Annotated in this window: 41 protein-coding genes, 1 tRNA gene and 1 pseudogene (1 of these 43 running past the window's edge); 22 read left to right on the top strand and 21 right to left on the bottom strand. The window is 50.0% G+C overall.

What is annotated here, in order from left to right:
* From DXT99_RS00220 to DXT99_RS00210, 3 genes are all read left to right on the top strand, one after another.
* Positions 1 to 984, top strand: the 3' portion of a protein-coding gene (locus DXT99_RS00220) for a M16 family metallopeptidase (RefSeq protein ID WP_115563500.1). It extends 249 nt beyond the left edge of the window; 984 of the gene's 1,233 nt are visible here — the last part of the coding sequence; its start codon lies off the left edge, out of view; its stop codon occupies positions 982 to 984.
* A gap of 112 nt (positions 985 to 1,096) precedes the next feature.
* Positions 1,097 to 1,741: an O-methyltransferase gene (locus DXT99_RS00215; RefSeq protein WP_115563499.1), complete on the top strand. Its 645-nt coding sequence runs from the start codon at positions 1,097 to 1,099 to the stop codon at positions 1,739 to 1,741.
* A gap of 323 nt (positions 1,742 to 2,064) precedes the next feature.
* The gene (locus DXT99_RS00210; protein WP_115563498.1) at positions 2,065 to 4,659 is read left to right on the top strand and encodes a LysM peptidoglycan-binding domain-containing protein; all 2,595 of its coding nucleotides are present in this window, start codon (positions 2,065 to 2,067) and stop codon (positions 4,657 to 4,659) included.
* A 192-nt stretch (positions 4,660 to 4,851) separates the two neighbouring features.
* Here the strand turns inward: DXT99_RS00210 and DXT99_RS00205 are convergent, their stop codons facing one another.
* Positions 4,852 to 6,180 (bottom strand): MFS transporter, encoded by a 1,329-nt coding sequence (locus DXT99_RS00205; RefSeq protein ID WP_220273325.1) that lies wholly within the window; start codon positions 6,178 to 6,180, stop codon positions 4,852 to 4,854.
* Between the two features lie 281 nt (positions 6,181 to 6,461).
* Between DXT99_RS00205 and dnaE the strand changes: the two genes are divergently transcribed.
* The 3 genes from dnaE (at position 6,462) to trxA (ending at position 11,486) form a co-directional block, all read left to right on the top strand.
* On the top strand, positions 6,462 to 10,082 hold the full coding sequence (dnaE, locus tag DXT99_RS00200) for a DNA polymerase III subunit alpha (RefSeq protein ID WP_115563497.1): 3,621 nt from the start codon (positions 6,462 to 6,464) through the stop codon (positions 10,080 to 10,082).
* Between the two features lie 324 nt (positions 10,083 to 10,406).
* Complete coding sequence (locus tag DXT99_RS00195; protein WP_262511345.1) at positions 10,407 to 10,886, top strand: REP-associated tyrosine transposase; 480 nt, start codon at positions 10,407 to 10,409, stop codon at positions 10,884 to 10,886.
* A gap of 273 nt (positions 10,887 to 11,159) precedes the next feature.
* Positions 11,160 to 11,486, top strand: coding sequence for a thioredoxin (gene trxA, locus DXT99_RS00190; protein ID WP_115563496.1), 327 nt, complete (start codon positions 11,160 to 11,162; stop codon positions 11,484 to 11,486).
* An 86-nt stretch (positions 11,487 to 11,572) separates the two neighbouring features.
* Here trxA and DXT99_RS00185 read toward each other — a convergent pair whose 3' ends face one another.
* Positions 11,573 to 12,079, bottom strand: coding sequence for a DUF421 domain-containing protein (locus DXT99_RS00185; protein ID WP_246000369.1), 507 nt, complete (start codon positions 12,077 to 12,079; stop codon positions 11,573 to 11,575).
* Positions 12,080 to 12,125: 46 nt separating this feature from the next.
* Positions 12,126 to 14,051, bottom strand: a complete 1,926-nt coding sequence (locus DXT99_RS00180) for a hypothetical protein (protein ID WP_115563495.1) — start codon at positions 14,049 to 14,051, stop codon at positions 12,126 to 12,128.
* A gap of 283 nt (positions 14,052 to 14,334) precedes the next feature.
* Between DXT99_RS00180 and DXT99_RS00175 the strand changes: the two genes are divergently transcribed.
* Entirely contained in the window at positions 14,335 to 14,739 is a 405-nt protein-coding gene (locus DXT99_RS00175) for a SpoIIAA family protein (RefSeq protein ID WP_115563494.1), read from the top strand.
* 221 nt (positions 14,740 to 14,960) lie between these two features.
* Here the strand turns inward: DXT99_RS00175 and DXT99_RS00170 are convergent, their stop codons facing one another.
* Entirely contained in the window at positions 14,961 to 15,827 is an 867-nt protein-coding gene (locus tag DXT99_RS00170) for a sugar phosphate isomerase/epimerase family protein (protein ID WP_115563493.1), read from the bottom strand.
* A 404-nt stretch (positions 15,828 to 16,231) separates the two neighbouring features.
* Here DXT99_RS00170 and DXT99_RS00165 point away from each other — a divergent pair, with 404 nt between their 5' ends.
* Together DXT99_RS00165 and DXT99_RS27910 are read left to right on the top strand one after the other, a co-directional pair.
* Positions 16,232 to 19,735 (top strand): ThuA domain-containing protein, encoded by a 3,504-nt coding sequence (locus tag DXT99_RS00165; protein ID WP_115563492.1) that lies wholly within the window; start codon positions 16,232 to 16,234, stop codon positions 19,733 to 19,735.
* 252 nt (positions 19,736 to 19,987) lie between these two features.
* A pseudogene (locus DXT99_RS27910) lies at positions 19,988 to 21,114 on the top strand (ISAs1 family transposase).
* A 159-nt stretch (positions 21,115 to 21,273) separates the two neighbouring features.
* Here DXT99_RS27910 and DXT99_RS00150 read toward each other — a convergent pair.
* Positions 21,274 to 22,305, bottom strand: a complete 1,032-nt coding sequence (locus DXT99_RS00150; RefSeq protein ID WP_115563489.1) for an isoaspartyl peptidase/L-asparaginase family protein — start codon at positions 22,303 to 22,305, stop codon at positions 21,274 to 21,276.
* Between the two features lie 165 nt (positions 22,306 to 22,470).
* Here DXT99_RS00150 and DXT99_RS00145 point away from each other — a divergent pair, with 165 nt between their 5' ends.
* Together DXT99_RS00145 and DXT99_RS00140 are read left to right on the top strand one after the other, a co-directional pair.
* On the top strand, positions 22,471 to 22,869 hold the full coding sequence (locus DXT99_RS00145) for an NUDIX hydrolase (protein WP_115563488.1): 399 nt from the start codon (positions 22,471 to 22,473) through the stop codon (positions 22,867 to 22,869).
* 292 nt (positions 22,870 to 23,161) lie between these two features.
* On the top strand, positions 23,162 to 23,872 hold the full coding sequence (locus DXT99_RS00140; RefSeq protein WP_115563487.1) for an OmpA family protein: 711 nt from the start codon (positions 23,162 to 23,164) through the stop codon (positions 23,870 to 23,872).
* A 513-nt stretch (positions 23,873 to 24,385) separates the two neighbouring features.
* On the opposite strand, the gene DXT99_RS00135 is transcribed toward DXT99_RS00140, so the two are convergent.
* On the bottom strand, positions 24,386 to 24,898 hold the full coding sequence (locus tag DXT99_RS00135) for a DUF6141 family protein (RefSeq protein ID WP_115563486.1): 513 nt from the start codon (positions 24,896 to 24,898) through the stop codon (positions 24,386 to 24,388).
* A gap of 200 nt (positions 24,899 to 25,098) precedes the next feature.
* Complete coding sequence (locus DXT99_RS00130; RefSeq protein WP_115563775.1) at positions 25,099 to 26,238, bottom strand: cystathionine gamma-synthase; 1,140 nt, start codon at positions 26,236 to 26,238, stop codon at positions 25,099 to 25,101.
* Positions 26,239 to 26,580: 342 nt separating this feature from the next.
* On the opposite strand from DXT99_RS00130, the gene DXT99_RS00125 reads away from it, so the two are divergent.
* The 3 genes from DXT99_RS00125 (at position 26,581) to DXT99_RS00115 (ending at position 28,267) form a co-directional block, all read left to right on the top strand.
* Positions 26,581 to 27,300: a TVP38/TMEM64 family protein gene (locus DXT99_RS00125; protein WP_115563485.1), complete on the top strand. Its 720-nt coding sequence runs from the start codon at positions 26,581 to 26,583 to the stop codon at positions 27,298 to 27,300.
* A gap of 72 nt (positions 27,301 to 27,372) precedes the next feature.
* Positions 27,373 to 27,446 (top strand) — tRNA-Arg (locus DXT99_RS00120).
* Positions 27,447 to 27,919: 473 nt separating this feature from the next.
* Positions 27,920 to 28,267 (top strand): hypothetical protein, encoded by a 348-nt coding sequence (locus DXT99_RS00115; RefSeq protein ID WP_115563484.1) that lies wholly within the window; start codon positions 27,920 to 27,922, stop codon positions 28,265 to 28,267.
* 372 nt (positions 28,268 to 28,639) lie between these two features.
* On the opposite strand, the gene DXT99_RS00110 is transcribed toward DXT99_RS00115, so the two are convergent.
* The 3 genes from DXT99_RS00110 to thrA form a co-directional block, all read right to left on the bottom strand.
* Positions 28,640 to 30,934 (bottom strand): Ig-like domain-containing protein, encoded by a 2,295-nt coding sequence (locus DXT99_RS00110; RefSeq protein WP_115563483.1) that lies wholly within the window; start codon positions 30,932 to 30,934, stop codon positions 28,640 to 28,642.
* A 403-nt stretch (positions 30,935 to 31,337) separates the two neighbouring features.
* Positions 31,338 to 32,162: a hypothetical protein gene (locus tag DXT99_RS00105; RefSeq protein WP_115563482.1), complete on the bottom strand. Its 825-nt coding sequence runs from the start codon at positions 32,160 to 32,162 to the stop codon at positions 31,338 to 31,340.
* A 311-nt stretch (positions 32,163 to 32,473) separates the two neighbouring features.
* Positions 32,474 to 34,870, bottom strand: coding sequence for a bifunctional aspartate kinase/homoserine dehydrogenase I (gene thrA / locus DXT99_RS00100; RefSeq protein ID WP_115563481.1), 2,397 nt, complete (start codon positions 34,868 to 34,870; stop codon positions 32,474 to 32,476).
* A 272-nt stretch (positions 34,871 to 35,142) separates the two neighbouring features.
* Here thrA and DXT99_RS00095 point away from each other — a divergent pair, with 272 nt between their 5' ends.
* The 5 genes from DXT99_RS00095 (at position 35,143) to DXT99_RS00075 (ending at position 40,675) form a co-directional block, all read left to right on the top strand.
* Positions 35,143 to 35,901, top strand: coding sequence for a DUF2490 domain-containing protein (locus DXT99_RS00095; RefSeq protein WP_115563480.1), 759 nt, complete (start codon positions 35,143 to 35,145; stop codon positions 35,899 to 35,901).
* 305 nt (positions 35,902 to 36,206) lie between these two features.
* Positions 36,207 to 37,121, top strand: a complete 915-nt coding sequence (locus DXT99_RS00090) for a nucleotidyltransferase family protein (protein WP_115563774.1) — start codon at positions 36,207 to 36,209, stop codon at positions 37,119 to 37,121.
* A gap of 18 nt (positions 37,122 to 37,139) precedes the next feature.
* Positions 37,140 to 38,279: a phosphotransferase enzyme family protein gene (locus tag DXT99_RS00085; RefSeq protein ID WP_115563479.1), complete on the top strand. Its 1,140-nt coding sequence runs from the start codon at positions 37,140 to 37,142 to the stop codon at positions 38,277 to 38,279.
* Between the two features lie 11 nt (positions 38,280 to 38,290).
* Positions 38,291 to 38,941, top strand: a complete 651-nt coding sequence (locus tag DXT99_RS00080; RefSeq protein ID WP_115563478.1) for a carbohydrate-binding family 9-like protein — start codon at positions 38,291 to 38,293, stop codon at positions 38,939 to 38,941.
* Between the two features lie 306 nt (positions 38,942 to 39,247).
* Entirely contained in the window at positions 39,248 to 40,675 is a 1,428-nt protein-coding gene (locus DXT99_RS00075) for a Gfo/Idh/MocA family protein (protein WP_115563477.1), read from the top strand.
* Positions 40,676 to 41,051: 376 nt separating this feature from the next.
* Here the strand turns inward: DXT99_RS00075 and DXT99_RS00070 are convergent, their stop codons facing one another.
* From DXT99_RS00070 to DXT99_RS00050, 5 genes are all read right to left on the bottom strand, one after another.
* Positions 41,052 to 42,176, bottom strand: coding sequence for a sugar phosphate isomerase/epimerase family protein (locus DXT99_RS00070; protein WP_115563476.1), 1,125 nt, complete (start codon positions 42,174 to 42,176; stop codon positions 41,052 to 41,054).
* A gap of 735 nt (positions 42,177 to 42,911) precedes the next feature.
* Positions 42,912 to 45,323, bottom strand: a complete 2,412-nt coding sequence (locus tag DXT99_RS00065; RefSeq protein WP_115563773.1) for a TonB-dependent receptor — start codon at positions 45,321 to 45,323, stop codon at positions 42,912 to 42,914.
* A 6-nt stretch (positions 45,324 to 45,329) separates the two neighbouring features.
* On the bottom strand, positions 45,330 to 46,703 hold the full coding sequence (locus tag DXT99_RS00060) for an HTTM domain-containing protein (RefSeq protein ID WP_115563475.1): 1,374 nt from the start codon (positions 46,701 to 46,703) through the stop codon (positions 45,330 to 45,332).
* Positions 46,704 to 46,852: 149 nt separating this feature from the next.
* Positions 46,853 to 47,965 (bottom strand): imelysin family protein, encoded by a 1,113-nt coding sequence (locus DXT99_RS00055; protein ID WP_181884979.1) that lies wholly within the window; start codon positions 47,963 to 47,965, stop codon positions 46,853 to 46,855.
* A gap of 93 nt (positions 47,966 to 48,058) precedes the next feature.
* Positions 48,059 to 49,159, bottom strand: a complete 1,101-nt coding sequence (locus DXT99_RS00050) for a DUF4856 domain-containing protein (RefSeq protein ID WP_115563473.1) — start codon at positions 49,157 to 49,159, stop codon at positions 48,059 to 48,061.
* Between the two features lie 354 nt (positions 49,160 to 49,513).
* Here DXT99_RS00050 and DXT99_RS00045 point away from each other — a divergent pair, with 354 nt between their 5' ends.
* Together DXT99_RS00045 and DXT99_RS00040 are read left to right on the top strand one after the other, a co-directional pair.
* Positions 49,514 to 49,831 carry a hypothetical protein gene (locus DXT99_RS00045; protein WP_115563472.1) on the top strand — a complete coding sequence of 106 codons (318 nt, stop codon included), beginning with the start codon at positions 49,514 to 49,516 and terminating at the stop codon, positions 49,829 to 49,831.
* 1 nt (position 49,832) lies between these two features.
* On the top strand, positions 49,833 to 50,324 hold the full coding sequence (locus DXT99_RS00040) for a DUF2231 domain-containing protein (protein ID WP_115563471.1): 492 nt from the start codon (positions 49,833 to 49,835) through the stop codon (positions 50,322 to 50,324).
* Between the two features lie 180 nt (positions 50,325 to 50,504).
* On the opposite strand, the gene DXT99_RS00035 is transcribed toward DXT99_RS00040, so the two are convergent.
* Positions 50,505 to 51,221, bottom strand: coding sequence for an FkbM family methyltransferase (locus DXT99_RS00035; protein ID WP_115563470.1), 717 nt, complete (start codon positions 51,219 to 51,221; stop codon positions 50,505 to 50,507).
* Between the two features lie 327 nt (positions 51,222 to 51,548).
* On the opposite strand from DXT99_RS00035, the gene DXT99_RS00030 reads away from it, so the two are divergent.
* Positions 51,549 to 53,318: an SLC13 family permease gene (locus DXT99_RS00030; protein ID WP_115563469.1), complete on the top strand. Its 1,770-nt coding sequence runs from the start codon at positions 51,549 to 51,551 to the stop codon at positions 53,316 to 53,318.
* A gap of 179 nt (positions 53,319 to 53,497) precedes the next feature.
* Here the strand turns inward: DXT99_RS00030 and DXT99_RS00025 are convergent, their stop codons facing one another.
* The 5 genes from DXT99_RS00025 to DXT99_RS00005 all read right to left on the bottom strand — a co-directional run bounded on the left by DXT99_RS00025 (position 53,498) and on the right by DXT99_RS00005 (position 57,318).
* Positions 53,498 to 54,286, bottom strand: coding sequence for an L-fucose dehydrogenase (locus DXT99_RS00025; protein WP_115563468.1), 789 nt, complete (start codon positions 54,284 to 54,286; stop codon positions 53,498 to 53,500).
* 14 nt (positions 54,287 to 54,300) lie between these two features.
* A complete protein-coding gene (locus DXT99_RS00020; protein WP_115563467.1) occupies positions 54,301 to 55,134 on the bottom strand; it encodes an amidohydrolase family protein in 834 nt (277 codons plus the stop codon).
* Positions 55,121 to 55,978, bottom strand: a complete 858-nt coding sequence (locus DXT99_RS00015) for a fumarylacetoacetate hydrolase family protein (protein ID WP_115563466.1) — start codon at positions 55,976 to 55,978, stop codon at positions 55,121 to 55,123. Before DXT99_RS00015 ends, DXT99_RS00020 begins: the two co-directional genes overlap by 14 nt.
* A 215-nt stretch (positions 55,979 to 56,193) precedes the next feature.
* Positions 56,194 to 56,958 (bottom strand): SDR family NAD(P)-dependent oxidoreductase, encoded by a 765-nt coding sequence (locus DXT99_RS00010; RefSeq protein ID WP_115563465.1) that lies wholly within the window; start codon positions 56,956 to 56,958, stop codon positions 56,194 to 56,196.
* Positions 56,959 to 56,988: 30 nt separating this feature from the next.
* Positions 56,989 to 57,318, bottom strand: a complete 330-nt coding sequence (locus DXT99_RS00005; RefSeq protein ID WP_115563464.1) for an L-rhamnose mutarotase — start codon at positions 57,316 to 57,318, stop codon at positions 56,989 to 56,991.
* Between the last annotated feature and the right edge of the window lie 353 nt (positions 57,319 to 57,671).

The following is a 57,671-nucleotide window of genomic DNA, read 5'->3' as shown; positions in this document are numbered from 1 at the left end:
GAGAAAATCTGCTTTTACTCCTCCGTGCTGGACAAGCATTTTGATAAGTCATTTGAGCTGCTGACGGATATTACCTTCCGTTCCATATTCCCGGAGCGGGAGATTGAGAAAGAGCGGGGCGTGATTCTGGAAGAGATGGCCATGTACCTAGACACACCGGAAGAAGCCATTGTAGACGAGTTTGACGCCGTTGTGTATGACCACCATCCTTTGGGAAACAACATCCTCGGCACGAAAGAAAGTGTTTCCAGCTTTGAGAAGCAGGATTTCCTGAATTTCCTGGACCGCAACCTGAGTACTGATTCGCTCATATTCTGCTCTGTCAGTAACCTGCCTTTCGAGAAGGTGCTGAAACTGGCGGAGAAGTACCTGGGCGATATTCCGGAGATGAAAAAGCACCGGGAGCGCATTCCGTTCAGCCACTACACGCCGAAGTCCATTACCCTTGAAAAGCCGATTTCGCAGGCGCATTGTGTGGTGGGCACTCCTGCCTACGCCCTCTCCGATGAGCGCCGCATCCCGTTTTTCATGCTTGTGAACATACTGGGTGGCCCTGGCATGAACTCGCGCCTGAACCTGGCAGTGCGCGAAAAGCATGGCTTGGTGTATACCATAGACGCCAACTACGCAACCTACCTCGACACAGGTCTGCTCACCATCTACTTCGGCACAGAGAAAAAGCAACTGAAACGCACTACCTCGCTGGTGCTGAAGGAACTGAAAAAGCTGCGGGAGAAGCCGCTTGGCTCCCTGCAACTGCATACTGCCAAAGAGCAGCTGATGGGGCAGTTGGCTATGGCCGAGGAAAGCAACATGGGCCTGATGATGATGATCGGCAAGAGCCTTCTGGACCAAGGCCGGGTAGACTCGCTAAACGAAATCTTCAGCCAAATCAAAAACATCACCGCCACCGACCTCCTGGACATCGCCAACGACGCCCTCCGCGAAGACCAGCTTAGCATCCTGAATTATGTGCCGAATTAGTCATTGATTGTTGATTGTTGTTCGTTTTAACAGTATGAGATTCTATAAAGTCTTACCGTTCAGCAATTAAACCACCCAACAATCAGCAATAAATGATAAACAATCAAACAAAATGGAATTCATAGACGAAGAACTGCTGCAGTACTCAGAGGAGCATACCTCACCGGAAAATGAATTGCTGCATAAGATAAACCGCCAGACGCACCTGAGTGTGCTGCGACCGCGCATGCTCTCGGGGCATCAGCAGGGTCGCTTGCTGTCGATGTTCTCGAAAATGATACAGCCAAAGCAGATTCTGGAGATTGGCACCTATACCGGCTACTCCGCACTATGTATGGCCGAGGGGCTGCAACTAGGTGGCACCCTGCACACCATTGATATAAACGAAGAGCTGGAAGAGCGGGTGCGGGGCTATTTTGAGGAAGCAGGACTATCAGAAAGTATCAGGTTCTACATAGGCAATGCTTTGGAGATTATTCCGGCCATTGATGCGCAGTATGACCTGGTGTTTATTGATGCTGACAAAATTAATTACGCCACCTACTATGACTTGGTCATTGACAAGGTGCGAGCGGGTGGCTACATTATTGCTGACAACGTGCTGTGGAGCGGCAAAGTGCTGGAGAAATACCGCCGGAAGCTGGATGAGGACACCAAAGCAGTGATTGACTTCAATAAGAAAGTGCAGGATGACGAGCGGGTAGAAAACATACTGCTCCCCATACGCGACGGCCTGATGGTGGCACGCAAAAAATAAGATATAAGAGCGGGAGGACGAGCAAAACGTTCTCCCGCTTTTCTTTTTAGCCCACCCGCTGCCCTTCCATTAGCTAATACCCTAACCTACTGCACTTTACTTTTCTCAACTCCATTATTCCCTTTCCGGGGCTGTTCTTAGCCCAAAAATATAATGTAAGAACTTGGCGAAGCGTTTTAAAAAGCGAGGCAAATTGCGTTATTTTTGCGATGCTAGATATTACCTTTCGAACATATTAGCCCTTAGCTATTTAACAAGCTTTAACTCAACAGAAAGTAGAGCAACAAATTCAACGTTTAGCCAACATTGTAAAGTACCAAGCCATGAAAAAGTCCTTCAGCAGCCTTATAGCCTTGTTGTTCCTGCCCTTGCTGGCCCTGGCACAACTCGTTACTGTGCCTAAAAACGTGTACTTCGCCGACATCCAACTCCAGATATCTGACGGGGCACAGGAGGAAATCCAGAAAAAGGTAGACGCGCTGCACCGCAATCAGACTTACTTTAAAATGAAGGTAGATCTGGCAGATACTTATTTCCCTGTTATTGAGCGCGTTTTCAAGGAGGAAGGTGTGCCGGATGACTATAAGTACCTTGCTCTGCAGGAAAGCGGCCTACTCGGCGACGCCGTTTCTACCTCTAACGCAGTTGGCTACTGGCAATTTAAGCGGGAGGCTGCCCTGGATTTTAACCTGCGCATGGACAATAAAATAGATGAACGCCGCCATATTATTGAGGCTAGTCGTGGCGCCGCTAAATATTTCCTGCGCAGCAATAAGTACTACAACAACTGGTTTAACTCGCTGCTTTCGTACTACCTGGGCTATACAGGGGCGAAGCCTTATACCAGCCCTTCGGATAATGGTGCCCGCAAAATGGATGTTACCGAAAAGTCGCACCCGTACGTAATTACCTTCCTGGCGCACAAAATCGCTTACGACGCTTTTGTTGGCAAAGCCAATCCACCTGCACTGTCGTTGCGCGAGATGCGCGGCACTCCGGGTCAGAGTTTAGCCGATATCGCCATGTCTACTCAAACAGACTATGCTGAATTAGAGAAGTATAACAAATGGCTGTTAGGCAGCTCTATTCCGTCTGATAAGGATTATTATGTGATGGTACCAGTGCGCAACGGCAACAGCGATGGAGGCCTCTTAGCGTCAAAAGACATGGCTACTCCTGCAACTACAAGAAAAGGCTTAAGCGCAAGAATTTCGAAACGGAACGGATTGAGCACTGTTACCGCGCAACCTGGCGACACGAAAGACAAGCTCGCCATGAAAGCGGGCCTTTCTACCCGTAAATTCCTGAAGTATAACGACCTGCACAATTTCGATGACATTGTACCTGGTGCAGCATATTACACTGAGAAGAAAAACATGACCGCCGATGCGGAATACCATGTGGTGCAGCCAGGGGAAACGATGCAGCTGATTTCGCAACATTATGGTATCAGGCTGAACTACCTGCTTTTCAAAAACCGCATGAACCGCAGAGAGGTACCCGTGCCCGGCCGCGTACTGTGGCTTCAGAAACGCAGACCAGCCCACACGCCCGTGGAGGTACGCGACCTGAACAAGGCACAGGCAAAAACGGCTACCGCGCCTAGTTCTAATCAACCAGCAGCGGCCGCAACTCCATCAAGGCAGGATGACAGACAGCAGGATAAAGAGAAAGCTTCTCAGTCAAAGCCAGCTTCTGAGGGCAATATTTTCAAGCGATTCATCAACAGCTTTAAGCGCTTCAAAAATCCACAGCCTGAACAGCAGGAACAAGTAGAGGAGGAAGAGGAAATTGTAGTAGCCGAAAAACCAGTAGTTGTTGAAACGAAGACAAAGGCACCAGATCCTGCCCCGGCTGTAGCTACTGAAGCAGCTGTAGCCGTAAAAGCTGAACCAACGGAGGAAGAATGGTTAGAGGCCGTAAAGGAGGAAAGAATACAAGCAGAGAAGACAGAAGCGATGAAGACTGCGGAAGCACCTGTCACTAAGGTGCCGGCAACGGAATCTCAGAAAAAGCAGCCGGCGCTGTATCCACAAACAGGTTCCATAGAGCCTGTACAAGAGCCTGCGCAGCAAGCACCCGTTGATACGCTGCCTGCCACAGGTGAAATGTCGCCAACTGAAGTTGACACACTCAACACCAGCCCTTTACCTGTGGAAGAAGAGGAACAGGTGCAGCAGGAAGAAGAGCTGGTAGAGAAGCAGACAGAAGAATGGAACATTGGGGCAAAAGACGGAACGGCGAGAGAACCAGAGGATATTTTCAGAGAGCCAGCCGCCACGCCTGCTACGGAGCCAGCCACTACTGTTAAGAAAGAGGAAGCAGCTCCTGTGGCGGCACCACAGCCAGCCCCTAAACCGACAAAACATGTGGTAAAGCAGGGAGAAACGCTTTACAGCATCTCCAGAATGTATGCCGTAACAGTGAATGACCTGACTGCCTGGAATAAACTGGGTGATGCCCCGATACAAATGGGCCAGGAGTTATTGATAGCAGAACCCCTGGTACAACCGGAGCTGGAGGAAACAGCAGAAGATGATGTACCTGCCACTATGCTTTCCACCACCAGCGACTATCATACGGTAGTAGCCGGTGAAACACTCTACCAGATATCGAAAAAGTATAATGTCTCGCTGGAAGATATGCGTAACTGGAATAATCTGACAGACAACAATATTCGTTTAGGTCAGGAATTGCGCGTGAAGGCACCTGCAGGCGCTACGGCAACAGCCACTGAGTCCGGCTCAGCAGAAACCAGTGCTGTACCAAGCACCGGGTACCATACCGTGGCCGGTGGCGAAAGTATGTACCAGATTTCCCGCCAGTATGGTGTCACCATTAAAGACATTATGGAGTGGAACAACAAGTCAGACTTTGCTGTGAGTGTTGGTGAGAAGCTGCTGATTAAGAAGAAGTAGTTGTTGGTTGTTACTTTCTGGTTGTTAGTTGATAGTAAATAGTTATTGGATATATACTTAAAGCAGAAAGCCGGCTATAGAATATCGGCTTTCTGCTTTTATGTAGTGTAGTATCAGCAAACCTGTCTTTGTAAGAATTCACCACTAACACCCATAACCTAATAACTAACAACCAACAACCAACAACCAAACCTACCTTTCCTCCGGCGGTGCCGTCAGGTTGGAGGCTGACTGGAGGCCTGTGGCAATCTCCGGCACAATGCCGAGGCGTTCATAGATGGGCCACACCATCTGCCGGAGGCGTGGCAGACTTACAGCAAAAGGCACAATACTCACCGCGCACAGCAGGCCGCATCCGGCCAGCGTATACCCAACGCCTATATGCTCTGCCACGGCACCTGCCAACATACTTCCGATGGGAGCCATGCCCATAAACGCTGTCGCATAGAGGCTCATCACGCGTCCACGCTTGTCATCGTCTACAATAGTCTGCAGCAGGGTGTTGCAGGAGGCCATCGACACAATCATGCCGAAGCCGGAAAACAGCATCAGCAAAAGAGACAGCACCAGCATGGTTGAAAAGGAAAAGGCAATCAATGAGGAGCCAAACAGGATCATCATCCCCACAATTATCTTCCCCAGCCCCACCACTGATTTCCGCTGCGCCAGAAACATGGCTCCGGCTAAAGCCCCGAAGCCAGAGGCCCCCATCAAGTAGCCCAACGTGTTGGCCCCGCCGTGCAGAATATCGCGGGCAAAAACAGGCAGCAGCACACTAAACGGCATCCCGAAAAGGCTCAGCAGCGCCACAATCGTAATCAGTGCCCGGATAGGTGGAAATCCGAATGCGTACTGAAAACCGTCTTTCAACGACTGCCAGGCCTTGCGTTGCTGCGTTGCCCGCTCAAAAGGCTTCAGTTGCATCATCAGCAGCGAGGCCAGCACGGCAATATAACTGACTGCATTAATGAGAATACAGATACCCTCTCCCACCACCGCTATGATCAGTCCCGCTATAGTTGGCCCGACAAGGCGCGCCATGTTAAACATGGAGGAGTTCAGGGCAATAGCGTTACTGATGTCTTCCCGCTTCTCCACCAGCTCAAAAACAAAGGCCTGCCGGGTAGAAATATCAAAGGCGTTGATAACGCCCAGTACGGCACTTAACGCCAGTATATGCCATATCTCAATAGTATCGGTCAGAACCAGAACAGCCAGCGTGGAAGCCTGCAGCATAGAAAGCGATTGCGTAACGACTAGTACCTTGTGGCGGTCAAATTTATCGGCGGCCACACCCGCGAAGGGTCCGAGCAGGAAAGAGGGAATCTGGCTGGAGAAGGTAACAGCTCCTAGCAGGAACACCGAATCGGTGAGGCGGTAAACGAGCCAGCTCAGCGCAATCTGCTGCATCCAGGTACCAATAAGCGAAATCCCCTGCCCCACAAAAAACAACCTGTAGTTGCGCGATTGCAGCGCCCTGAACATCCCGCTTAGCTTTCCTTCTGATTTCGCTTCTCCCATATAGTAGTTTTCTCCTTCCCTGGCACAGCTTTTTACTTACGTAGTGATACCGCTCCGGAGTTATAGATTAAACAGCAGTATGTTACGACCAAGGTGAAAGCAAGTGCTGTAACTGGGACTATTTATACCTCCTATTTGTTATCGTTCCAGCTACTGTTTGGTTTGGGCAGCCGCTCTATTTTTCGTACTTTTAACATCCCGGAAATGACAAATATGTTTAGACTTCCTCTAATATAAAGGTCATTCGTAATTCATAATTTGTAATTCATAATTCCCCCTAAATGCCAGTTTTTTCGCATTTACATACCCATACGCAGTACTCGCTGCTTGATGGCCAGGCCAGCATCAGCGCGCTCATGAAAAAGGCGCAGGCCGATGGCATGCCCGCCGTAGCCATGACGGACCACGGTAATATGTTTGCCGCCTTTAATTTTGTGGCCGAGGCGAATAAGTATAACGTGAAGCCAATCGTGGGCTGCGAGTTTTACCTCGTGAAGGACCGCCATCAGAAAACCTTCACCAAAGAGCTGAAGGATGTGCGCCACCACCAGTTGCTGCTAGCCAAAGATCAGGAGGGCTATCAGAACCTGGCGAAGCTGTGCTCGCTCTCTTATATAGAAGGTGTGTATAGCAAGTGGCCGCGTATGGACAAAGAGCTCCTTTTAAAATATAGCAAAGGCCTGATTGCCACGAGCTGCTGCATCGGTGCCGAAGTGCCGCAGGCCATCCTCTGGAAAACAGAGGAAGAGGCGGAAGAGATCTTTAAGTGGTGGCTGGATGTGTTTGGTGAGGACTACTATATAGAGATACAGCGCCACGGCCTGCAGAATATTGATGGCACAGGCAAGAGCCAGGAAGACATCAACCAGGTGCTGCTGAAGTGGGCTAAGAAGTATGACGTAAAGGTTATCTGCACCAACGACACCCATTATGTAGACCAGGACGACTGGAACGCGCATGATATCCTGCTCTGCGTGAATACCGGCGAGGATCAGTCTACACCAGTGGGTGACTTTGCCACGCGCTATTACCGCTTTCTGACAGATGACCAGAAGGTGATTTACGATACAGTAGACAACGTCCGGAACAAGTATAGCAACAACGCCAGCGTAAGGCAGATGCTGCAGCGTATTGATGAGGCTGGTCCGAAAACACGCTTCGGCTTCCCCAACGACCAGTTCTACTTCAAGACGCAGGCGGAGATGAACGAGCTGTTCAAGGACGTGCCGCAGGCGGTGGATAACACCAACGAGATTGTAGACAAGATTACGCCTCCGAAGCTGAAGCGCGACATCCTGCTGCCTAACTTCCCGATACCGCCGGAACATGCGGGTGCCGATGCTTACCTGCGCCACCTTACCTATGAAGGAGCTAAAAAACGCTATACCGATATCACGCCTGAAATAGAAGAACGCCTGGATTACGAGCTGCGCATTGTGGAGACCATGGGCTTTGCCGGTTATTTCCTCATTGTGCAGGACTTTATTAACCGTGGCCGCGATATGGGTGTGTTTGTGGGGCCGGGCCGTGGTTCGGCGGCTGGCTCTGCCGTAGCCTACTGCATCGGTATCACCAACATCGACCCTATTAAATATAACCTGCTGTTTGAGCGATTCCTGAACCCGGAACGTGTGTCGATGCCCGATATTGATATTGACTTTGACGACGTGAACCGCCAGCGCGTGATCGACTACGTGGTGGACAAGTATGGCAAAACGCAGGTAGCCCAGATTATTACCTTTGGTACCATGGCCGCGAAATCATCTATCAAAGACGTGGCGCGTTCTACTTCTCTGCCGCTTGCCGAAGCCAACGAGATGGCGAAGATGGTGCCGGATACGCCGGGTACTACGCTGGCAAAGGCCTTTATGGAGAACCTCGACCTGGCCGCCATCCGTGAAGGAACCGACGCGCGTGCCGCTGTACTGAAGCTGGCCGAGAAGCTGGAGGGCTCTATTCGTAACACCGGTATACACGCGGCGGGTGTTATCATCGCCCCGGATGACATCACGAATTACATCCCGGTTTCTACCTCAAAGGATTCTGACCTGCTCGTGACGCAGTTCGACGGTAAAGTGATTGAGAGTGCGGGCATGCTGAAGATGGACTTCCTGGGCTTAAAGACGCTGACCATCATCAAAGATGCTATGGAGCTGATAAAAAAGAACCACGGCGTTGAAATTGACATCGATAATATTCCGATAGACGACGAGAAGACGTACCAGCTGTACCAGCGCGGTGACACCATCGGTACGTTCCAGTTCGAGTCGGAGGGTATGCGCATGTACCTCAAGGACCTGCAGCCGACCAACATTGAAGACCTGATTGCCATGAACGCCCTTTACCGCCCGGGCCCGATGCAGTTCATCCCGAACTTCATTAACCGGAAGCACGGCAAAGAGGAAGTAGAGTATCCGCATGAGCTGCTGGAGCCTATTCTGAACTACTCATACGGTATCATGGTGTACCAGGAGCAGATTATGCAGACAGCCCAGATTTTGGCCGGCTACTCCCTGGGAGGTGCCGACTTGCTGCGCCGCGCCATGGGTAAGAAGGACATGAAGAAGATGGCCGAGGAGCGTGAGAAGTTTATTGCCGGTGCCGCTGAAATTCACAAGATTCCGGCAAAGAAAGCCTCCGAGGTGTTCGACGTGATGGAGAAGTTTGCCCAGTACGGCTTCAACCGCTCCCACTCCGCTGCCTACTCCGTGGTGGCCTACCAGACAGGTTACCTGAAGGCCCATTACCCTGCCGAATACATGGCTGCCGTGCTCACCAACAACATGAACGACATCAAAAAGGTGACGTTCTTTATTGAGGAGGCACGCAAGCAGGGCGTACAGGTGCTGGGTCCGGACGTAAACGAATCCTTACTTAAGTTCAACGTGAACGAGCAGGGCAACATCCGTTTTGGTTTGGCTGCGATAAAAGGAACCGGCGAATCTGCGGTGGATGCTATTATAGCGGAGCGTGAGAACGGACTGTATCGCGATATCTTCGATTTCGCGAAGCGGGTGAACCTGCGTGCCGTGAACAAGAAAACCTTTGAAAGCCTGGCGCTGGCTGGCGGTTTTGATTCGTGGGACCTATACCACCGTGCCCAACTTGTAGAGGTGCCGGAAAGCGAAAGCATGAGCTTGCTGGAGAAAGCGGTGCGGTATGGCAACAACTACCAGGCTGAACTGCAGGCTGCCCAGCAGTCGTTGTTTGGCGGTGGTGCTGCTGTGGCTGCACCCATGCCTAAAATACCGGAAGTAGCCCCCTGGACACAGGCCGAGATGCTCCGCCGCGAGAAAGAGGTAGTTGGTTTCTATATGTCCGGGCACCCGCTCGACCAGTTTAAGCTGGAAATAGACTCCTACTGTACCTGTCCGCTGAATAAAATAGAAGAATACAAAAACCGCGACGTGAACGTGGCCGGTATGGTAACGGATATAGTTATCCGCACAGCCCGAAACGGCAATCCATTTGCACTCTTTACGGTGGAGGACTACGACACTTCCATGCAGATGGCGCTGTTCGGAGAGGATTACGTCAAGTTCTCGCCTTACCTGAAGATGGGTTTATACCTGTTTATCCGGGGTAAAGTGCAGCTGCGTTATAAATCCGAAGACCAGTGGGAGCTGAAACCGCAGAACATCCAGCTCTTAGGTGATATCATGGAAAAAATGGCGCAGGGCGTACAGATAAACATCAACCTGCAGCACTTTACACCCAACCTGGCCGAGGCACTGGAAAATGCTATTGTGGAGAGCTCTGGTCAAAAGCGCCTGGAGATAACCCTGCACGTGCCGGAGGAAAAACTGGCCCTGCCGATGTACTCCCGCAAGTATAGAATTGACCCAAAGCTGTTCCTGGCAACTATTAAGGATATGGGCGTGGGGGAATGTAAGCTGATTTGATTAGAAGATTCGAAGCTGGGAGATTTAAAAATCTCCGCAGCTTCGAAAAGTATAGAAAGAGGTATGCTGCGGCGGTATACCTCTTTTTTTATTGCTCTTATTGCTCTTTCGGACTTCTTAGTCCGAAAGTTTTCTGCCGGGGATTTCCTAATCCCCGTACTGGTGTTCCTGCTAACGCGGATTAGGAAATCCGCTTCAGGCTTAGTTCTGGATTAAGAAATCCAGAACAGCAATTGCTCATAGTGGGTATAGAGTAACATGGGACTCAAAAACAAAATAGTACCCGGTGGATTGTACTTTCTAACTATGACGGTGGTAGACTGAGTGGATATCTTCACGCGTCCCATCTACAAACATATTATCGTGGATGCATTGAGGTTTTGTCAGGAGAAGAAAGGTTTACGCCTTCATGCCTGGTGCCTGATGAGCAACCACCTGCACCTGATCACTTCGGCAGCAGACGACAAAAACCTTTCAGACATCCTCCGGGACTTTAAGCAGTTTACCAGCCGTAAAATTATCACCGCCATACAGGAGGAGCCGGAAAGCCGAAAGCAATGGCTGTTGCACCGCTTTGAATTTGCAGCCAGACAAAACCCAAAGGTGCGGCACTACAAATTGTGGCAGGACGGAAACGAGGCGAAGGAACTGCATAGCAACGCCTTTCTGGAGCAGAAGCTGGACTACATTCACCAGAACCCGGTGCGGGCAGAATGGGTAAATGAGCCGGAACATTACCGCTACAGCTCAGCCAGTTGCTATGCAGGCGAAAGCAAGCTACTGGAGATAGAGCTGCTTCAATAAAAAATATCCATGATAAAAGGATAAAATGCACCTCCTCTCTCCTTCTTCCCCGGCTGCTTAAACATTTTTCAATTATACTTGTTGGTACAAATTAAATAATACCCTGATAGGCTCCGATACCGTAAGTATATACAGTAACGATTGCGAATGGCAGCCCCAAAGGCAAATAGCAGGACAGCTTGTCAGGTAATTTGATTTTGGGCGGATATTTGCCAAACTTATAATTGTTACTATATTTAAACATAGAACTTAACACAACAAACCGTTAAAATTATGGCTAACAAAGCAATAGAAATCACAGACGCGAATTTTGATGAGATCATCAATTCAGATAAACCCGTATTAGTAGACTTTTGGGCAGAGTGGTGCGGACCGTGCCGCATGGTAGGCCCGATTGTAGAAGAACTGGCCGGCGAATACGAAGGCAAAGCCGTTATCGGCAAAGTAGACGTGGATGCCAACCCGCAGACTTCTGCTAAATTCGGTATCCGCAGCATCCCAACCCTTCTTGTTTTCAAGAATGGTGAAGTAGTAGACAAGCAGGTAGGCGCTGTGCCTAAGAACGTATTGTCTCAGAAACTAGAGTCACAAATGGCGTAAGCTGAAGAATACATACCTATTCTAACAAACAAAGAGAGGCTCTCCCGCTATGCAGGAGAGCCTCTTTTATTTATACATGACTGCTCTTAATCGTTGTCATCTTTCATGATAACGCTGATTTTACCGCTTCGCTCTAAATAGGCCGATTTGATTTTACTTAAATCGGCTTCGGTACCTGATTTGCGAAGCGCCTCTTCTAAGTCATTTTCCGTTACACTGTTTTTCTTCAGAGCATCCCGCATCAAATCACCATCTTCTATTAGCTTCACCCGCTCCCCCTTTATAAAGTCGCCGAAGCCGAAACTAGAATGATAGGCTACGATAGCTAGGCCTTTATGCAGTAGCACCAATACTAAAGCAGCAACTAAGGTGGGGATAAAAGGAGAGTTTCCGGTTATGGCTCTGCTGAGAATGGAACCGTAAATAATACCCAGCACAATATCAAAAGCAGAGTTTTTTCCAAAAATGCGGTGGTTGCCGATGCGCAGAATTATCAAGGCGACAAAAAATACGACGACCGCCCGCACTGACATCTGCCACCAGGTTAATTCCTCCCCATGTATGCCAAAAGCTATGTTAAAAAAATCTCCCATACATCCCCATCAAACGGAAACTCTGCGGGGAACGTTTTTCTCTGCCTTAGCCCGCATCAGCGCAGTCGCAGAGGTTCTTGTCCAGGTTGTAGAGCATCTCGCACGATCTCTCCACCTCCTGCGTCAGGTGCCTCAGCCTTGTGTTGTATTCCTGCACTTTCTGCAGCTTCCCCTCGTCAGGCTCCTGCTTGTTTAATTGTTCTAATGTTTGGATGCCGACGCCAAAGGACTCATTCTTTTCATGCATGCGGCTGATGTACTGATCGGGGCTTTCGTTAGCAGAGGCAAAGGTCTGCAGGTTATTCTGGATGCACAGTTGGCGCTTCAGGCATTTAAACACTATTTGCTCTGCTACCTGGTTCAGCTCGTTCTTTTGCATCAGGGCCTGCTTCAGCTTAAAGCTTTCGTAGCGCCTGTTGTAATCTGTCACTGCTTCACGCACTTTGTCACGGCACGTCTGGCATTTGCTATTCGTCGCTTTGTCTGACAGGATATTGCGCTTTGGCAGAGTTTCGTCTGTCGCCTCTACTGCACCTAGCTGCGCCACATCCCTGGCGAATACCTCGTTGTACTGCTGGTCCTCCAGCTTTGTGATCAGCCGCACAATGGCCTCACCCTCTACCGAGGCAGACAGGAACTCCGGTTTTGGCAGCTCTACTGCATAAAGCCGGGTGAGGGCCGCTTCCCGCTTCTCCGGGGAGTTCCAGGTATTTGGTTCGTTCTCCAGGTCTCGGAGCGTGTTCACCAGCAGTTTACCGTTCTTCAGGTTATGGTCTGCCTCCAGGTACAAATCTGCATTGTTCAGTATAGACTGATACTCTGTTCTAAAGATGTTCTGATAGGTGCTGCTTTCTTCAAACTCCTTTTCGCGCACATCAAATGTACCTTTCAGGCGCTTGTACTCCTGAATAATGGCAAACAGATTCTTTGCGTTTACGTCCGGGCTGTTATTGCGGTAGTTCAGGCGGTAAGCGTTCAGATTCTGCCGCATCTCAGCAAAAATCTTCAGAAACTCCACATAGAGCTTTTCGTGGCGGTATGTTTCATCGTTCACCAGCTTTTGCTCATAGGCATTCTGTATTTTCTGCTTCCGCTTTTCAATCAGGTCCAGCGTTACCTCGTCGCCGGTGAGCACGTCCATTTTGTAGAGCGATTTATAATTGGCCACCACCATAAAAGGATAGTCTTTGTAGCCAATCACGTCCTCCAGCTGCTTCCGGTCCAGCTTGTTGGGGTTTTTCTGCAGGTAATCTGCCAGCTTCACCGATTTGATCGTAACCGTTTTTACTTCGCCGGGCACAAACACATAGATACGCACCGAGTGCAGGCGCGTATCGAAGTTCTGGCCCTCATACAGCCGGATGGTGGAACTGAACTTATACTCTTTGCGATTGGCGCGGGCATTCAGCAAATTGCCAAACTCACCTATCAGCGACAAAACCGCTGTAGAGGGATTGGTGAGCCTGGAGATATTCACCAACTGGTTGGCTACAAGATTGAACACCTGATCACCGTCGTTGTTCGTAACTGCCTTGGCATTTATGACCGCGTCGATACTGGAATTGGTGGAGGTTAAAGGCATTTTATCGATGATGCGCACCACCTCCTGGTGGTCGCTTACCTGCGTTTTATATTCTTTACCGTCTTCGCTGATGGAGAAGTTATAGAGCGGGTATACAATTTCATCGTTCCCAAAGAGCTTCATGTTCTTGAGCTGCGCCGTGATGAAAAGGTTCTCCAGCCCCGTGTCATACTTCTTCTTCGGTTTGCGCACCCCACGCTCCAACTCGTTCAGCACCCGGCTAAAACGGCTGCCATTGTAGAGGTAGATGTCGGTGGAGAGGTACTGCCACTCATCTGAAAACTGGTAATCCTCGCTGTAGGTATACCCAAGGCGGGTCTCGATGTTGCGCTGAGCGAAGGCCTGCTGGCAAAGCAGCAGCATCAGGAGAATATAAGATATGCTTCTCATAATTGAGTTGTTTGACTTGTACTGTAGCTGCGATGATGGAGATTTAGCGTTCGAGATGCCAAACGCTAAAATAGGAATATAAGTGCGCGAAAGAAGCGAAACATCAGGTAATATTTTCGGCGGGAAATTTACCTGGTGTACCAGGACATGCGGTGTTAAGAGCGGTGTGCTACCTGCCGCCAAAAACAAAGCAGCAGGCCAATTCACTCTTAAAATCTGCTTCTAAACGCATCAGCTTGCTGCCACGTATTAAAAGTAAAGTTCGTATAAAGCTTTTATTGCTATGCTACAAATTCTAGAAGAATCTCAAGGTGATCTGGTTGCATTCCGTATTTCCGGTAATGTAGACAAAAACGACTATGACGTTATGCTTCCGGTACTGGAAGACAAAATTCAGAAACACGGCAAAATCAAAGTCTATGCTGAGGTGCAGGATGTGGAGGCCTATTCATTGCGTGCCCTGTATGAAGATATAAAGTTCGACCTGAAGCATGCCTCCGACTTCAGTAAAGCGGCCATTGTAGGCGACCAGGACTGGATGGATTGGCTAGCAAAAGCAGCACGACCTTTTACAACCGCCGAAGTAAAGTACTTTAACTTTAGCCAGCGCAAGGAAGCCTGGCTATGGATACATGAAGGAAATCCACCCGCAGGCGACAGAGCACCAAGTCCAAAATCCCCTGCCTGAGCATAAACTTCTTTAAAAAAATCAATCACAACTACAGGTTAGCGATAATTCGCTTGCTGGTGAAAACTCGCAGCAAGGGCGACGGTTGAACGCCAACTCTTACCAGCCTTGTCCAGTAGCAAAGCTGGTATACTGCATTGCCTCCATCTCAATGTTGCAGGCACTCGTTTGGCCAGATAACCTGTATCAGCACCAAAAACCTGCGCCTGCACCAGCCTGGCTTACTCCTTCAGGCTTTTCAGATAAGCCATCGTTCTGGGTACCTGCGTATTCACCCGCGGGCTTTCGTCCTCGATAAAGTAATGCTTGATTCCCACTTTCTTCGCAGCCTTTAGTATAGCCGGAATATCCAGCTGCCCCTCTCCCAGTGCCACGTCGTTCTCAACCGGTGTAAGCCCGGTAAAGTCTCCTTTCACGCCCTTTTTCAGGTCTTTCAGGTGCATGGTCGTCCAGCGGTCAGGGTACTTTAGCAGTAAATTGGCAGGGTTCTGCCCGCCATGGTAGGTCCACAGCATGTCCATGGTAAAAGATACGTATTTCGGATTTGTGTTCTCAGCGATATAATCGAAGAGGGTGCCGTTTTGGTAGGGCTTCATTTCATAGCCGTGGGTGTGGTAGTTGAACGTGAGGCCGTTTTCCTGCAGCACCTTGCCCACCCGGTTAAAATCAGCCACTGCCTTCTGAGCGTCTTCCAGCTTAAAGTTATCCTTCTCATGCGGTATCCAGGCTACCTGCACATACTTCGCTCCCAGCACCTTCGCTTTACGGGCGATTTCCTGCGGGTCTTCCATTAGCTGCTCATACCCTACACCAACCGAGGGAGCTGTCATGCCACGCGTATCCAGCATCCGGCGGAAAGCCTCCGGTTCCAGATCATACGTGTTCACCCCCACCTCAATTTCTGTTATACCTAACTCCCGTATTGTATCTAGCGTAGCCTCCACTCCTTTTGGGAAACTGAAGCGATAGGTATAGGCAGCCATACCGGGTGTTTGAGGAAATAGAGGCTTAGGTTCCTGGGCAAACGCGCTGTCATAGCCAACAAGCAGGAGGCACAACAAGCCTATTATAAAGTGCAGTTTTTTCATATGGATACTTTGGATAGATGCTCTATTAGGTCTATGCTTTGTTCTGTCTATTGATTGATGCTAGGCAAACTTATGCTTAATGTTTCTAGTCCCAGCGGGACGATCTGTTGATAGAAATTTGCACGAATACTTATTTAGCTCCAGCGGAGCGGCCTGTTTGGGTACGATTACAGATTGCTCCGCTGGATCTCAGGTAACTCAATGCTTATCAGGCCATTAACAGGTCGTTCCACTGGGACTGTTGCGCAACTTATGCTAGCAAACTGAAATTCAAACAGCTATATCAAGTATACAGAATCTACTTTTAACCAGCAACTAATCAGAAGCTTTCTATGCCTTTTACTTCATTCTTTTCTATCTTGTAATTGCGTACTCACACAAAACTGAATTTTACTTTTATATTCATGATACAACTGCCACAGGTCTCTAAGCACTTGCTTCGTTTACTTTGCTTTTCAGGTATAACCCTTGGGGCATACGCCTGCCTCAGCCCGAAACAACAAGCTTCACAGGAGGCGGCTACGCCACGCGTGCTGGTCTTTTCAAAAACAAAAGGATGGAAGCATACCTCTATTCCCCATGGCATTGCCGCCTTTCAGAAGATGGCGCAGGAAAATGGCTTCCGGGTCGACACAACCATAAACGCCTCTTACTTTGTGGATGACAGCTTACGGAATTATCAGGCTGTTGTCTTCCTGAGTACAACCGGCAACGTGCTGAACCCGGAGCAGGAAGCCGCTTTTGAGCGCTACATACAGGCAGGCGGTGGCTACATGGGCATCCATGCGGCGGCAGACACGGAGTACGACTGGCCCTGGTACGACAAGCTGATGGGCGCACACTTCTCCAGTCACCCGCTGAACCCGGGCGAACGCAAAGCGACTGTAGAAATCCTGGACAAGAACCATCCGGCCACGGCAGGCTTGCCAGACCGTTGGGAGCGCACCGATGAATGGTACAGTTACAAGTCCTTCTACCCTGGCCTTAAGGTGCTGGCTAACCTCGACGAAAACACCTATGAGGGTGGCACAAACGGGGCAAACCACCCGATTGCCTGGTACCACGAGTTTGATGGCGGTCGTGCTTTCTATACCGGCGGCGGCCATATGGATGAGAGCTATAGCGACTCTTTGTTTGTAAATCACTTACTGGGTGGCCTTCAGTATGCAATCGGTGATGGCAAGCTATTGGATTACAGCAAGTCTTATGCGAAGGTGGTGCCGGAGCAAAACCGCTTTATGAAAACGGTGCTGGTAAACGACCTGAATGTGCCCATGGAACTGGCCGTTTCCGACGATGGAAGGATTTTCTACTCAGAGTTGAGTGGCAGTCTCTTCATGTACAACACTAAAACAGGTCAGAACAAGCTCCTGCACCAGTTTCCGGTGGTAAGAAAGGGTGGTACCGGTTTGATAGGAGTGACACTCGACCCGAACTTTGCTGAGAACAATTTCATTTACCTGTATTACTCCCCGCCAAAAGCAGAAGAACCTTATTTATTCAACCTCTCCCGCTTCAAGGTAAGTGCGGATAATACCTTAGACCTGGCTTCGGAAAAGGTACTACTGCAGGTTCCGGTTCAGGAGAACAGCGGCTCCCACCACGGCGGCTCGCTGGCCTGGGACAAAGACGGCAACCTATACCTATCCACCGGCGACAGTACGACGCCTTTCCCGTCGGAGGGCTATGCGCCGATAGATGAAAGGCCAGGCAAGGAATACTATAGCATGGATGCGCAACGGGCTGCCGCCAACACTAACGATCTCAAAGGAAAAATCCTGCGCATTCACCCGGAGCCGGACGGCACCTATACCATTCCGGAAGGCAACCTTTTCCCCAAAGGAACGGAGAAAACCCTGCCTGAAATTTATGTGATGGGCACGCGTAACCCTTACCGTATTGCTGTGAACCCGAAAACATCTGTGCTGTACTGGGGAGAGATAGGTCCAGATGCCGGCAAAGACAGTATCCAGGGCCCGAGAGGGTATGATGAGTTTAACCAGGCGAAGCAACCGGGTAATTACGGCTGGCCTTATTTTGTAGGCAATAACTACGCCTATGCCGAATGGGATTTCGCTACCAAAACAGCTGGTCCTCTTTACGACCCCGAAGCGCCGGTGAATAACTCCCCTAATAACACAGGACTCACTAACTTACCACCCGCCACGCCAGCCATGATCTGGTACCCGTACGCTGCTTCGAAGGAGTTTCCGGAACTGGGTGTGGGCGGAAGAAGCGCCATGGCTGGCGCCTTCTACACTTTTGATCCTAATTCCACCTCACCCAGCAAATTCCCGGAATACTACGACGGCAGTTTGTTCCTGATGGAGTGGATGCGCAACTGGGTAATGGCCGCACGCTTTGATGAGAATGAAAATTACCTGCGCAGCGAACCCTTTATGACGGCTAATGGTGACTTCAGGCGCCCCATAGACATGGCGTTTGGCAAAGATGGCGTGATGTATATGCTGGAGTATGGTTCTGTTTACGGAGCGGACAACGATGACGCGCGTTTGGTTAAAATCGAATACAACAGAGGCAACCGCGCACCCATCGCCAAAGCTACTTTGACGGATTCGGCTGCCGTGGCCGATGTCAACAAGCGCGTGTTCCTGACCTCCGAAAGAGACCTGCCGGAAATACGCGAAGCAATAGGACAGGCGCCGCTACGGGTACTGTTCAGCAGCCGTGGCACCCGCGACCTTGACGAAGATGACAAGCTAACGTATGAGTGGCTGTTTGATGGCAAAACGGTTGGCTCCACCAAGCCAAACCCGGTACATACCTATACCCAAAACGGCATCTACAATGCTATCCTGAGGGTTACTGACACAAAGGGGCTGGTGAATACTGATACTATCAGGGTAAGCGTAGGCAATGCTATGCCCGTTGTCAACATCAGCACCCCTGGTAACAAATCCTTCTTTTGGGAGAACAAGCCTTTGCCATACACTGTGGCAGTATCAGATAAAGAAGATACCAAGATCGACCCGAAGCAACTCAAGGTATACTTTAACTACAATCCACAGCAGGGTAACAAATCTGCAGCACCTGTTATGGGGCACCAGGACGTGGCCACTGTCGAGTCACTTTCACTTGGTGAAAGCCTGATTGCCAGCAGCGATTGCAAGGCCTGTCATACAATTGACAAGGTTTCGGTGGGCCCGTCTTACACAGCGGTAGCGCAACGTTATAAAGGCCAGGAGGACGCAGTAGCGACTTTGGCAAAAAAGGTAATTGATGGCGGCGGCGGTAACTGGGGCAAGACCTATGTGATGAGTGCACACCCACAATTAGCGCAGCAGGATGCGCAGGAAATGGTGAAATACATTTTATCTCTGAGCGATAAAAAGAAAGAACAGACTATATTACCGGCACAAGGCACTCTCACCCTGAAAGACCATAAAGCAGACGAGCCAGCAGGCAGGTATACACTCATGGCTGTTTATACTGATAAGGGCGGCAAGGAAGTTGGTCCGCTAACGAATTCAGATGTTATCACCCTCCGTAATGCTAAGGTAAAAACAGCGTTTGCCGATGCACACGTTGGTTTCCCGAGGTGGGGCAACAGCCTGAGTCAGGGCGACCACAAATCCTATATCCTGCTCCGCAATGTCGACCTTACGGGTATTCAGCAGTTCACGTATGAGTATGCCTCTCAGGACAAGGATGGTGAAATCGAGGTACGAATCGACTCGCAGGGTGGGCCCGTTATCAGCAGAACGCCCTATAAAGCCACCGGCTCCTGGGATGAGGCACAAAAAGTGACAGGCGATGTTACCACCCCCACCACCGGAAAACACGATGTGTATTTTATCGTCGTGAAGCCTGACAAGCCAAACAATGACATCATTTCCCTGAGCACGATTGAGTTTAAAGAGGGGACTTCTGCCGTGCAGAATCCATAGAGTTCTACAAGCTGCTATTGTCGGTGAAAAAGCCAACAATGGCAGCTTGTGTTATTTGATAGGCAAGTTTGATGTTGTTCCCCTTTGAAGGGGGTGAGGGGGATGACAGGCGGCTGGAGCACCAGGACCTTCGCTATTATCTTTGAACTACTGCGGAGAAATGTTTGCCTAAATGATTTGTCTGCAGGTGTAATCATCCCCCTACCCCCTTCAAAGGGGTAAGGCCGTTAAGTTCTACTTAACGTAAACTAAATGGTTTGGCAAAAGGAGGGAAAAATGGAAACGAGCGGAGTTAGTTTACTGTCATGTTTGCGGGAAGTACCAGATTTTCGTCGTGCACAAGGTCGACGCTACCCTTTGGCCGAGACGCTGTGTATGATTGTGATGAGCATCATGAGCGGTTACTGCGCCTACCGGGAGATAGGGCGCTTCATAGGCCACAACCAGCAGGAGCTAGTCTCTTGCCTGGGGCTTAGCCGTAAGCAGTTGCCCAGCCATGTGACCATTCGCCAAGTGCTCATCAACCTTGACTTCAAAGCATTGGCAGATGCCTTCCGCCGCTGGGCAGGCGCACAAGGCCAGGCCTCTGGCCGGAGCGTGAGCATAGACGGCAAAAGCCTCAGGTCGACAGTGAGCGAGCATGACAACCAGCAGCAGAACTTTGTGGTGCTGGTCAGTGCCTTCTGCCAGCAAACAGGCCTGATAGAAGAGGTGGAGCGATTCGAGAACGGCAAACAGAGCGAGATAGGGAGCGTGCGGGACTTGTTAAGCAGGATGCAGCAACGGGGCCTGCTGCTGACGCTGGATGCACTGCACTGTCAAAAAAAACAGTTGCGCTCATTGCCTCCCAGCGGCAGCACTATCTGATAAAGGTCAAGGGCAACCAGCGAAAGCTGCTGACAGCCATGCAGCAGGCAGCCGCTGAGGGGGCAGCGGCCGGGCATTGGCAGGAGAGTGAGCACAACCGGGGACGAGAGGTGCAGCGTGTTCTGGACTTCTTCCCAGCCAGTGCGCAAGCAAGAGCCGAGTGGCCGGGGCTGGTGTGGTTTGTTCGCCTGGTGCGCCAGGGCAGGCGGCAGGGAAAGGCTTATGAGCGGAGCAGCTATTACATCTGCAGCTGTGAAAAAGCAGATGCAGCTATGCTGGCCGAGGCCATCCGGGGGCATTGGGGAATCGAGAACCGGGTGCATTGGGAGAAGGATGTGACCTTAAAGGAGGATAGCAACGGCATCAGCAAGGGGCAGGCTCCGGAGAACCTGTCGCTATTGAAAAGCATGGCCCTAAACATCGCTCGAAGAAGCGGGTTTCTTTCGATGAAAGACGCTACCATGGCCTTTGCGAATAAAATCACGCTGATGACTAAGTACATTAGAACTTAACGGCCCTGCCCTCAAGGGGACAGTTCCTAGTGTAAATTCCAGAATAAAACGGCCCTACTTCAAGAGGGGACATTCGCAGACACTGGCAATAATCCCTGTAAAACAATAAGAGGACCTGCGCAAACAGGTCCTCTTATTGTTTTACAGGGATATCCAGGCTTAGTCTTTATAAATCGCTACTTCTGATTTGCCTTTTTTCATATAGCCGCGGTACATGCCAGCTGAGTTGAAGGGCATGGCTACGTTGCCGTCTTTGTCTACGGCAATCACGCCGCCTTCTCCGCCACGTTCTACCAGCTTCTTCATCACCACTTCATCGGCAGCTTTCTTTAGCGACAAGCCTTTGTAGTCCATCAGGGAAGCAATGTCGTGGGCTACTACCGAACGGATAAAGTATTCGCCATGACCGGTTGCGGACACAGCACAGGTGTTGTTATCGGCATAAGTACCCGCCCCGATGATCGGCACATCGCCTACGCGGCCGTAGCGTTTGTTGGTCATGCCGCCCGTAGAGGTTGCCGCTGCCAGGTTACCGTAGGCATCCAGAGCTACAGCGCCCACGGTGCCGAACTTCTGGCCTTCGATAAAGATATTTTCCGTGCTGCCTGTGCCGCCATTGTGGTTCAGTTGCGTTTTCTCTTTATCTTTTATTTGCTGCAGTTGGTTAAAGCGGGTTTCAGTGTGGAAGTACGACGGATCTACAATTACCTGTCCTTTCTCTTTCGCGAATTTCTCTGCTCCGTTGCCAATCATCATCACGTGCTCCGACTGCTCCATTACCGCACGGGCGGTGCTGATAGGGTTTCGGATGGTCGTAACACTCGCAATGGCACCCGCATTAAGTGTTTTACCGTCCATGATGGCGGCATCCATTTCGTTTTTACCTTCGTTTGTGAACACAGCACCTTTACCGGCATTAAACAATGGCGAATCTTCCATTACACGCACGGTGGCTTCTACGGCATCCAGGCTGCTGCCTCCTTTTTCCAGAATTGCATAGCCTGTTTTGAGCGCCTCGTTCAGCTTTTCCTTGTAGGCTTTTTCCTTTTCAGGCGTCATGTTGGCACGCGTAATGGTACCGGCGCCGCCATGTATCACCAGCGTTATTTTATTGTAGTCGGGCTTAGACTGTGCCAGGCCCATGTATCCGGCCAGCAGGAACAGGCACAGGAAGTATAGTTTCTTGCTCATAATTTGTATTGATGTAGGGGTAATGTAAACCACAGCAGTTTAGAAGCTGCTCTTAAAGTTATGCCATTTGATTGAGAAAGTAAAAACGTGATGCGGTGCGGTAAAATTCCTCTTTTGTAAAAACAACAAGTATATGATTTCCCTCCTCCCTCCTATCTTCGCACCATGACAGTGATAGACAAGCTGGCCTGGTTAGAGATTCAGGACAGGAAAATACTGAGCACCCGCAGCAAAGGCAAAGACACCTACTACATACCTGGTGGAAAACGCGAAGCCGGTGAAACAGATCACCAGACGCTAATAAGGGAAATTGAGGAGGAACTGACGGTGCAGCTTTCCCCGGATACGCTGGAGTTTATGCAGGCTTTCCAGGCCCAGGCCCATGGGCACGCTGCTGGCATAGAAGTAAAGATGCAGTGCTACAAAGGCAGGTACAGCGGCACGATTACGGCCAGTTCCGAAATAGAGGAAGTTATTTGGCTCACTTACCAGGACCGGGACAAGGTGTCGCCTGTAGATAAGCTTATCTTCGATTGGTTAAAGCAACAGGACCTTATTGATTGAATAAAGCACTAGATGCCCTTCCTTCTCCGCTGAAACAGTGGCAGGCTTTTCTGTTGTCTGCCCCATACCCTGCCGGCCAATGGACCACTACTCTTTCATTGTCAGAACATTAAAATAATTTAATTAAAAAATATTCTCTGCATAAAATATTCTATATAAGGCGCCGTTAATAAGCGAGAAAAGAGGGATAAATATATATCTTTGCATAGATTGTTTAGCCTGAAGCTTGTTATTTTGCCATATTTGCAACGCTATTATTCAATACCAACCAAACAACAATTAACTATTTAACATGAAATTCAATTTCTTCAAAGCGTCCCTTTCATTGGTGCTGTGCTCCTCGCTAATGGCATCTTGTGTATCATCCAAGAAGTACGAAGACCTTCAGGCAAGCAAAGAAGCGCTCGAGCGTGAGCAGGCGGCTTCTAAGCAAAAAGTGGACGAGTTGTCTACTTCCCTGAAAGACCGTGAGCAAAAGCTTGCCGAGATGGAGCGTGCCATGAACGAGCAGCAAAAAATCTTAGACAACCTGAAAAATGAGGTAAACTCTGCGCTGCAAGGCTTTAACCAGGGCGACCTGAGCGTAAGCGTAAAAGACGGTAAAGTGTACGTGTCTATGTCCGACAAACTTCTGTTTGCTACTGGTAGCACCAAAGTGAACACTGGCGGTCAGAAAGCAATTAACCAGCTGGTGGATGTGCTGAAGAAAAACCAGGAGGTTGGTGTGATGGTAGAAGGCCATACAGATGACGTGAGTGTAGCAGGCGGCATGAAATACATGTCTGACAACTGGGACCTGAGCGTACTGCGTGCCACTGAAATTACCCGTATGATGACACAGAAAGGACTGTCTCCTGACAGAGTAACACCAGCAGGACGTTCTTACTACATGCCGGTAGACACTGGCCGTACGCCAGAGGCAAAAGCGAAGAACCGTCGTACAGAAATCATCCTGACGCCAGACTTCTCTGAAGTTTACAAAATCATAGGTCTTCAGTCTTAATCTGAACCCATAAACGATAGAAAAGCCGATACCTCTCTTAAGGGTGTCGGCTTTTTTTGTGCTGGATGTTTGATAGTTGTAGGTTGATGGCTAGTTGCTGTTAGTTATTGGATGATTGATGTTGGCATATAGTACCGGAACTCATTCTCTCTACTGCGAAATAACATCAGATATCGGTACAAACGTTTACCCACCCCTACCCCTCCCAAGAGGGGATTTTTTCGTCGTGTGTAATTCCCCTCCTCGGAGGAGCAGGGGTGGGTGCTTTCAATGCACATCAACCTCAAACCCCGCCCTGGCGCGGGAATCTATCCCGTGACTTTTAGTGGGTGCGAGTCTCCAGACTCGCTTGTGCATACTAAAGCAGACGATCTTACCCTTGACTATCCTTGCTTTATCCTTGACTATTCTTGTCATGCTTGACGGGGTTTGCAATCCCGTCTTTCCCGAGAAGTAGGATTTGTAATCCTACACCCGTAAACAACAAGAGCAAAACAAAAAATTCAACAATTATTACCCTTTCATTTCCTTCGCCTGTCGGATGGCTTCGAACAGTTTCTCCGCATTCTGAGAGCCGATAAGCAGCGGCTTTCGGTTATAGAAGTGTAGCTGCACCCCCTCGTTGCCCGACATATTATAGGCCTTACCTCTGAAGCCCCACCGGATGCCCCAGCCGCCGTACTCCCGGATAGGATGATAGGTGATGCGCTCATAGTCGCGGACGGAATGCAGCGGAATGCGCTTCGGCCGCAGATGAAAAGGCCAGAACCGCACCTGCAGTTCCCCCGGCTGCACCACCGTGGTAAGCTTCATACTGTAAAAAAAGATGGGAAAGCCCAGACCCATCAGCACAAAAAGCAGAACCACCTGCACACTATATACCGGATTGTTACCAAAGCCACCGCCGAGCAATACCTGCGACACAAAACCTCCCCAGAAAATGCTGGCTACGCCCAGCACCACCACCCACAGCCAAAACTGCTTAAAGCGCTGCCGCTCCCAGAAAAGTATATTCTGCTCTGCCATTTTAAGATGTTAGACGTTAGATATTAGACGCTAGACTTGGCCTTTGTTTCAGTTTCTACGGTTTAATGCCGGTAGTAAGTTTTTATGGCAAATACTACACAGCTTAAAACAAAACCGCCCGCTGTAGCAGCAGGCGGCTTAGGATATATTTAAAAGAAGGAGTCTAACATCTAATATCTAGCGTCTAACGTCTAGAAACACTAACGAAGCGCCCGCTCCAGGTCACTCAGCAGGTCCTCTATGTCTTCCACGCCTACACTCAGGCGAATCAGGGATTCACTTAAGCCGGCTTTCATACGCTCCTCGGCCGGAATGCTGGCGTGCGTCATACTGGCCGGGTGTCCGCACAGTGACTCTACGCCACCCAAAGACTCCGCCAAAGTAAAGATTTTCAACTTCTCCAGTACGCTTATCGCGTCCTCTACCTTGTCGCCTTTCAACACAAACGACACCATGCCGCCGAAGTCGCGCATTTGCTCCTGTGCTACCTTGTGGTTCTTGTGCTCCTCAAAACCAGGCCAGAACACCTTCTCTACCTTCACATGACCTTTCAGAAACTCCGCCACCTGGCGACCGTTCTGGCAATGGCGTTCCATGCGCAGGTGCAGGGTTTTAAGACCACGCAGCACCAGGAAACAGTCCTGAGGCCCTGGCGTGGCGCCGCAGGAGTTCTGGATAAAGGCGAGCTGCTGGTGCAGGTCATCATCCTTTACCACTATCGCACCCATCACTACATCAGAGTGGCCGCCCATGTACTTTGTCAGGGAGTGCATCACAATGTCAGCGCCCAGGTCCAGCGGCGTTTGCAGGTATGGGGTGGCAAAGGTATTGTCGGCCACCACCAATAGCTTGTGCTTTTTAGCAATCTCAGCGCAGCCTTTTATATCAATGATATTCAGCAAAGGGTTTGTCGGTGTCTCCACCCATATCATCCGTGTATTCTCATTCACCAGCGACTCCACCTTGGTCAGGTCGCCCATGTCAGTGAAGTGGAATTTGATGCCGTAGTTCTGGAAAATCTTCGTGAAGATGCGGTAGCTGCCGCCGTAAAGGTCGTTGGTGGAAATCACCTCATCACCCGGCTTCAGCATTTTGATGATGGCATCCACGGCCGCCATGCCCGAAGAAAAGCAAAGGCCGTGCTTGCCGTTCTCCAGCGCCGCCAGTGCATTCTGCAGCTGTGTGCGGGTAGGGTTGTGGGTGCGGGAGTATTCGTATCCTTTGTGGTCGCCGGGCGAGCGTTGCACATAGGTAGATGTCTGGTAAATAGGCGTCATGATGGCGCCGGTGGTCGGGTCTGGCTCTATGCCAGCGTGTATGGCTTTTGTTCCGAATTTCATATTCATAGTTTCTGTTTAAGAATGCGGTAGGATGCAAGTTAAAAAAATTACCGCAGAAGAAAGAATGTGTCCCACAGCCTCCTTTTCTCCTACGGCAAATAGCACTTTCAAAGCCGCTAAAATCTTTTGTCCTTTGTATTTCGTCTATTAGAGCATGTTTAAATTTTATTTTTGAAAGCGAAAATGGGTGATTTTAGGTTCTGACAAGGCTCGTTTTGAGGGTAATAGCAGCGCTATTGCACGAAAAACAGCCTTGTCAGGTTCTGAAAGCGCACATTTGCAGCTCAAAGAATAAATTTTAAACATGCTCTTAACTAACAAAACCAACACAAAAACCGCCTCATGAAGGGATTCCCTGTGCTGCGTACATTTATACGCGAAAACGCCTCTACGTTTATTTCCATGCTGCTGCTGGTGGTGGTGCCGGTGGTGGTGAGTTCTACGCTGGCGGTGGTACTGTACAATTACCAGGACCTGCTCGCGGGCCTGTCGTGGTCGGAGATGCTGCTGTATTTTGCCGTTATCTCCGTGACGATGGCGATGGCCCTCACACCAACTACCTTTGTGGCGCTGGTGAGCGGCTTTTACCTGGGCTGGAGCGGTTTTGCGGGCATTGTGGTTTCCTATGGCATCGCTGCGCTGATTGGCTACAGCCTCGCCAGGATAATAGACCACGGCAAGATGATGGGCTTTCTGAACCGCTTCGAGAAGGCGCGCATCCTCATGCAGGAGTTGCGCAACCAGAGCTGGAGCCTCATCATCCTTACGCGTATTTCGCCGGTACTGCCCTTCGCCCTGATGAATTTCGTACTCTCGCTGCTGCAGGTAGACAGAACGCGGTTCTTTATCGCCAGCATCATTGGCATGTTGCCGCGCACCCTTTTCTTTTTCTGGATAGGCACCCAGGCCCGCGACATCGTTTCGGTGCTGCAGGACCCGAATGCCGGTGCCGGCGGGCAGATCCTATTGATATCCCTGGTTATCATTTCGATAGGCGGTTTATACTTCCTCTTCGACAGGGCTTTGAAGCGCACCCTGCGGAAAGCCTCCGAAAAAAGTTAGTGAAATCTTGCCCCAGGACTTGCGTATAAGGGAAAAAGGCCTTTACTTTGCACCATAATCACAGAACAAAACGGTCACGTAGCTCAACTGGATAGAGCATCTGACTACGAATCAGAAGGTTAGGGGTTCGACTCCCTTCGCGACCACAGAAAAGCCACTTACAGGTAAAACTGCTAAGTGGCTTTTTTCTTTTCCATACTAGGCCAATATTGTCCTGAGCTCAGGATTTTGATTAGGATGCTTAACTTTTAAATTACCTCCTGCTCATTATATAGTCCTAACGGCCGCTTCTACGGCGCCGCCTCATAATGCCTGCTTTTCCTGCTATAAGCGCATCCACCTGTAGTATAGCAAAGATCCTTTATGGCAGATTTCTACGCAAAGGCGAGCGCCACAGGGAAATAAAGCAAGGCACGAGCAAAGCTTTATATTGTATTTTCCTGAGTTTAAAATTTCGCAATCATAGAGTTAACTTATTTAACTTTAGCAGACCCTACTATTTCGTAGACGACATTTAAACAGCGTAAAATTGTTTTTTATAAACATATATACTATCATATATAAAACACTTAACTTTGAATTTATCACAGACAATTCACCTAATTTTAAAAGGTAACAAATGAAAAAATTCTACTTATTATTCACGCTATTTGCTGTTTCTGTAACATTGAGCAGTTGTGACAAGTGTGACGGGGAACAGCCACGTGCCAGGATAATTAATAAAGGCACGAATGAGGCAAGCGTGCAGATAAAAACAACTGGTGGCAACACAGAGAACCTCAACAACGTGCCTGCAGGAACAACTTCAGATTTTAGAAACTATGCCGCAGGTGCGATAACTTTCACTATCACAGCAGACAAAGTTGTACGCGAGGAGACCGTTCAGATGAGTGAATGCTATGAGTATGACATTACTGTTGACAGCAATAACAATATAACCACTACTCCAAGAGACAGAAACGACTAAAAAAGGCCGAGCAGTTCGTCGAGCCTGACCAGGAAAGAGGAGACACGCCTCGGAGTGGCAGGAGCAAAAGCGAGCCAGCGAGCAAATAAAGTTTTCTACTGAATGAACTTCCGTCCAGGACTTAATAGAAGAACCTCCTGCTAATGGTACAGTGACTATACCACTAAAGCAGGAGGTTTTTTTGTATTTCCAGGCCGTTGTAAAGTAGAGAAAATGGTCCGGTTCTTCGGGGGAGATCAATTAGGGGTGAGCCTAAGCTATCCAGGGTAACGGTATTAGAGATTTTCTGAGAACCCTACGCCATTGCTCGCGCTGGAACAGGTTGGAAGGAAGCTGCTACTTAACAATTGGTACGTGCAGAAATAGAGCTTGTCAGCGGTTTACGGTGAGGCTCCCTCTATAAGAAAAACTATCAAAGGAAAGCAGGTAAAAATATACCCCGGCTGCCTGCCCTTCCGCATGCCAGCTAAAGTCTGCTTTTGTGCTGTCGTACACGGATTGGCCCCAGCGGTTGAGGATGGTGATGCGCTTGAAGTTGCCGATACAGCTGCCCTCCGTCAGGAAAGGCATGCGGAAGGTATCGTTCAGCCCGTCATGGTTAGGTGTGATGATGTTGGCCAGTTTCTCCTTCAGGAAATCTGTATTACCCGCCTTTATTTCGGCTATGGCGGCCACACTCTCGCAGCCGTTCAGGCGTTGGGTTACATACACCAGCCCGGCGGCGGCCCTGGCAGGCGCGTAAGTGGGGCCTTGCCCTATCTCTTGCGTGAGCGCCGCGTCTGCGTACCAGCTTATGTCGCTGCCCCGGGCCAGGAGGGGCTCCTGCAAGGTGCCATCGCACACATAAACGCTGTTTACTTCGGGTGCGGGAGGGGCTGCCTGGTACCGCACCGCCATGACCGCTGTGGCCTCACTCTCGCACCCCTCTACTGTTTGGGTTACATAGAAGGAGGCACTTTCGGAAAGTATCGGCTCAAAGGCAGGCCCGGTGGCTACACGCGTGCTTAAGCTGGCATTCTGGTACCATTGCAGGTCCTGGCCCTGCGCGATCAGCACCGCCGCCTCGCCAGCGCAAACAGCAATGCCCGGGGCAATGGGCTTAGAAGGTTTTTCCTTTACCTCCACCGCTACTACGCGTGGACGGCTCTGGCAGCCCTGCACTGTTTGGGTAACATAAAGGGAGGCGGTAGTAGTGTGCGCGGGCTGAAATTCGCTTCCCTCGGCCAGCAGGTCGGTCAGGGAGGCGTTGCCGTACCAGCGGATGCCTTCGCCTGCGGCAGACAGGCGCGGGGGAGGCGTGCCGAAGCAACGGGCGACAGGTACCTGCACCTGCGGCATAAGCGGGCATACCACGTCGTCTTTCAGAAAGGCAAAGAAGAAGGTATGGCTTCCGGCTTCTTTTGTGACGGTGTGCCCGTCCAGGTTGAGTTCGTTTACGGCCAGCGTTTCATGCAGTGCCCCTGAAAGAAGCAAGCCATTGGGATAGGCATGGAGCCCGAGTTGAACAAGCGGCTGACTGCTTTCAAAGTTACGCAGCCACAGTATTTCCCCGTCCTCGGTGAGGCGGGCGATGTAGAGGCCAGGCTGAACGGGTGTATCCAACAAGGAGAGGTTGGTGGTGTTGATGCCGGGCAGGTACAAGCCGCCATCCGGGCGGGGCAGCAGCCGGATCAGGCCTCCCATGTAATACTCGCCCAAGCCTTTCACCCATTGCGTCTGGCCGTTTTTATCAAACTTGGCAAGGAAAACACTTTGCCCTGCTCCCTGGGAACTGCAGGTGCCTGTCAGCACCCACTGATCTATCGTTACCTGGCCGCAATAAGTGCCGGTTACATAGCTGTTGCCTTCCGGGTCTACCTCCAGGTTGCTTATAAAAGTGGTGCCCGTGCTCACAATGTCCTTCTGCCAAAGTACCTGGCCCGCAGCGTCCTGTTTCTGCACGATAGGCGCGTGGTGCTTGCCCGTTTTATAAAAAAATCCCTCCCCATCGATGCGGAAGTTCGTGTACGGCTCGCTTTGGGATTCGGAGACCAGTTCGCCGGTTTGGGTGTTCAGCTGCAGCAGCCTGGCATCCCCGTTTTCTGCCGGCACCAGTTGATCGCTATACCGCAGTTCCCCCTCTACGTTCACCGAAAAAGTTAACGCGTCGGAAGCATTCAGAAACAGCCGGACAGGGTACGGGAAGCCCCCTTCCATGAATTTAATCCATTGGCGCACACCAGCGGGTGAGTACTTGGTGAGGTAGGCGGTTGTGCCGTTAGGTTGCAGGATGGTGTTATCGAAAACGCCGTTGGTGTGGCCCGACAGCTCATAGTAATTGCCTTGCCCGTCGGTGAGGCCGACCGTTAAAATTCCGTTTCCCATGCCCCGGTTCTTTTTGTACCACAAAGCCTCTCTGCCTGGCCCGTACTTTAGCAGCACTTTGTCGTAGGTGGCGGGGTAGGCGCCAGGCAGAGAGGTGGCACCGTGGCGGACAGTGCCGGTGTATTCGCCCTGCACAAAAACATTGCCCTCTGAATCGGTGGCTGTCACATTAAAATTGCCGGTATAGTTGCCGTGGAGCGTTTGCGCCCACTGCACCGTTTGGGCGAACAGGGGAGCCGGGATAAACAGGAGGCAAAGGAATAGGCAGCACCAGTAGCGGCGGATGGGGTAAGTTTGTTTCATCTAAAATCAAGCTTGATCTGAAGTATGGTCTATTTACGCTCTGCTAACATCTGCTACACTAAGCACCCTTCCACTGCTTTCACCTCTTTCAGTTGCAGCGCATCCTTAGAAGCTTTTTGAAAAAAGGTCAGGAAAAGTTCTTCAGAAGGGGTACTGCTTTTCGTTACCATTAGCCTTCGTTCTTCAAATATTGCTATAATTTCAGAATACCTGTTTTGCATCTAAAGTAGTGGAAGAATGACTTTTACAACTTTAATGTCGTCGAAATTTAACCAGCCATAACTTCTCTTTTATCTGCTTTCAGCAGCTGTCTCTTCCCTCCCTCTGATGAAATCAATTCTGACACACACACAGAGGGTTAACTACTTCTTTTAACCTCACTAGAGCTAGATGTCGATTAATTCTACTTGCACTGATAGGAGCGGATGGCCACGCCCCCATCATAGCGTACGCCTTCAGGCTCTGTATATTTGACGCTGGTTCTTATTTGGGAGGGGTATCCTTGGCTATTAAGTTCGTAGGTATAATCTATGACAGTGCTAAAATCCTGATCAGGTCTGGAAGGGCGCGTCAAAGTCCTCTTCTTCACCAGATTCTTCGATGGCAATCCATCTCCCCATAGCATTCTAATAACCCTGTCATACTGATCGTCCAGTGCCAGCTTGTCAAGATAGTACTCATACTCAGTTATCTCTACAAGGCCTCCCTGCGTCATAGTCACTTTAGTGAGGTTCCCATTTGTATACTCATAGGAGTAATTGTTTACGTACGTATAGTCACCGAAATTCATAGTTCTTGTAGTTTTGGCCACTCTGTTCTGGCTATCGTATTCCACCTCAAACATTTTGCTGTTGTCGCTTTCAATGGTTTTCACCCATCTTCCCTGTGCATCGTAAACTAAGGTTGTATGACCTGTCACCTCAGTTCCTCGGGTATATGTAACTTTGTCGATTTTACCGGCACTGTTGCGATGATATGTGGAGAGTACTTTAGAACCGTCATGATTTGTCACGGTACTGGAAATGATTCGCTTTTGGGCATCATACGCCAGATCATACTCGAAGTGCATCCCGTGGCTGTCCTTTACATCTTTAACTAATAAACAGGATGCTTCAGTAGCAGGCACAGGGTCGCCTTTATCCTTTTTCTCGCATGAAGTGGAAAAAAGCAATAGGAAGGAAAGCACTGCGGTAAGGCAGAATGAACGGGAAGAAGGAAGTGGTTTCATGAATTTAGTTTATACATACATGCCATTAAACATATATAAATAAATTTATAAAATCAGCGGCAAGACCAACTTTATTTTACCGCTGCTTTACTTGCGAACGCACAACTCAAAATGCACTCTGAACCAAATTTTTATCTTCGGATTTTACACTGCCGCAGCCACAACTTCCAGGGCAAGGTGCATTGTAAACTATATTAATATTATGATGACACTCTACTCATCATAGTCAAAAAAAATCTGACAGGCCAGATATATCTAACCTGTCAGATTCAAGCCTTCTTTTTCAAAACCAATACCAGCTGCCGAAGAGCCTAATACTGCCCCCCAATCCTCAGCAAATCAGAATAAACGCCTCTTGCCGTTACCTCAGCGCCTGCACCTGCACCTTGTATAACAATAGGTTGAGTGCCGTAGCTTTCTGTGAATATCTCAAAAATGGAGTCGGCATTTTTGATGCTGCCCAGGGGAGAATTCTTGTCTGCTTTCACGAGCGACACCGTCAGTTTATTTTCATCTACCTCCAGGTCACCGGTGAAGCGCAATACCTCGTTTTCTTTGAGGCTGCTTTTGATTTGGGCAAAGTAAGCATCTATTTCATCTATCTTAGACAAGAATTCTGAGTAGTCTTTTGCGTCGGAAGCGAACTCCGGCACGAGGCTTTCGATGGAAACATCCTCCAGCTCTGACTGCAAGCCTATTTCCCGGGCAAGAATAATCAGCTTCCGGGCCACGTCTGTTCCACTCAGGTCTTCTCTTGGGTCTGGCTCCGTCAGTCCTTTTTCTTTTGCTTCCGCGAGGACCGCAGAAAAAGCTTTATCCTGCACCGAATAGTTATTGAAAATATAGCTGAGGGAGCCGCTGAACACGCCTCGTATCCGCTTTATCTTGTCTGCGGAGTTGTGCAGATGCTTTATCGTGTCTATCAGGGGCAGGCCGGCGCCTACGTTGGTTTCATAGTAAAACAGTTTCCCTCTTCGCTTCAGGGTATTGCGGAGGTTCTGGTAAAAATCGTAGGAGATAGAATTAGCCTTTTTGTTGGACGCCACAATGTCAAAGCCACTGTTCACTATTTCAGGATACTGCTCTGTGAGTTCCTGCGACGAGGTGTTGTCTGCTATCACGATGTTCTCTAGCCCGGATTCCTTCAAACGATGGATGATGGCGCCAAAATCGCGCTCCTCCTGGCTGTGTGCAAGCTCCTGCTTCCAGTTGCTGCCCAAGCCGTCCTCGTTGAAAATCATCTTCTTTGAGTCAGACACGCCTACAATGTTGATTTTCAGGTTCCGGCGTTTTACCACCTCGTCCCCTGTTTCGATAATCTGGTCCAGCAGTTTGCCTCCTACCGTGCCTTTTCCGAAGGCAAACAAATTGAGGGTTTTGATCGCACCGAACACCTGGTTGTGCACCACGTTCACCGCTTTCTTCAGCGACTTGTTATCTACTACTAAAGAGATGTGTTCCCCGTTGATGCTGTTGCTGATGAGGTACATCCATATCCTGTTTCTTCTCAGGCCATAGATGGCTTTCTCGAGGGCGTAATTATGCCGGCCAACAATGGCGATAATGGCCTTGTCGCTGGCGATCTGGATGCGGGAAATGTTGCCGCTTACCAGTTCATCGTGAAATTCTGCGCTGAGCACTTCCTGTGCTGCGGCGGCATCTTCTTTGTTGACCACGAAGCCGATTCCTCTCTCAGAAGATGCCTGTGAGATAAGCCGCACGCTGATGCTCCTGCTGCTCAGGGCACTGAAAATCCGGGCGTCTATGCCCACCTTACCCAGAAGCCCGCGGCCTTCCAGGCTTACCAGCGATACCTCTTCAATGGTAGACACCGCTTTGATTCCCTTGCCTGCCCCCTTCTCATCAATCAGCGTACCCTCCGAGTCTGGTGCGAAGCTGTTGAAAACCCTTAGCGGTATGCCGCTTTCCATCAGTGGCAGAATGGTTTTGGAATGAAGCACGTTTGCCCCGAAATTAGCCAGTTCGTTGGCCTCCCGGTAACTCAGATGCGGAATCCGCTGTGCGCCCTTCACATACTTTGGGCTGGCCGTGTACACGCCATCCACGTCCGTCCAGTTCTGCACCTCTGTCGCCTTAATGAAACTGGCAATCAGAGTAGCGGTGTAGTTGCTCCCGTTTCTCCCCAAGGTAACGGTTTTGCCTTCCGGATCAGACGCGATGAATCCTGTAATCACTGGTATCTGGTTTGGCTCCAGTGACTGAAAGAACGCCTTTGTATTTTTCTCTGAGCTTAAGAAATCAACAGTTGTTTCATTCGAATCAACTGTAACATTAATCAGCTTCCGTGCATCAACAAAAACGGCTTCCAGGCCTTCTTCCCTTAAAATGCCAGCTACTGTTTGAGCGCTTATGACCTCCCCAAAGGCAAGTACCTTGTCTCTTGTCCGCACGCTTTCCTCACCGATTAGCCGGAGCGCCTGGAGCACGACTTTCAACTCCTCATAATACAGGCCCAGATCTATGTCGTGGATGTGCTGCAAATTCATAAACCCGCTTAGCTCCTTCTCGTAGTCCTCGCCTTTTACAGCCTTCGCGTAAAGGTCCAGCAGCATATCGGTGCTTTGGCCTCTTGCAGAAACAACTACTGCAATAGCCGCTGCACTGGCCTCTTTCTTTATGATGTTGATAACACTTTCGATTGGCCCGCCATTGCTCAACGACTTGCCCCCAAATTTTAACACCTTCATTCTTCCAATCCTTTTTTCAGTCGGTTCTCTGGCTCAATGCCCTTCTTAAAAACCTGTTGTCATATTCTACATGGCAAATTCCCATTGTTTTACCGGTAAAACAAGAAGAAAGTATGTTAAATTGAGCCGTTGCAAGTTCTCATCCTACAGAACAAGAAGCGTCCGGCATTTTATGCATTCAGGCTTTATTTCTCCACCTTTCATATCCTCCAAGGAACAATAGTTTTGAAAGTCAATTTGAAGTTTAAGTTTTTAGGTGCCATCTTAACGGTATGAAATCAAAACTAACACTTATAGTATTATCATGGGTGCTTTTGCTGGCTCCCGGTCTGTTTTTAAACACAGCGCAGGCGCAAAGCGAGCAGCGCATTAAAGATTATAACAACAATGGCTGGTACATGTATTTCGGAGACCACAAGTTTTCTGATAAATGGGGCATTCATGCAGAGGTTCAGTTACGAAGGCACAACATCATCAAAGACCCGCAGCAACTGCTCATCCGGACAGGTATAAACTATGACCTGACGCCGAATGCCATGTTTACGTTAGGCTACGGATTTATAGAAACACACCCTTACGGTGATTATCCAGCGGCAGGCACCTTCCCGGAGCAGCGTATTTATCAGCAGCTACAGCACAAAAGCAATATTGCCCGGGTTGGGTTGATACACCGCTACCGCCTGGAGCAACGCTGGATACGTGGCGCAGAAACAACTGACTATACGTACCTGAACCGCGCCCGCTATTTTCTGAAGGCCACACTGCCGCTCATCGGACCAACTACTGAAGCAAAGGAGCCCTTTCTGGCAGTATATGATGAAGTATTTGTTGGCTTCGGCGAAAACGCCAGGAAGAACATTTTCGACCAGAACAGGGCTTACGCAGCGATAGGCTATAAAATAAGCGATTCCGCAGCGTTGGAATTCGGTTACCTGAACCAGATTGTGCAAAAGGCTGACGGAGTGGTTTTCGAGCATAACCATACCTTGCAGGTCAGCTTTTTCCACACCCTGAACTTCGCCCGGCAGTAGTAGCTATAGTATAGCATAGTTAACGCTATCCGGCATAACCACAAGCTTTCTTTAAAGTCCCAGCGGGACGACCTGTTGATAGCCTCATCATTCTCAGGCACCCTTAGCTCCAGCGGAGCGACCTGTTACATATATTACAGATCGCTCCGCTGGAGCTCTAAAAATACTGGAATGGATTTCTATTGACAGGTCGTCCCGCTGGGACTCGTTGCGTAAAAGCGGAGTATAATGTTTTGTCTTGCCTGCTTGTCCTGTGCCGCATTGAAGGCATTGGGCTTCAGGAAAATTTAAAAGCAAAGCCTGTTTTGAATTCTAACCCTACACTTCTGATCCTGGCGGCAGGAATGGCAACCCGGTATGGCAGCTTAAAACAGCTGGAGCCTTTCGGGCCTTACGGCGAAACGATACTGGATTACTCGGTATACGACGCTGCAAAAGCTGGCTTTGGAAAGGTGGTATTTGTTATCCGGAAATCCATTGCCGCAGAATTCACAAAAGCGACTGCTCAGAAGTACGCCGGCAGTATGGCAGTGGAGTATGTGTTACAGGATTTGCACGCACTTCCTTCAGGCTTCACCTTACCTGACAACCGGGAAAAACCATGGGGAACTGGTCACGCAGTCTGGACAGCAGCCTCCACTATAAAGGAGCCCTTCGCGGTTATAAACGGGGACGATTTTTATGGAAGGCAGTCTTTCCAACTGATGGCCGATTTCCTGAAAGCCACACCGCCGGAACGGCAGTACGGGCTGGTAGGGTTTCAGCTGAAAAACACCTTATCGCCGCATGGAGCTGTTTCAAGGGGCATCTGCGAAATAGATGACAGGGATAATCTGGTTAGTGTGACTGAGCAAACGCATCTTGTTCAATCAGGCAAAGGCATAGTAGCCCGCACTACGGAGGAGCAGGATGTGCTGTTTACAGGAGAAGAGATGGTCTCTATGAACTTGATGGGTTTTACACCAGCTGTGTTCCCCTATTTTGAAATGTGCTTTAAGGAGTTCCTGGCAAAGCACCCCCACGACCTGAAAGCAGAGTTTTACCTTCCGGATGTTCTGAACCGCCTGGTGCAGTCGGGTGAGGCACAGGTAAAAGTGCTGCCCTCTTCTGAGAAATGGTTTGGTGTTACCTATCCCGATGATAAAGCGGTAGTTATCCGGAATATTCATAACTTAATAGCTGCCGGAATTTATCCGGAAAACTTATGGCCACAACCATAGCATAACCTCCAAAACAAGATGGCACCAGGAAACAAGGCCGCATATAATTTACCCCTGATTGCAGAACAGTTTGCGATAAAAGGAGCGGCAGCCGATATAAAACCGCACGGTTCCGGGTACATCCACGACACCTTCCATGTAGTTAACAAACAGCCCACCTGTCCTGACTACCTATTGCAGCGCGTGAACCACCAGGTTTTCAAAAACGTGCCTGCCCTGATGGAAAACATACAGTTGGTCACCACTCACCTCCGCAAAAAGCTGGTAGCTATACCCGGTGCCAACCCTGATACAGAAGTGCTTCGCCTGGTCCCGCTGAAAGATGGCCAACTCTACTACCAGGATGCCGCCGGAAACTACTGGCGTCTATATAAATTCCTGCCGCATACCCGCAGCTATGATATTGTACACACAGCGCAGCAAGCTTATGAAGGAGGCAAAGCCTTTGGTACGTTTCAGGCGCTGCTGGCGGATATGGATGCAAGCCTGCTGCACGAAACCATTCCCGACTTTCACAACATTGCTTACCGGCTCCGGCTCTTCCGGGAAGCCATTGCCCGCAACCCGGTAAACAGAGTAAAAGAAGTCTCCGATGAAATTGCCTTTGTAGAGGCACGTACAGAAGAGATGGCCTCTATCCTGAAACTAGGACAGGCGGGGAAACTTCCGCTCCGGATAACCCACAACGACACGAAGTTCAACAACGTACTGCTCAACGAACAGGACGAGGCGCAGTGCGTGATTGACCTGGACACCGTAATGCCGGGCTATGTAGCCTATGATTTTGGCGATGCCATCCGCACTACTGTGAACACCGCCTCTGAAGACGAAAAAGACATTGAAAAGATAAGCGTGGACATGGACCTGTTCAAAGCCTTCACGAGGGGCTTTCTGAAAGAAACGGCAGGCTTCTTAACTCCTACTGAAATCCGCTCTCTTGCCATGGGTTGCCTGCTGCTGCCTTTTATTATGGGCCTGCGCTTCCTGACGGACTACATCGACGGGGACACCTACTATAAAATTAATTTCCCGGGGCACAACATCCAGCGATCGCGTGCGCAGTTCAGGCTAGTACAAAAGTTAGAAGCGCAGTATGAGCTGCTCCAAAGCACCATTCAGGATATCGCCACCGCCAGTAAGCAGGAAACAAGGAGATAACGCGCCATCGTATGAAGCAAATCAGAGTTCCCTACACAGCAGCAATAAACAATCACAGTTCGCTAAAAGATATTTCAGGTTTACTTGATACGCTTGAGAAAAACGCTGTTGACCACCACCTGTGGCCTGCCTCTGCTATTAAACCGGATGTTACGTTTGCTATCGCCCATCACTCAGACTGCCTCTTCCTGAAATACTATGTAAGGGAAAATGCGCTCCGTGCAGTTTGCCTGAGGCCAAATGACCCTGTTTATACAGACAGCTGCGTCGAGTTCTTTGTCGCCTTCGATGGGGGCAGCCACTACTATAATCTTGAGTTCAACTGCCTCGGCACCTGCCTGCTGGGCTACGGCACCGGGCGTGATGACCGGCAGCTACTGCCAGCGGATGTTATTACACAGATAAAACACCTGGCTGTTATACAGAGCAACTCATCTACAACGGCATCCCCCTCCTATACCTGGCAGCTCACGCTCATGATACCGGTTGAGGTTTTCACCAACCACAGGTTCTCTTCTCTGCAGGGCGTAAAAAGCCGTGTAAACTTCTACAAATGCGGTGACGAATTACCGGAGCCTCATTTTTTAGCCTGGAGTGAGATTGACGCCCCAGCACCGGACTTTCATTTACCAGAGTTCTTCGGGCAGCTGAATTTCGAGTAAGGATTTTCAGGTTGTACGGTAGTACTACAGCTGATAAATAATCTACCGCTTTCCCCTACCTCTCAACGCCGTAAAGTGGCGAAGACCAGAGCTATGCTGTCATTTCGAACAGGGTGAGAAATCTGAGACATTGCGGGAGTATGAAATAACACAGAATTCTCACCCTGTTTGAAATGACAGAAAGAGGATATCAGCAACCTCTTTTATTATCCCGCAACTTAAGCTATATTAACAGAAGGAACAGCAAAAGCCGAATCCTGCAAAGCCTTCATCCAAACGCATCTACAAAAAGCCCCGATAGAGCCCATGAGTACGAACCGTAGAGAATTCCTGAAACGAACGGGCCTGGCTGGCCTCAGTGTGGCCGGAGCCGGTCTGGTGAGCGGCTGCGCCACTTCAAACAACCCGTCAAATCTGGACCAGATACGGGTAGCTTCGCAAAAGCAGCACCGGCAGCAGTTTAACATGAGCGGCTATGCTGCTCCAAAACTAGATACTGTCAGGATAGGTTTTATTGGCCTTGGGATGCGGGGACCGGGAGCGGTGTCCAGGATGAGCCATATTGCCAATGTAGACATAAAAACCCTGTGTGATTTAAGGCCAGAGCAGGTAGAGGCCGTGCAGCAAAAGCTGGCAGGCTCCTCGCATCAACCTGCTACCTACTCCGGAAGCGAAGAAGCATGGAAGGCCCTTTGCGAAAGGGAAGACATTGACCTGGTATACATTGCCACGCCCTGGCACCTGCACACGCCCATGGCTGTGTATGCCATGGAACAGGGCAAACATGTGGCGGTAGAAGTACCGGCTGCTACTACGCTGGAAGAGTGCTGGCAACTGGTGGAGACTTCTGAGCGCACCCGCAAGCACTGTATGATGCTGGAGAACTGCTGCTACGACTTCTTTGAGCTGCTGACGCTGAACATGGCCCGGCAGGGCTTCTTCGGAGATATCGTGCACGGGGAAGGGGCTTACATCCATAATCTTGTAGACCTCAATTTCTCGAAGGACGGTTACCAGGATATGTGGCGTCTGAAGGAAAACACCCGGAACGGAAACCTCTACCCCACCCACGGCCTCGGACCAATATGCCAGGTGATGAACATTAACCGGGGCGACCAGATGGATTATCTCGTTTCTGTTTCCAGTAATGATTTTACAATGGAGGACACAGCCCGTGAACTGGCAGCCAAAGACAGCTTTTACAATCAGTTCGCCACCAATTCATACCGTGGCAACATGAACACGACCACCATCCGCACAAAAAAAGGCAGGACGATTATGGTGCAGCATGATGTGTCGTCACCAAGGCCCTACTCCAGAATACACCTGGTAAGCGGCACAAAAGCCACTGCCAGAAAATGGCCTTCACCAGCCAGAATCGCCACCTCCCACGAAGGCTGGGTATCGGCGGAAGAACTGAAAGCACTGGAAGAAAAATATACGCCCGAAATCACAAGGAAGCTGGGGAACATGGCCAAACAAATCGGTGGACATGGCGGCATGGACTTCCTGATGGACTGGCGGCTCATCGACATTTTGCGTAATGGCCTGCCCCTGGATCAGGACGTGTATGATGCCGCTTTGTGGAGTGCTGTTGCTCCTCTGAGTGAGTGGTCTGTTGCCAACCGTTCTACTTCTATTGATGTGCCTGATTTCACCTCCGGTGCCTGGGAAGGCAACACACCTGTAGACATATCCCTGCGAGGAGGAGGCACTACAACGGTAAAAGCATAAGCCGGCAAAGCAGTATTTTTTCCAATCCCTGTTAGGGGTGGTCGCAACCTGCCCTTAACAGGCAGTCATGCATCAGATTTAGCTAACTCCTTCAAATAAAGTTCATGAGACAAGGCGAGGTAGCGCACACCATAAAATAAAAAAGCACCCTATAAGATAGAGTGCCTTTCCAAGCTATGAAAACAAACTTAATGCTCTAAGTTAAGATTGTAAACTTGATAAACAAAATTTACAATATAAATATTTACATATATTTGAATTTATACCTTCCCAGTACTGTTTTTACTTCTTATAATTCCAAAAATGGCAGGCGTTAAACAGCACCACTTCCTGACGAACAGAATTGTTGTTACGACTTACATCAGCAGCAATCAACTCATGAAAGCTCCTCCATCGTTACCACCGGTATGTCTTTGCTTGCTACCTGCTTCAGTTCGCGAAAATCTTTCACGTTGTACTGATAACCTGCTTCGGTAAGTTCCCACAGCATAGGCGCCAGGTTTAAAGTAGTGGCTTTGAAGCCCTGCATGATGGCACCCATATTACCGGTACCTTTCGACAAAGCCGCCTCATTCTCGATTTCAAAAGGACCGGTAAAGTTTTGCTCCTTCAGTGTGTTCACAAAAGCACGCCAGTCCATGCTGTCGGAGCCGCCGAAGCCGGGCAGCATGGCTTCGTAGTTATGGCGGTCCCACTCATTGCTGCAGGTAGGCACGCCGGCACGTTTCGCCAAATCGGTATCCACCAACTGCATCGGGTACATGTTGCCCCAGTGCACGTTGTTGCCCCTGCGGGTCGCTTTTACATGAATGCGGTGCAGGCGCGCTATGTCTGTGTGTTGGATTACCTCGCCGGGATCCACATGCTGCCACACATCATGCGAGGGGTCATAGATTTCGCCGTGGGCTTTGCTCGGTATCAGCTCGTACATCAGCTTGCGGGCCGCCAGCACACCGGTCAGGTTATTGAAGGTGCCGGTATAACCTGCCGAGCGCCAGCCTTCCATCGGGCAGTTCTCATACAGCACGGTCACGCCCAGGTCCTCGGCATACTTGATGATGGGAGCAAAAATGCGGGCGTACTCCTCCAGGTTCTTCTGAAAACCCTGCTCCTGGTTGCCTAGTTCATGGTTATAGCCTACAAAGGTGCCTACTTTCACGTCGTTAGCGTCGCCGCCCAGCAGGTGCGCCATGCGGATGAGCCGCAGCAGGTGGTTCTGGTTTTTCACGCGCTGCGCCGGGTCGCCCCCTATCAGGTTATCAAAAGCGCCTATGGAAAGTTGCAGGCGGGCGCCGTTAAACCTGTCCAGCAGTTCTTTGGCGTCATCAAGGCCGAAGTTCTCATAATCGAGGTGTGTCGCCACAAAGTCGTCGCGGGTGCCATCTCTGCGGAACACGCACACATCCAACCCCTGCACACCTGCCTCCTGCGCCTTTACAATTACATCGTCCAGGCTCAGCTTATCAAAGGCTGAGGTCATTATCCAGATCTGGTTATTCATTTGTCGGAATGGGTTTAAGTATTTGCTATATGGTTTCTGAGGCGGCGGACATCTTCAGGAAAATTACCCTGCATACATGTCACCTCTTCCCTCAAATTAGCAGATTCTTCTCCTTCCTCCAAATTGGGAGTGGCCATGTTCAGAACAGAATTCATTACGCATGAGCATCATGAGAAAACGAGCTGCTCCCACTGTTTTAGACAAAGGATGTGTAGATATATTCCTCTGCTTCTTTCTGTCATCCTGGTAAGATCTTGTGAGTTGTACCACCTCTCCCTAGCCATGCTCCATAAAATCATGTTGATTTTATGAGTGAGTATTCTTTGTATGTGCTTGATTCTGTCTAACCTGTCGTGGCTCCGGCTTTTCCAGCGACTCATTAACGGCCTTTTTGCATAGTATTAGGGTATGCTCTCTAGGCCGAGAGGCCTCGTCTTTGGGCATCGCGCTGTGTATTTGAAGCTGCCCTCGCTCTGCTGCGGGCTGCCTCGCTACCGCTCAGCACCGCAACAAATACAAGGCGCTCAACCCAAAGACTGGAATCACCTTCACTCCGTGCTGACAAATTGAGAATGCAAGAGCTTTGTGGAAGGTGCTTTACCTCATATGCTATTACCTGCAGGTAACTCACAAGATTCTTTCATGATGACGGGGATAAAAGGCTGTACCTTTACACTTGAACAATATACTAAGAATTGACAATCGCCAAAGCACAATCAACAATCAACCACCATCCTAAAGTTGAAACTGCAGCGTTACATAGTAGTTGCGGGCATCAGATGGGATAATACCCGGCCCCGGATAACCTGTAGCGCGGCGCGTAAAGTAGCGGTTGTCGGTGAGGTTGTTGATGCCGGTCTCCAGGGTAAAGCGCTTGTAGGTATAGCTACCGGAGAGGTCCATCACCCAGTAGGCAGGTATAACTCCTACTACAGCCGTTGGCTCCAGCAAAGAGTTTGGTGCGTCGGTGTACTGCTCTGCAGTATAAGCGTACTGGTAGGCCAGCTTAAAATTGTTGCGCTTGAAGGAGAGACCTAGTTTGGCAATTACCGGCGGTGCCAGTTCTACTTCATTGCCATCTATATCTGTCAGCGGACTGCTATATTTTGTATTTACCAGCGTGATATTAGAAAAGGCAGAAAGACTGTTCGGATGGTCTTTGCCATAGTATAGCTTCAGGAGGTCGGCCTCCACAAAAGTCTCAAGGCCCAGGTTGCGCGAGTCTCCCACATTGGTGCGGATACGGTTGGTGGTGCCCGGGATATTCTGAAAGTTGATGCGGTTTTTATAAGCCAGGTAAAAAAGACTCGCATCGTAATTCAGAATGCCGCTGATGTTGCCCCTGAAGCCCAGGTCAGTGCTGTAACCGGACTCGTCTTTCAGGTTCTGGTCCACGAACTGGTTTGGGTTAATCACGCGCATGTCGTTGAAGTTGATGGCGCGGTAGTTCTGCGAGAAGTTGGCGTATACCTCCATCTGCTCGCTTGGTTTGTAGCTCAGCCCGAGGCCCAGCAGCAGCACGTTGCGTGAGCTCTCCCTATCTTCCGGCACCACCTCATCCCGGATAATATTACCTGCCTGGTCGGCCATTACAGCACGGTAGCTGCCATCGGCGTTAGTGTTAATCCATTCGTAACGCACACCCGGAGTCAAACTCAACTTTGGTGTAATGTTGAAGATGTTCTCGGCAAAGAAAGCGACGTTGCGGCTCAGGTAATCGTAACTGGAGGCATTGGGCGCGCCCGTTTCAGAGTAAAACCGGAAGTCGGCGTCTGCGGCAGCGGAGCCATCGCCCTGTTGCTGATCAGTGAAGCCACGGTAGTAGCGGGCACCTACCAGCAAAGTGGAGAAGGAGTTGCCCAGGTCGTAGCGGTGAATGAGGCGTGTTTCGTTGCCGAAGTTGTTAAACTGGTCCTGTAGTAAAGTACGAGGTTGCGTAATATCGTCCGGGCGGCTGATCTTGCCCATGAAGCCCAGGGCATCGCGCTGGGCCAGCAGCCCGAAATTACGGATGTTCAGCTTTGTGCGCTCGCCCAGGCGGTAATCCAGCGTGAGGGCCATCAGGTTCCAGTTTACTTTAAACCAGTTGCGGTCGCGGATGGATTGCTGTGCGTCCTGCCCGAAAGCCATGTCTGTGAGCCCGCCTGGCTGCTGCGCCAGGTAATCCATGTAAGTATAGTTAAAGCCTATCTCCAGCTTCTCGTTTGGCTTATAGTGCAGCGAGCCAAAGGCGGTGTGGGCATTAAATTCAGAATTCTCGCGCCAGCCATCGCCGCGCTTGTACTGGTAAAAGCCATAGTAGTGCAGTTTGCCTTTGGTGCCGCCAATGCTGTTAAAGGTATTCAGCAGGCCCCAGGAGCCTGCTGTCTGGCGGGTTGTCAACTCGAACGGCTTGTCCTCCGGCCCTTCCTTCATCACAAAATTGATCATGCCGCCGAACTGCGTGCCATACTGCAGCGAGGCCGCTCCGCGAACCACCTCAATCCGGTCCAGTGCCTCAACAGGCGGGGTATAGTAGCTTTCAGGGTAGCCGAGGGCATCAGCCGAAATATCGTAGCCGTTCTGGCGGGTGTTAAAGTTGGAAGTGCGGTTCGGGCTGAGGCCACGGCCCCCGATACCGAGCTGTAAACCTGCTCCATCGCTCTCCCAGATGTTAAGGCCGGCTACCTTGGCAAATACCTGGCGGCTGTTGTTGGTGGCCTTGTTCGCGGTAATGTCGCTGATCACCACCACTTCGCTCTTTTTACCTTCATAAATGGCGGCACCCTCCACAGAGTTCAGGCGGGTGATGCCAAATGTTTTCTCGCGCTCCCCCTTTACGTTTACCTCCCGCAACTGCCCCTCCAGCGGCTTCAGCGAAAAGTGGAGGGATATATTGCTGTTGCTGATGATGACCTGCTGCGTAGCGGCACCCCAGCCTTCGCCATAGGCTGTAAGGGTATAGGTGCCGGGTGCCAGATTAGGAATGGTATAATTTCCTTTGGCATCGGCCTTGAACAAAGTTCCGGTATTCGCTAGCAGCACCTCGGCCTGTGGCACGGCTTGTTGCGAGGCAGTACTGGTTACCTTACCAGTAACCGAATATGTTTGTGCCAGTGCAGCCAGACAGCTGCAAAGCACCAGAGCGATAGTTAGCGTGATGCGCATGTTCATCTATTTCTGCCCCACCGCCTGTTGCGGAAGAGCCACTTCGTCTAAAGGTAAAATCCAGGGCTTCGGCAGGAAGCTCTCTTTTTCGGCCGCCAAATTAACAGTCGGGTCGATATAAAGCCGGCTGCCACGGCCATTCATACTCACATACACCTCGGCACGCACCTGCGTGCCGGATATACCGCGGGCGGCAAAATCCTGCTGCAGCATGTGGGCGTACTGCAGCAGCATGTCGGGCTGCATGGCCATCTGCTTCTCCTGGGTAATGGTCAGGTAATCGCGGTTGTTGATTTCTATTTCATAGCCCGTCTTAGGGTCGCGCACATAAAAAAAGGCTGTTCCGGCTTTCTCCATCAGCATCACGCGCCAGGAGAAGCGGTAACCCTGCTCGGTCCAGAAAAGCGGGCCGGGGTACAGCACAAAGCGCCAGGGCACCAGCACCTGCACGACAAAGTATACCGCCAGCAGGTTTAAAAGCAGTGGCTGCGCCGCCACCCTCGCATAGGCAGGAGCGGCAGGCATCCGTACTTTAGCCAGCCCCCGGAACCAACCCAGCAGGCGCTCATGAAAGCCTTCGGAGAAGAAAATGAGTGTGCTCACCATCATGATGTAAGGGAACATACCTATCTGGAACAGCACCGCCGTAAGCACATGAAACACCACCACCGTGAGGTAAGCCAGCACCCTGCTTTTGCGCCAGCTCAGGAAGAGAGGAATAGTCAGGTCGTAGAATGCGCCGAACCAGCAGAAAACAAAAGCCACCCACACTTCATCAAGCAGCGGACCAATGAGCGGCAGGTGTGTGTGGGCGGGCAGCCAGTAGCGCAGCGGCATGGCCTCCAGCAACCAATCGGGGTTTAGCTTGGCGATGCCGGCGTAGAAGTACACCAGTCCCAACTGCAGCTTAAAAATCAGCACAGCCCAGCGCGGCACATGACTTACCCAGCTATGCGGTCTGCGCAGCACATCCAGCGAGAAATGCCGGTGCGCCGGTACCAGCACCAATAGCAGCGCCACGATGCTCACAAAGTAATAGTGGTTGAGGTAGTTGGTTTTGTCGATAAGCTCGACGTACGTAAAGCTAAGGAAGAACAGCAGCGCTGACAGGCGATAGAACAGCCCCAGCATGATACCCAGGGCAGCCACCGCCATCACAAAAAAGAGGGCGTACATGCCTGCTTCGCCCAGTGGCTGCACCCACTCAAAGCCGTAGTAAGGAAAGTATACCTTCGGCAGCACATACAGCTCCGTCACCCATCCTTTCCATATAAATCGCAGGATGCTGGCCAGCATCATTCCGCCAAAAATAACGCGGAATACTGCCAGCGGTGCTGCGGATACTGGTGCGGTGAGGTACGGCTTTAGCTTCTGGAGCATGTAAACTGTCGCTTTCTAAATTTTTCCTTTTTTTAAGGCTTTTCCAATTAGTTAATCAGCTCTTAAGGTTGTCGTCGGTACCAGAGGGAGAAATCTGAGATATTTCATTCTGCTCTCTTCTTCTGGTAGAGATGACAACAAGTAATTATTTAATCACCGTCGCTGTCGGTGTAGTTGATGGCAACACCCAGTGCGGAGGGCATATCGGTTTTGGTGAGCACGATGAGCTTCTGCAGCTCGTCATATACCTTCGTCACGGCCTGCGGCTGCGTGGTAACAGCTTCTGCCAATGGCCCCTGCACAGCGTTTGCGGCAGCGAGGGCAGCATCAAACTGCGCCTCAATGGCGTCAGACAGCATGCCTTCTCCATAAGGAGCCTCCACATGGTCCAGGTAATCGTCCAGTCCCGGCCCGTTGGTACCGTTTGCGGTCATTCCCAAAAAAGCGGCCTTCTCTGCGCGGATAGCCTGCTTCAGTAAGTCCAGCGATGTCTGGCTGTAGTAGGCTTCCACCTTCTCCGGAAGCGCTTCTCCCACTGAAAACCTGCCGCTTGGGAATCCTACTTTGGCGCGCTTGGTCACGTCGATGTCAAAGTTCAGCTGGTTCACGAGGTTACCCACTGCGCTTCCCACGGCTGTACCTTGTGCATTTTTAAAGGTATCCACATAGTTGCCGCTAGTCCAGCCGGTATAAGCAGCGTTGGCACGCTGGTGAACCAGGCTGCTGACGTCCTGCAGGTACTTTTTACGATTTGCAGCATGGGCACCGGAGGTATATTGTTCCACTACGGCAGCCTCAGAACCGGCACCGTACAGGAGATAATCCAGGGCAGGAAAGCCTTTGGCATCGAGATTGGCAGCAGCCTGCAAGTCGTAGGTACCTGACGTGACATTGTTTTCTATCTCAGCAGCAGAAGTAGGGTAAATATTGAGGTTCGCGCGCAGCAACTGCTCCTCCGCTGGGCCGAACTCATACACACTCACGTCCTGCAAGGCCAGGTAGGCCTCCTGGTAAGCAGTGCGGGCAGTGGCCAGTGTGCCGGCTGTGGGCGTTGCCACAAAAGCATTGACAGCGGCATCCATGGCTTCTGTCTTGTTTTCGAACACCGTAAAGGCGGGCACAAGCAGGTTATCGGCATAGTGGGCCACCATCGTCTGGCGGTCGTATTCTGTTGTGGGGCCACCTTCATTATCGGAGCCGCAGCTGCTCAGCACAGCGAGGCAGGCAATAGCCATTACAGTATATTTCTTAAACACTATCATGTGGTGTATTTTTAAATGCGAAAGGCAGCAGCTGAGGATTGGCATTTCCGCAGCTGCTGCACTTTCAAAAACTAACAATAATACTTTAAGGTGCTATAGCTGCCCTTTGATGTTATCCATGCCATAAGCTGTGCTCAGGATGTTAATGGCTGCGTTGATATCGTCGGCAGTTGTCTCGTAAAGGTTATGACCAATGGCGTGCATTACCTCCTGGTATTGGGCAGCTGATAATTTTGATGCTGTTATGTATTGCAGGCCCATCGCAAACCCGATGGCCTCAGACAGGTAATGACTCTTCTTAGCTTGGTCGGCGATGTTAGTCTTGGCTGCATTCAGTTCATGAATGGTAGAAGCGGCTACTAAACGCTCCCACTCAGTGCGTATGGTGGCGGCTGCTTCGTCTTTACCCTCCATGTCTTTTGCTGAGATGGCGGCGCGTCCTTTAATGAAGGCATCCATCAGGGCTTTGTTGCTGCCCAGTGCAGCGTCTACCTGGTTGCTGTAGTTGGCCCAGTACTTCAGGCCTGTGGTATTTGCCGGGAAATCAGCCGGTGCACCGAAGTAGCCGAAAGCCTCATCCCAATGGTGTTCCATTTTCGTACCTTCGCCTGGCGTTACGTTCGTGTTATCCACAGCAGGACCTATTTTCTCGGCAGACAGGTAACCTTCTACCGCCTGGTTAAAGAATACAGCGCCCATCAGACCTTTCTGGATCACTTGTGCATACTCCAGGCCATTCTCATCTACCAGATAGCCTCTGGTGCCGTCGTTTGTTCTAAGTATACCGGCAGTACCCTCTGCGGCAGCGGTACCGTTGCTTTGGCTGGCAGCGGCCACGGCATCAAAGTATCCTTCAAAATCATCCTGAGCTGTAACTATCGTTTTGTTCTTGAGCTGTTTGGAGGTAGCGGCATTCAGACTGGCATCAGAAAAGGCGTTGTTGGTATTCGCATACATGTCTTTCATTTTCTGTGCATCCAGCTCAACACCGTTATGGCCTGTTTTGATATAAGCATCCAGTTCATCCAGCATCTGTATGCGCTGCGTCTGGCCGGTGTAGCTTACATTCTCGAAATTGTAAGTTTGCGGAACATTATAGGAAGGATCATCTTCTTTTTCGTCGGAGCAGGAAGAAAAAGCAACACAGGCTGCAACTGCAAGCGTGAAGGTTCGGAATGTAGAGATACGCAACATCTTTTCTTTATTTGGTCAGTTTTTATTTAGACTTATTATAAATAGATGTGCAAATCTAACTGCAACAGGTATAAGAGGCAAGGCTTATTTAAAATAATTTTAAATAAGCGGGAACTTTTAATTAAGTGTGACAACAGGGACTAGAAACAGGAGCTAACACCTTTCAAGTGCTATCATACTAGCAACCAAACTGTTGTCGTATTGCCAGAGAGAAGACAACTGTAAAGAGGAAATACATCAGGAAGGAAATGAGCATAAGTTATTTCCGGTTACCGTTCTAAACAAGAACCTGTTATAAACCCGTATCCCTTTTTGATTATATTTGACAAAAATCATATAATAATTATAAGCACTATGAAAAGCGTAAAACTAATTGCACTCCTCTTTTTGTTCATGGTTCCTTTCCTGTATTCCTGCGAGGAAAGCACGGATGTGGTAGATTCAGGCACCTATCAGGGGACCGTGGATGAGGTAGAGGCGGAGAAAACAGAGATTTATGTAAAAACAGCCGATGACAAGCGCCTGGAGCTGTATTTCAATGAAAACACCTCCTTGACAAGAAACGGTGAGACCGTGGCGTTCGACCAATTGCAGGAAGGCCAGCAGGTAGAGGTTGAAGTAGAAAAGGTAGGACAAAGACTGGAGCCAATCGCGGTAAGAATCCTGGAGTAACATGTTTGACACCACCTTCTGGCGAACGGAGATGTGGCACCCGCTTACCCTGCATTTCCCTATCTCCCTTCTGCTGCTGGCAACTTTATCCAAGTTGGTGGCTCTTTTTCTGAAGGGCAGCCAGGCGGCTTTCTGGCACAGGGCCGGCGCTTATTTACTCTATGCCGGTTGCCTGATGGCCTGGGTTAGCATTTACACAGGTGATATGGCCGATGGACTTGTAGCCAGAAAGCTGTGCGACCCGACGGTGCTGAAAAGACACGAGATTGCAGCATACAACCTTGCCTATCTCTTTTCCGCAGCCACCGCCTTGGAACTGAGCCTGCGCTTTAACCTGGTAAAAGTAAAAGTGAAATGGCTGCAGGCAGTAGTTTTGCTGCTGATGGTGGTGGGGGCAGGTTTCCTGATATACACCAGCCATTTGGGTGCTACTGTAGTATATGAGCAGGCTGGTGGCGTAAATGTACCGTCAAGCGATTGCGCTGGTTTCTGAGCCAGAAGACAAATTTAGTTTACACCACAGAAAAGCCCCTGCTATTCAGACAGGGGCTTTTCTGTGGTGATTTCAATTGGCTGCAGCACTACGTATCAAGCATACATGACATCAACAACATAGTGGCTGAGCTGCCGTGGCAAGTGCGCTTTAGGATACTTAGCCAGCCATTCACCCGCTTTACTTTTTCACAAACATGTAGTTCCGGAGACTTTCGGTCGGTTTCCGGTAAGGGTGTTTATCGAACTCCTTGTAATTAATCTTCTTTCCATCGATGATGAAAAAGCCTTTGTAGCCCATGTTCGTTAAGAACGAGAATATCTCTCCGGCCTGCGCTTCCTCATGGCCACATTCAAACAGTATAGTGGGCATGTGCTTTCTCAGGGTCTTCTCTCCCCCTTTGAAAACTGATAGTTCATGGCCTTCCACATCACACTTTATAAACGCCAGGTTTTCCAAATCTTTGCCTTGAAAAAAAGTATCGAGGGTTGTGACTTCTACTTCTACTTTGTGAAGATCACTGTTCTCCGGGAGCTCTTCTCCTTTCTGTGCAAGCCTGGCGCCTCCTGACCCAACGAATCCTCTGAAAATATCAAACTTGCCTTCTTTATCAGATAATCCCTTGTTTTCGATTACTACATTTTCCAGCTTAAACGACTTTTTAAGGTCCAACAGAAAATCGCCTAACTCAGGCTGGGGCTCAAAGGAGATAACACGCCCACGGTCGCCCACTTTTTTAGACATCCAATACGTATAGATGCCCCTGTTCGCACCAATATCCAGAACGGTGGTGCCTGCTAAATCCTGATCCAATAAAAACCTCACGGACTCTTTCTCGGTTCTGCGACGATAACGCCAGAAACGGGAAACCATGCGTATTTTTCCTAAAATGTTCATTTATGATGGGTAAAGGCAAAAAATATATTAAAAACTTGTGCTTCCGGTGCTATTACATGAGCGATTGACGCCTATAATCAACCAATATAGTAAAATATATTTACGAACTTAGAGAAGTTACTGCGCTTCTTGTGCCCGACTTCCGTTCCTGTATTTTTTATAATAAGAAAATATAATAAGAAAAAAGGCTTTATTTAGGCAGGAGTAGTATAAAGCACACCGGTAATAGTGGTAGGTTATTATCTTTTGGCATAAAGTCCTGAACATGCGTTAACCCCTATAGATTACGCAGCTGGCTAGCTGCCATTAGCGCCTGAACTTTGATACATGGAACAAATTCTCGTCTTTCTTACCCTTGGGATAGCCCTGGTACTTTTTGTCTGGGAGAAACTACGCTATGATATAGTAGCACTGCTTGCCTTGTTCGTATTGATTATTGCGGGTATCATACCGGCTGAAGATGCATTTACAGGTTTCAGCCATCCGGCTGTTATTACGGTTGCAGCAGTACTTGTTATCAGCCAGGCGCTGCAGCACTCAGGGCTGATTGATGTGATTGGGCGCATTCTGGCCAAACTCGGCACAAACCTCATGCTTCAGATTGTGGCCCTCTCCTTCATTGTCGCCGTTGCCTCTGCGTTTATGAATAACATCGGGGCCCTGGCTATCCTCATGCCGGTGGCGCTGCACATGGCCAGAAAACATGGCAACCCGCCCTCCTATATTCTGATGCCTATTGCCTTCGCCTCTATTCTGGGCGGTATGGTAACTCTTATTGGCACTCCTCCTAATATTATCATTGCCACGTTCAGGGCTAATGTTGCAGGGGAGCGTTTCGGCATGTTCGATTTTGCCCCGGTAGGGCTTTCCCTGGCTTTGGTGGGCCTCCTGTTCATCACGCTGCTGGGTTGGAGGCTGCTGCCCAAAAGAAAAACCCAGACTTCCTCCAATAACCTGTTTCATATAGAGAACTACATTACGGAGGTAAAAGTACCGGAGGACTCTAAACTCAACGGCAGGACGATTGCTGAAATGAACCGGGTGGCAGACACGGAGGTACTGGCTTTGGGCCTGGTCAGGAAAGGCATCAGGATACACGCGCCATCACCTTCCGAGGAAATAAAACCGGACGATATCCTGATACTGGAGGCAGACACGGATGACCTCCGGGTATTTATAGATAACACAGGCACAGAGCTTACCGGCGGGAAGCAAATCAGAAAAGAAGCAAAAGGGTCGGAGGATATTCATACCGTAGAGGCCATTGTCATGGCAGATTCCCCGCTTATCGGCCAGACAGCGGCCAGCCTTAACATGCGTACCCGTTACAGAATAAACCTTCTGGCCGTTGCAAGGCGTGAAAAACAAATCTGGCAGCGAATCGGGAAAATCCATTTCAAGACAGGTGATGTGCTACTGCTCCAGGGAAGAACAGTAAACATCAACGATGCCATTACCACCATGCAATGCCTCCCGCTTGCTGAAAGAGGCCTGACGATAGGCAAGCCCCGTAAGATGCTCTACGCTCTTAGTATTTTCGTGGCGGCCATTGCTGCGGTAGTTTTAGGTGTGCTGCCAGTACAGATAGCTTTCACTTTTGCCGCAGTTGCCATGGTACTGTCCGGTATACTCCCTTTGCGGGACATGTATACCAGCATAGACTGGCCTGTGATTGTTTTGCTCGCCGCCATGATACCGGTAGGCGTTGCCTTTGAGACAAGCGGAAGTGCCGATATGGTCACAAATCAGATCCTGAGCCTGGGCGATCGCCACCCGATCTGGTTGCTGCTGGGTATTATCATGACAATTACCATCCTACTTTCCAATGTTATCAACAACGCCGCCACTGTTGTGCTGATGGCTCCCATCGGCATCAATATAGCGAGTGAACTGGGAGTTTCGGCAGATCCTTTCCTGATGGCTATTGCCATAGCTGCTTCCTGTGCCTTTCTCACACCTATTGGTCACCAGTCTAACACGCTCGTGATGGGGCCGGGAGGATACAAATTCAGCGATTACTGGAAAATGGGTTTACCTATTACGATTGGCATGGTGCTGCTGGGCGTTCCGCTTATTATGTATTTCTGGCCACCATGAGCAACAGCTTCGGGTATTTTTATCAGAAACCAACCTATCGGTGACATCTTTGTCCTCGTTTCTGCACTACCGGGTCCAACCACCCCTAACCCCTCCTTTTCTAAGGCGGGGAATCGGCTTATTTAATGAGTTAAGGCACAGTTGCATTGTAATGACTTAATAGTTGATCTTTAAAATAGCTAAGCGTTCGCCATCGCTCTGTCTAAATGCACGTAGCCGCCGTCTACATGTATGAGCTGGCCGGTGGTGTGGCTGGTGCGCTCCGATAGTAGGAAAGCAGTGGTGTTTGCGATTTCCTCTGGTGTCGTCATTCTGTTTCCCAGCGGTATCCGGCTTTTGATTTCTGTTAGTTTCTCTTCCGGGTTCGGCAGGGTCTTTATCCATTTCTCGTACGCGGAGGTCCAGCTTTCGGCTACAATAATGGCATTTACCCGGATGCTGTACTTGGCCAGCTCTACCGCCCACTCCCGGGTAAGGGCGTTGCGCCCTCCGTTAGCTGCTGCGTAAGCGGAAGTGCCTCCCTGCCCTGTTTCCGCTGTTTTGGAACTGATGTTCACGATAGCCCCCTTCGACTCCTTCAGAGCTGGCAGGACGTAGTGGGCCAGCAGGTAATAGTGCGTCAGGTTGTTGTGCAGCGAGGCCATAAACTTTTCGTAACTGCCGTTCTCAAGGCCAACACCGTCATTGAAGCCGGCGTTGTTCACCAACCCCTCTACCCTACCAAACTGCTCCATGGTTAACCTGACTGCCTTCTCGCACTCCTCCGGCTGCGACAGCTCTGCCACTACCTGAAAAGCTTTTCCTCCCTGCGCTTCTATTTCGGCTATTACACTTTTGTTATCCTGTTCGTCTCTGCCTATTATCACGGGTATGGCTCCCTCTGCGGCCAGCACAGAAACAATGCCGTGGCCAATGCCTTTCGCGCCACCCGACACAATAATTACTTTATCTTTCAGTCCTAAGTCCATGCTACTATTTTCTGTTAAGAAAGCTTATAAAAACGGCTGGCGTTCCCGCCGAAAAAGGCAGCCTGTTCCGCCTGGCTGAATGCCGAGAAATAATCTTCTACAATACTCAGCACCTCCTCATAGCTTGCCGCCACCAGGCAAACCGGCCAATCAGAGCCGTACATGATTCTGTTCGTGCCGAAGGCCTGAACTACCACATCCAGGTAAGGTATAAAGTCCTCCTTCTTCCAGTGCTGCCAATCGGCCTCCGTTACCATACCGGACAGTTTGCAGTACACGTTTTCATATTGCGCTATAGCCTTCATATCTCTTGCCCATGCCTCTATCTCCTGTCCGCTGATGTTGGGTTTAGCCAGGTGGTCTACCACAAAAGGCTGCTCAGGGAAGGCTGCTACCAGTTCCTTAGCATACCGGAGCTGGTCCGGGAAAATGAGGATGTCATACGTAAAGCCATACCCGCTGAGCTGGCTGATGCCTCTTTTAAACTCCGGCTGCAGCATCAGCGCCCTGTCCGGCTCCCCCTGCAGCACATGCCGGAACCCTTTCATCTTCCCGAATCCGGCGTAATGGTTAAGCCTTTCCTGTATATTCTCTGCTCTTAAGTCCACCCAACCCACGACGCCTTTTATGAAGTCATACCTATCAGCATAGGTTAGCAGAAAGTCATTTTCTGCCTCCGACTGGTCCGCCTGCACGGCTACGCAACCGTCAAAGCCGTGCTGCCGCAGAACAGGCTGCAGGTCTTCCGGGCCAAAGTCGCGGCGGATGCTGGCCATATCGTCGGTAATCCAGCTGTCCCTTACCGGATCAAACTTCCAGAAATGCTGGTGGGCATCAACCTTTTGCATAGGCCTTTACCTGCTGCTTTGATGTTCCGAGGCCGTCTATGCCCAACTCCACCACATCCCCCGGCTTCAGGTACACCGGCGGATTGAAACCCAGGCCTACGCCAGCAGGTGTACCGGTTGAAATCACATCACCTGGAAGCAGTGTCATAAACTGGCTCAGGTATGAGACCAGTTTTGGGATACGGAAGATGAAGTTGGCGGTGGTGCCGTCCTGCATGGTCTCTCCGTTCACCTTCAGCCACAGGCGCAGGTTGTCTACATCTTCTATTTCGTCTTTGGTAGCCAGGAAAGGGCCGATGGGCGCGAAAGTGTCACAGCCCTTGCCTTTGTCCCAGGTGCCGCCGCGCTCCAGTTGGAAGGCCCGCTCCGATACATCGTTGTGCAGGCAGTAACCTGCTACATAGTCCATGGCCTCGGCTTCGTCTACATAGCTGGCTTTTTTGCCCATCACAAACGCCAGTTCCACTTCCCAGTCTGTCTTCTCAGAGTTCTTTGGGATGATGATGTCATCGTTAGGCCCTACTACCGCTGTCGTGGACTTCATGAAAAGGATGGGCTCCTCGGGTATCTTTGCCTTTGTCTCTGCAGCATGGTCGGCGTAGTTCAGGCCGATGCAAACAATCTTGGACGGGCGGGCAATCGGGCTGCCCAGGCGGCTGTTCTCCGGTATGCGCTCCAGCTTTCCTTTGTTGTTTTGAACGAATTCCTTCAGGCGGGCAAGGCCGTCTGATTCGAAAAACTGCTCATTATAATCTTCCCCAAAAGCGGATGTGTCATAATAAGCATCCTCCAGTATAACGCCGGTTTTTTCCTTGTTCGGCTCTCCGTATCGTATCAGTTTCATATGGTATATCTTTCGGCTTCAAGGTGAAGCCTGTTCATTTTCTTATTGTACATCAGGTAACTCATTTGCATTGGAGTGGGTTTATTCCTGATGATAAAAACCCACCCCTGCCCCTCCGAGGAGGGGAATCCCTGCAAGAGTAAAAATTCCCCTCCTCGGAGGGGCAGGGGTGGGTTTCATTTCCATAGCAATTATGTTACACTCTTGTGCCCTCCTCAGCTATTCAGCTTGACAAAACCACCGTCAATAGGGTAATCGGTGCCGGTGATGAAGGAGGCCTCGTCGGAGCAGAGGTAGAGGATGAGATTTGCTATTTCGTCCGGCTTCGCCATCCTGCCGATGGGCTGCGTTTTCGACAGCTTCTGGAACATCTCCTCTTCCTGGCCGGGATAGTTCTTCGCCAGGAAACCGTCCACAAAAGGAGTATGCACCCGTGCTGGCGAGATGCTGTTGCAGCGGATGTTGTCGTGCAGGTAATCCTTGGCAACAGACAATGTCATGGCCTGCACCGCACCTTTACTCATGGTGTAGGCGAAGCGGTCGTTGAGGCCGACAATAGCCGCAATAGAGCCCAGATTAAGAATAACGCCGCCTCCGTTCGTCTTCATCAGGGGTATAGCCGCAAAAAGGCAGTTATAAACGCCTTTCACGTTCACCTGGAACACCCGGTCAAAGTCCTCTTCCTTGGTGGTGTCGGCTTTTCCGATGTTGGAGATGCCGGCGTTGTTGACCAGTATATCCAGCCTGCCGATGCCCTGAAACACCTGCACCACTTCCTGCTGATTGGTGACGTCGCAGGCGCGGAAAGATGCTTTGCCTCCTGCCGCTTCTATTTCCTCTACCGTTTTATCCCCGTTCTCCGGGCTAACATCCAGCACATGCACCGTGGCTCCCTGGCGGGCAAAAGTCAGCGCTACCGCCTTCCCGATGCCGCTTCCGCCCCCCGTGACAAGGGCTATCTTGTTATCTAATCGAAACATAGTTTTATCTGTAAATCTGCGTATTGTCTTCTACAATGAGAACATCTTCTCCATCAGCACCCACTTTTCTCCCTGCCCGGCTCCCGGAATCCCCTGCTGGTATTTCCACATCAGTTGTTCCCACTCCTGTACTTTAGGATTTGCCTCATCCATCGCTGCCTTTCTTTCAAAGCTGAAGGAGCTGTCTGTCTCCATTATCATAAAAAGCCGGTTGTTGAACCGGTAAATATCCATGACCACTACTCCAGCGTCCAGGATGCTCTGCCTGATTTCCGGCCATATACCCTTGTGCCAGTGCTCATACTCCGCTATCAGCCTTGGGTCGTCTTTCAGATCCAGCGCCAGACAATACCTGTTCATGCTTTTGCTGTTATATAGATGAGGTCATAAGTTATCAAAAAAGACCATCTATGAAAAGCTATTTTATCGCTTCACCATATTTTCAAAGTGACATGAAGAAGTTGCTTTGTGTACTTCGCATTATTCACATCACCCAAATAAAAAAATCAAAAGGGGTAAGCAGAATTTTACTTATTCCAACTCACCCCTCTAATTATTTCTAAGCCAACTCCTTAACACACGACAGCGTAATGTTTGCTGGTGAAAACACCATAGCCGTCAGGCTAAGGATAAAGTATATCATTTGGTGATGGTTTTAGTAGCCCGTTCTTGTCTCTTCTTTTTTCTTTCCTGCCTATCCTGATTACCCTTCT

The sequence above is a fragment of the Pontibacter diazotrophicus genome (assembly GCF_003367245.1).
Lineage (GTDB): Bacteria > Bacteroidota > Bacteroidia > Cytophagales > Hymenobacteraceae > Pontibacter > Pontibacter diazotrophicus.
This window is presented reverse-complemented; position numbering and strand designations above follow the sequence as displayed.

Coding starts and splice junctions, on each gene's coding strand:
- DXT99_RS00125 (WP_115563485.1), top strand. CDS start 26,581: ATGAAGGGATTCCCTGTGCTGCGTACATTTATACGCGAAAACGCCTCT.
- DXT99_RS00140 (WP_115563487.1), top strand. CDS start 23,162: ATGAAATTCAATTTCTTCAAAGCGTCCCTTTCATTGGTGCTGTGCTCC.
- DXT99_RS00055 (WP_181884979.1), bottom strand. CDS start 47,965: ATGATAGTGTTTAAGAAATATACTGTAATGGCTATTGCCTGCCTCGCT.
- DXT99_RS00075 (WP_115563477.1), top strand. CDS start 39,248: ATGAGTACGAACCGTAGAGAATTCCTGAAACGAACGGGCCTGGCTGGC.
- DXT99_RS00145 (WP_115563488.1), top strand. CDS start 22,471: ATGACAGTGATAGACAAGCTGGCCTGGTTAGAGATTCAGGACAGGAAA.
- DXT99_RS00070 (WP_115563476.1), bottom strand. CDS start 42,176: ATGAATAACCAGATCTGGATAATGACCTCAGCCTTTGATAAGCTGAGC.
- DXT99_RS00015 (WP_115563466.1), bottom strand. CDS start 55,978: ATGAAACTGATACGATACGGAGAGCCGAACAAGGAAAAAACCGGCGTT.
- DXT99_RS00110 (WP_115563483.1), bottom strand. CDS start 30,934: ATGAAACAAACTTACCCCATCCGCCGCTACTGGTGCTGCCTATTCCTT.
- DXT99_RS00180 (WP_115563495.1), bottom strand. CDS start 14,051: ATGAGAAGCATATCTTATATTCTCCTGATGCTGCTGCTTTGCCAGCAG.
- trxA (WP_115563496.1), top strand. CDS start 11,160: ATGGCTAACAAAGCAATAGAAATCACAGACGCGAATTTTGATGAGATC.
- dnaE (WP_115563497.1), top strand. CDS start 6,462: ATGCCAGTTTTTTCGCATTTACATACCCATACGCAGTACTCGCTGCTT.
- DXT99_RS00020 (WP_115563467.1), bottom strand. CDS start 55,134: ATGCAAAAGGTTGATGCCCACCAGCATTTCTGGAAGTTTGATCCGGTA.
- DXT99_RS00065 (WP_115563773.1), bottom strand. CDS start 45,323: ATGCGCATCACGCTAACTATCGCTCTGGTGCTTTGCAGCTGTCTGGCT.
- DXT99_RS00080 (WP_115563478.1), top strand. CDS start 38,291: ATGAAGCAAATCAGAGTTCCCTACACAGCAGCAATAAACAATCACAGT.
- DXT99_RS00130 (WP_115563775.1), bottom strand. CDS start 26,238: ATGAAATTCGGAACAAAAGCCATACACGCTGGCATAGAGCCAGACCCG.
- DXT99_RS00030 (WP_115563469.1), top strand. CDS start 51,549: ATGGAACAAATTCTCGTCTTTCTTACCCTTGGGATAGCCCTGGTACTT.
- DXT99_RS00170 (WP_115563493.1), bottom strand. CDS start 15,827: ATGAAAAAACTGCACTTTATAATAGGCTTGTTGTGCCTCCTGCTTGTT.
- DXT99_RS00185 (WP_246000369.1), bottom strand. CDS start 12,079: ATGGGAGATTTTTTTAACATAGCTTTTGGCATACATGGGGAGGAATTA.
- DXT99_RS00045 (WP_115563472.1), top strand. CDS start 49,514: ATGAAAAGCGTAAAACTAATTGCACTCCTCTTTTTGTTCATGGTTCCT.
- DXT99_RS00205 (WP_220273325.1), bottom strand. CDS start 6,180: ATGGGAGAAGCGAAATCAGAAGGAAAGCTAAGCGGGATGTTCAGGGCG.
- DXT99_RS00135 (WP_115563486.1), bottom strand. CDS start 24,898: ATGGCAGAGCAGAATATACTTTTCTGGGAGCGGCAGCGCTTTAAGCAG.
- DXT99_RS00210 (WP_115563498.1), top strand. CDS start 2,065: ATGAAAAAGTCCTTCAGCAGCCTTATAGCCTTGTTGTTCCTGCCCTTG.
- DXT99_RS00005 (WP_115563464.1), bottom strand. CDS start 57,318: ATGAACAGGTATTGTCTGGCGCTGGATCTGAAAGACGACCCAAGGCTG.
- DXT99_RS00095 (WP_115563480.1), top strand. CDS start 35,143: ATGAAATCAAAACTAACACTTATAGTATTATCATGGGTGCTTTTGCTG.
- DXT99_RS00150 (WP_115563489.1), bottom strand. CDS start 22,305: ATGAGCAAGAAACTATACTTCCTGTGCCTGTTCCTGCTGGCCGGATAC.
- DXT99_RS00115 (WP_115563484.1), top strand. CDS start 27,920: ATGAAAAAATTCTACTTATTATTCACGCTATTTGCTGTTTCTGTAACA.
- DXT99_RS00050 (WP_115563473.1), bottom strand. CDS start 49,159: ATGTTGCGTATCTCTACATTCCGAACCTTCACGCTTGCAGTTGCAGCC.
- DXT99_RS00035 (WP_115563470.1), bottom strand. CDS start 51,221: ATGAACATTTTAGGAAAAATACGCATGGTTTCCCGTTTCTGGCGTTAT.
- DXT99_RS00085 (WP_115563479.1), top strand. CDS start 37,140: ATGGCACCAGGAAACAAGGCCGCATATAATTTACCCCTGATTGCAGAA.
- DXT99_RS00105 (WP_115563482.1), bottom strand. CDS start 32,162: ATGAAACCACTTCCTTCTTCCCGTTCATTCTGCCTTACCGCAGTGCTT.
- DXT99_RS00025 (WP_115563468.1), bottom strand. CDS start 54,286: ATGGACTTAGGACTGAAAGATAAAGTAATTATTGTGTCGGGTGGCGCG.
- DXT99_RS00175 (WP_115563494.1), top strand. CDS start 14,335: ATGCTACAAATTCTAGAAGAATCTCAAGGTGATCTGGTTGCATTCCGT.
- thrA (WP_115563481.1), bottom strand. CDS start 34,870: ATGAAGGTGTTAAAATTTGGGGGCAAGTCGTTGAGCAATGGCGGGCCA.
- DXT99_RS00040 (WP_115563471.1), top strand. CDS start 49,833: ATGTTTGACACCACCTTCTGGCGAACGGAGATGTGGCACCCGCTTACC.
- DXT99_RS00060 (WP_115563475.1), bottom strand. CDS start 46,703: ATGCTCCAGAAGCTAAAGCCGTACCTCACCGCACCAGTATCCGCAGCA.
- DXT99_RS00165 (WP_115563492.1), top strand. CDS start 16,232: ATGATACAACTGCCACAGGTCTCTAAGCACTTGCTTCGTTTACTTTGC.
- DXT99_RS00010 (WP_115563465.1), bottom strand. CDS start 56,958: ATGTTTCGATTAGATAACAAGATAGCCCTTGTCACGGGGGGCGGAAGC.
- DXT99_RS00215 (WP_115563499.1), top strand. CDS start 1,097: ATGGAATTCATAGACGAAGAACTGCTGCAGTACTCAGAGGAGCATACC.